The 55,543-nt window shown below is 71.0% G+C and carries 51 protein-coding genes and 1 riboswitch (2 of these 52 only partly in view); of the genes, 22 read left to right on the top strand and 29 right to left on the bottom strand.

All coding sequences use genetic code 11. The annotated features are described in order from the left end of the window. A protein-coding gene (locus tag FFT10_RS21560) for an ABC transporter substrate-binding protein (RefSeq protein WP_137734940.1) crosses the window boundary here: on the top strand, positions 1-672 show its end. It extends 822 nt beyond the left edge of the window; the window shows 672 of its 1,494 coding nt (coding positions 823-1,494); its start codon lies off the left edge, out of view; its stop codon occupies positions 670-672. Continuing rightward, on the top strand, positions 669-2,009 hold the full coding sequence (locus FFT10_RS21555; RefSeq protein ID WP_137734939.1) for a tetratricopeptide repeat protein: 1,341 nt from the start codon (positions 669-671) through the stop codon (positions 2,007-2,009). Before FFT10_RS21560 ends, FFT10_RS21555 begins: the two co-directional genes overlap by 4 nt. Positions 2,010-2,030: 21 nt before the next feature. Here the strand turns inward: FFT10_RS21555 and FFT10_RS21550 are convergent, their stop codons facing one another. The 3 genes from FFT10_RS21550 to FFT10_RS21540 form a co-directional block, all read right to left on the bottom strand. Further along, the gene (locus FFT10_RS21550; RefSeq protein ID WP_162520876.1) at positions 2,031-3,032 is read right to left on the bottom strand and encodes a GGDEF domain-containing protein; all 1,002 of its coding nucleotides are present in this window, start codon (positions 3,030-3,032) and stop codon (positions 2,031-2,033) included. Positions 3,033-3,281: 249 nt separating this feature from the next. Next, positions 3,282-3,941, bottom strand: a complete 660-nt coding sequence (locus FFT10_RS21545; protein WP_137734937.1) for a histidine phosphatase family protein — start codon at positions 3,939-3,941, stop codon at positions 3,282-3,284. Between the two features lie 89 nt (positions 3,942-4,030). Continuing rightward, positions 4,031-4,483 (bottom strand): fasciclin domain-containing protein, encoded by a 453-nt coding sequence (locus tag FFT10_RS21540; RefSeq protein WP_137734936.1) that lies wholly within the window; start codon positions 4,481-4,483, stop codon positions 4,031-4,033. Positions 4,484-5,052: 569 nt separating this feature from the next. After that, positions 5,053-5,139: riboswitch (cyclic di-GMP riboswitch) on the top strand. A gap of 206 nt (positions 5,140-5,345) precedes the next feature. On the opposite strand from FFT10_RS21540, the gene FFT10_RS21535 reads away from it, so the two are divergent. Together FFT10_RS21535 and FFT10_RS21530 are read left to right on the top strand one after the other, a co-directional pair. Then, on the top strand, positions 5,346-7,058 hold the full coding sequence (locus FFT10_RS21535) for a S8 family serine peptidase (RefSeq protein WP_228027227.1): 1,713 nt from the start codon (positions 5,346-5,348) through the stop codon (positions 7,056-7,058). 196 nt (positions 7,059-7,254) lie between these two features. After that, positions 7,255-7,941, top strand: coding sequence for a PEP-CTERM sorting domain-containing protein (locus tag FFT10_RS21530; RefSeq protein ID WP_137734935.1), 687 nt, complete (start codon positions 7,255-7,257; stop codon positions 7,939-7,941). A gap of 79 nt (positions 7,942-8,020) precedes the next feature. Here the strand turns inward: FFT10_RS21530 and FFT10_RS21525 are convergent, their stop codons facing one another. Beyond that, on the bottom strand, positions 8,021-9,313 hold the full coding sequence (locus tag FFT10_RS21525) for an O-acetylhomoserine aminocarboxypropyltransferase/cysteine synthase family protein (protein ID WP_137734934.1): 1,293 nt from the start codon (positions 9,311-9,313) through the stop codon (positions 8,021-8,023). 210 nt (positions 9,314-9,523) lie between these two features. Here FFT10_RS21525 and FFT10_RS21520 point away from each other — a divergent pair, with 210 nt between their 5' ends. Then, on the top strand, positions 9,524-10,570 hold the full coding sequence (locus FFT10_RS21520) for a transglycosylase SLT domain-containing protein (protein ID WP_137734933.1): 1,047 nt from the start codon (positions 9,524-9,526) through the stop codon (positions 10,568-10,570). A 27-nt stretch (positions 10,571-10,597) separates the two neighbouring features. On the opposite strand, the gene FFT10_RS21515 is transcribed toward FFT10_RS21520, so the two are convergent. Continuing rightward, a complete protein-coding gene (locus FFT10_RS21515) occupies positions 10,598-11,554 on the bottom strand; it encodes a CysB family HTH-type transcriptional regulator (protein ID WP_137734932.1) in 957 nt (318 codons plus the stop codon). 124 nt (positions 11,555-11,678) lie between these two features. On the opposite strand from FFT10_RS21515, the gene FFT10_RS21510 reads away from it, so the two are divergent. From FFT10_RS21510 to FFT10_RS28380, 3 genes are all read left to right on the top strand, one after another. After that, positions 11,679-12,401, top strand: a complete 723-nt coding sequence (locus FFT10_RS21510; RefSeq protein WP_137734931.1) for an alpha/beta fold hydrolase — start codon at positions 11,679-11,681, stop codon at positions 12,399-12,401. 72 nt (positions 12,402-12,473) lie between these two features. Next, positions 12,474-13,220 carry a hypothetical protein gene (locus FFT10_RS28385; protein WP_228027226.1) on the top strand — a complete coding sequence of 249 codons (747 nt, stop codon included), beginning with the start codon at positions 12,474-12,476 and terminating at the stop codon, positions 13,218-13,220. A 98-nt stretch (positions 13,221-13,318) separates the two neighbouring features. Next, positions 13,319-14,623 carry an Hsp70 family protein gene (locus tag FFT10_RS28380; protein ID WP_228027225.1) on the top strand — a complete coding sequence of 435 codons (1,305 nt, stop codon included), beginning with the start codon at positions 13,319-13,321 and terminating at the stop codon, positions 14,621-14,623. Here the strand turns inward: FFT10_RS28380 and FFT10_RS21500 are convergent, their stop codons facing one another. The 9 genes from FFT10_RS21500 to FFT10_RS21460 all read right to left on the bottom strand — a co-directional run bounded on the left by FFT10_RS21500 (position 14,624) and on the right by FFT10_RS21460 (position 21,301). Beyond that, positions 14,624-16,234: a cryptochrome/deoxyribodipyrimidine photo-lyase family protein gene (locus FFT10_RS21500; protein ID WP_137734929.1), complete on the bottom strand. Its 1,611-nt coding sequence runs from the start codon at positions 16,232-16,234 to the stop codon at positions 14,624-14,626. It abuts the gene before it with no gap. A gap of 38 nt (positions 16,235-16,272) precedes the next feature. Next, positions 16,273-16,581: a high-potential iron-sulfur protein gene (locus tag FFT10_RS21495; protein WP_137734928.1), complete on the bottom strand. Its 309-nt coding sequence runs from the start codon at positions 16,579-16,581 to the stop codon at positions 16,273-16,275. After that, positions 16,578-17,393, bottom strand: a complete 816-nt coding sequence (gene ubiG / locus FFT10_RS21490; RefSeq protein ID WP_137734927.1) for a bifunctional 2-polyprenyl-6-hydroxyphenol methylase/3-demethylubiquinol 3-O-methyltransferase UbiG — start codon at positions 17,391-17,393, stop codon at positions 16,578-16,580. The genes FFT10_RS21495 and ubiG overlap by 4 nt, the downstream gene beginning before the upstream one ends. A 113-nt stretch (positions 17,394-17,506) precedes the next feature. Then, positions 17,507-18,184, bottom strand: a complete 678-nt coding sequence (locus FFT10_RS21485) for a YecA/YgfB family protein (protein WP_228027224.1) — start codon at positions 18,182-18,184, stop codon at positions 17,507-17,509. A gap of 134 nt (positions 18,185-18,318) precedes the next feature. Continuing rightward, positions 18,319-18,765: a hypothetical protein gene (locus FFT10_RS21480; protein WP_228027223.1), complete on the bottom strand. Its 447-nt coding sequence runs from the start codon at positions 18,763-18,765 to the stop codon at positions 18,319-18,321. Further along, entirely contained in the window at positions 18,765-19,121 is a 357-nt protein-coding gene (locus FFT10_RS21475) for a heavy-metal-associated domain-containing protein (protein WP_137734925.1), read from the bottom strand. The genes FFT10_RS21480 and FFT10_RS21475 overlap by 1 nt, the downstream gene beginning before the upstream one ends. A gap of 29 nt (positions 19,122-19,150) precedes the next feature. Next, complete coding sequence (locus FFT10_RS21470) at positions 19,151-19,858, bottom strand: hypothetical protein (RefSeq protein WP_137734924.1); 708 nt, start codon at positions 19,856-19,858, stop codon at positions 19,151-19,153. 76 nt (positions 19,859-19,934) lie between these two features. Then, entirely contained in the window at positions 19,935-20,312 is a 378-nt protein-coding gene (locus FFT10_RS21465; protein ID WP_137734923.1) for a hypothetical protein, read from the bottom strand. Between the two features lie 83 nt (positions 20,313-20,395). Beyond that, positions 20,396-21,301, bottom strand: a complete 906-nt coding sequence (locus tag FFT10_RS21460) for a LysR family transcriptional regulator (RefSeq protein ID WP_137734922.1) — start codon at positions 21,299-21,301, stop codon at positions 20,396-20,398. A gap of 103 nt (positions 21,302-21,404) precedes the next feature. Here FFT10_RS21460 and FFT10_RS21455 point away from each other — a divergent pair, with 103 nt between their 5' ends. The 4 genes from FFT10_RS21455 to FFT10_RS21440 are packed head-to-tail and all read left to right on the top strand — an operon-like array spanning position 21,405 to position 23,986. Then, positions 21,405-22,148: a type 1 glutamine amidotransferase domain-containing protein gene (locus FFT10_RS21455; protein WP_137734921.1), complete on the top strand. Its 744-nt coding sequence runs from the start codon at positions 21,405-21,407 to the stop codon at positions 22,146-22,148. A gap of 13 nt (positions 22,149-22,161) precedes the next feature. Continuing rightward, a complete protein-coding gene (locus FFT10_RS21450) occupies positions 22,162-22,986 on the top strand; it encodes an alpha/beta fold hydrolase (RefSeq protein WP_162520875.1) in 825 nt (274 codons plus the stop codon). After that, entirely contained in the window at positions 22,979-23,554 is a 576-nt protein-coding gene (locus FFT10_RS21445; protein WP_137734919.1) for an antibiotic biosynthesis monooxygenase, read from the top strand. The genes FFT10_RS21450 and FFT10_RS21445 overlap by 8 nt, the downstream gene beginning before the upstream one ends. Positions 23,555-23,590: 36 nt before the next feature. Next, positions 23,591-23,986: a GFA family protein gene (locus FFT10_RS21440; protein ID WP_137734918.1), complete on the top strand. Its 396-nt coding sequence runs from the start codon at positions 23,591-23,593 to the stop codon at positions 23,984-23,986. 23 nt (positions 23,987-24,009) lie between these two features. Here FFT10_RS21440 and FFT10_RS21435 read toward each other — a convergent pair whose 3' ends face one another. Then, positions 24,010-24,945: a LysR family transcriptional regulator gene (locus FFT10_RS21435; RefSeq protein ID WP_137734917.1), complete on the bottom strand. Its 936-nt coding sequence runs from the start codon at positions 24,943-24,945 to the stop codon at positions 24,010-24,012. 131 nt (positions 24,946-25,076) lie between these two features. Here FFT10_RS21435 and FFT10_RS21430 point away from each other — a divergent pair, with 131 nt between their 5' ends. The 3 genes from FFT10_RS21430 (at position 25,077) to FFT10_RS21420 (ending at position 28,868) form a co-directional block, all read left to right on the top strand. After that, positions 25,077-26,597, top strand: coding sequence for a CoA-acylating methylmalonate-semialdehyde dehydrogenase (locus FFT10_RS21430; RefSeq protein WP_137734916.1), 1,521 nt, complete (start codon positions 25,077-25,079; stop codon positions 26,595-26,597). A gap of 70 nt (positions 26,598-26,667) precedes the next feature. After that, positions 26,668-28,368: a tannase/feruloyl esterase family alpha/beta hydrolase gene (locus tag FFT10_RS21425; RefSeq protein WP_137734915.1), complete on the top strand. Its 1,701-nt coding sequence runs from the start codon at positions 26,668-26,670 to the stop codon at positions 28,366-28,368. A gap of 17 nt (positions 28,369-28,385) precedes the next feature. After that, the gene (locus FFT10_RS21420) at positions 28,386-28,868 is read left to right on the top strand and encodes a DUF3237 domain-containing protein (RefSeq protein WP_137734914.1); all 483 of its coding nucleotides are present in this window, start codon (positions 28,386-28,388) and stop codon (positions 28,866-28,868) included. An 18-nt stretch (positions 28,869-28,886) separates the two neighbouring features. Here FFT10_RS21420 and FFT10_RS21415 read toward each other — a convergent pair whose 3' ends face one another. The 10 genes from FFT10_RS21415 to FFT10_RS21370 form a co-directional block, all read right to left on the bottom strand. After that, a complete protein-coding gene (locus FFT10_RS21415) occupies positions 28,887-29,393 on the bottom strand; it encodes a Dps family protein (RefSeq protein ID WP_137734913.1) in 507 nt (168 codons plus the stop codon). Positions 29,394-29,501: 108 nt separating this feature from the next. After that, positions 29,502-31,100: a sulfatase-like hydrolase/transferase gene (locus tag FFT10_RS21410; protein WP_137734912.1), complete on the bottom strand. Its 1,599-nt coding sequence runs from the start codon at positions 31,098-31,100 to the stop codon at positions 29,502-29,504. Next, positions 31,097-31,747, bottom strand: a complete 651-nt coding sequence (locus tag FFT10_RS21405) for a class I SAM-dependent methyltransferase (RefSeq protein ID WP_137734911.1) — start codon at positions 31,745-31,747, stop codon at positions 31,097-31,099. The genes FFT10_RS21410 and FFT10_RS21405 overlap by 4 nt, the downstream gene beginning before the upstream one ends. Further along, a complete protein-coding gene (locus FFT10_RS21400) occupies positions 31,744-32,757 on the bottom strand; it encodes an ABC transporter substrate-binding protein (RefSeq protein ID WP_137734910.1) in 1,014 nt (337 codons plus the stop codon). Before FFT10_RS21400 ends, FFT10_RS21405 begins: the two co-directional genes overlap by 4 nt. A gap of 32 nt (positions 32,758-32,789) precedes the next feature. After that, complete coding sequence (locus tag FFT10_RS21395) at positions 32,790-33,575, bottom strand: ABC transporter permease (protein ID WP_137734909.1); 786 nt, start codon at positions 33,573-33,575, stop codon at positions 32,790-32,792. Continuing rightward, complete coding sequence (locus FFT10_RS21390; protein WP_137734908.1) at positions 33,572-34,354, bottom strand: ABC transporter ATP-binding protein; 783 nt, start codon at positions 34,352-34,354, stop codon at positions 33,572-33,574. The genes FFT10_RS21395 and FFT10_RS21390 overlap by 4 nt, the downstream gene beginning before the upstream one ends. 49 nt (positions 34,355-34,403) lie before the next feature. Then, the gene (gene katG / locus FFT10_RS21385; protein WP_137734907.1) at positions 34,404-36,641 is read right to left on the bottom strand and encodes a catalase/peroxidase HPI; all 2,238 of its coding nucleotides are present in this window, start codon (positions 36,639-36,641) and stop codon (positions 34,404-34,406) included. Between the two features lie 136 nt (positions 36,642-36,777). Further along, on the bottom strand, positions 36,778-37,713 hold the full coding sequence (locus FFT10_RS21380; protein ID WP_137734906.1) for a LysR substrate-binding domain-containing protein: 936 nt from the start codon (positions 37,711-37,713) through the stop codon (positions 36,778-36,780). 130 nt (positions 37,714-37,843) lie between these two features. Next, positions 37,844-41,014 carry a DUF8811 domain-containing protein gene (locus FFT10_RS28640; protein ID WP_137734905.1) on the bottom strand — a complete coding sequence of 1,057 codons (3,171 nt, stop codon included), beginning with the start codon at positions 41,012-41,014 and terminating at the stop codon, positions 37,844-37,846. A gap of 93 nt (positions 41,015-41,107) precedes the next feature. After that, a complete protein-coding gene (locus FFT10_RS21370; protein ID WP_137734904.1) occupies positions 41,108-41,668 on the bottom strand; it encodes a PEP-CTERM sorting domain-containing protein in 561 nt (186 codons plus the stop codon). A 332-nt stretch (positions 41,669-42,000) separates the two neighbouring features. On the opposite strand from FFT10_RS21370, the gene FFT10_RS21365 reads away from it, so the two are divergent. Then, positions 42,001-42,279: a hypothetical protein gene (locus tag FFT10_RS21365; protein WP_137734903.1), complete on the top strand. Its 279-nt coding sequence runs from the start codon at positions 42,001-42,003 to the stop codon at positions 42,277-42,279. Here FFT10_RS21365 and recG read toward each other — a convergent pair. Then, positions 42,269-44,392, bottom strand: coding sequence for an ATP-dependent DNA helicase RecG (gene recG, locus FFT10_RS21360; protein WP_137734902.1), 2,124 nt, complete (start codon positions 44,390-44,392; stop codon positions 42,269-42,271). The genes FFT10_RS21365 and recG overlap by 11 nt on opposite strands. Positions 44,393-44,580: 188 nt before the next feature. On the opposite strand from recG, the gene FFT10_RS21355 reads away from it, so the two are divergent. Beyond that, a complete protein-coding gene (locus FFT10_RS21355; RefSeq protein ID WP_137734901.1) occupies positions 44,581-46,254 on the top strand; it encodes a methyl-accepting chemotaxis protein in 1,674 nt (557 codons plus the stop codon). Between the two features lie 29 nt (positions 46,255-46,283). Here FFT10_RS21355 and FFT10_RS21350 read toward each other — a convergent pair whose 3' ends face one another. Further along, positions 46,284-47,192, bottom strand: a complete 909-nt coding sequence (locus tag FFT10_RS21350; protein WP_137734900.1) for an NAD(P)-dependent oxidoreductase — start codon at positions 47,190-47,192, stop codon at positions 46,284-46,286. Positions 47,193-47,308: 116 nt separating this feature from the next. Here FFT10_RS21350 and FFT10_RS27700 point away from each other — a divergent pair, with 116 nt between their 5' ends. Further along, positions 47,309-47,455, top strand: a complete 147-nt coding sequence (locus FFT10_RS27700) for a hypothetical protein (RefSeq protein WP_154694097.1) — start codon at positions 47,309-47,311, stop codon at positions 47,453-47,455. Between the two features lie 5 nt (positions 47,456-47,460). Here FFT10_RS27700 and FFT10_RS21345 read toward each other — a convergent pair whose 3' ends face one another. Together FFT10_RS21345 and FFT10_RS21340 are read right to left on the bottom strand one after the other, a co-directional pair. After that, a complete protein-coding gene (locus FFT10_RS21345; RefSeq protein ID WP_137734899.1) occupies positions 47,461-49,311 on the bottom strand; it encodes an ABC transporter substrate-binding protein in 1,851 nt (616 codons plus the stop codon). Beyond that, entirely contained in the window at positions 49,304-51,163 is a 1,860-nt protein-coding gene (locus FFT10_RS21340; RefSeq protein WP_137734898.1) for an ABC transporter substrate-binding protein, read from the bottom strand. The genes FFT10_RS21345 and FFT10_RS21340 overlap by 8 nt, the downstream gene beginning before the upstream one ends. 144 nt (positions 51,164-51,307) lie before the next feature. Between FFT10_RS21340 and FFT10_RS21335 the strand changes: the two genes are divergently transcribed. The 4 genes from FFT10_RS21335 to FFT10_RS21320 form a co-directional block, all read left to right on the top strand. Beyond that, a complete protein-coding gene (locus FFT10_RS21335; protein ID WP_137734897.1) occupies positions 51,308-52,246 on the top strand; it encodes an ABC transporter permease in 939 nt (312 codons plus the stop codon). 8 nt (positions 52,247-52,254) lie between these two features. After that, on the top strand, positions 52,255-53,301 hold the full coding sequence (locus FFT10_RS21330; RefSeq protein WP_137734896.1) for an ABC transporter permease: 1,047 nt from the start codon (positions 52,255-52,257) through the stop codon (positions 53,299-53,301). Further along, complete coding sequence (locus tag FFT10_RS21325; protein ID WP_137734895.1) at positions 53,298-54,983, top strand: ABC transporter ATP-binding protein; 1,686 nt, start codon at positions 53,298-53,300, stop codon at positions 54,981-54,983. Before FFT10_RS21330 ends, FFT10_RS21325 begins: the two co-directional genes overlap by 4 nt. A 63-nt stretch (positions 54,984-55,046) precedes the next feature. Further along, positions 55,047-55,543, top strand: partial view of a Bug family tripartite tricarboxylate transporter substrate binding protein gene (locus tag FFT10_RS21320; protein WP_137734894.1) — the 5' end (the start) only. The gene runs 505 nt beyond the window's last position; the window shows 497 of its 1,002 coding nt (coding positions 1-497); it begins with the start codon at positions 55,047-55,049; its stop codon lies off the right edge, out of view.

Raw genomic sequence — 55,543 nt, 5'->3', positions numbered from 1 at the left:
AACAAGAAGAAGCCGCTGGATGACGTGCGGGTGCGCCGGGCCATCGCCATGGCGATTGACCGCAAGCAGGTGATCGATGGTGTGGCCAACGGCTTCGGCGCGCCCATCGGCAGCTTTTACGTGCCCGGCGCGCCGGGCTATGTGGACCTGACCGCGGTCAACGCCTTCAACCCCGACCGCGCCCGCGCGTTGCTGAAGGAGGCCGGCGTGACCACGCCGCTGGAGCTGAGCCTGAAGCTGCCGCCCGCGCCCTATGCCCGCCAGGGCGGCGAGGTGATCGCCGCGATGCTGGCCAAGGTGGGCATCGTGGCCAAGCAGGAGAACGTGGAATGGGCGCAGTGGCTGTCCGGCGTGTACGGCCAGAAGAGCTACGACCTGACCATCATCAGCCATGTCGAGCCGCTGGACTTCGGCAACTTCGCGCGGCCGGGCTACTACTGGAACTACGAAAACCCCAAGTTCAACGCACTGTGGGACAAGATCAACAGCACCGCCGACATCAAGCAGCGCCATGCCCTGCTGGCCGAGGCCCAGCGCCTGGTGGCCGATGACGCGGTGCTGGCCTACCTGTACCAGCCCACCGCCATCACCGTGGCCGCAGCGCGCCTGAAGGGCGTGTGGAAGGACATGCCGATCTCGGCCAACGACCTGTCGGCACTCAGCTGGGGATGACCGTGCCGACGGCCACCGACCCCTTCGGCCATCCGCTGACGCTGCAGCACGACGCCAGCGCGGCGGCGGTCAACGGCTTCATCCACGGCTTCCTGGGCTACACGCCCAGCATCCTGGCGGTGCTGCCGGCGGCCGAGGTGGACGACAGCCTGGTCGTGCAGACCTGGGCCGCCGTGCTGTGGATGTTCAGCGAATCTCCCGCCGGCCCGCCCAAGGCCCGCGCCCACCTGGCCCGTGCCCGCGCCGCCAACCTGCCGGCCACCGACCGGGAGCGCCGCCTGGCCGAGGCCGTGGCCCGCTGGGTGGATGGCGACATCGGTGGCGCGCTGGCGCTGCATGCCGCGCTGGCACATGACCACCCGCGCGACCTGGCCGCCATCAAGCTGGGCCAGTACCACGCCTTCAACCTGGGCGATGCGCCCACGCTGCTGAAGCTGGCCCTGCCGGCGGTGGACGCCGCGCCCGAGGTGGCCGCGGTGCACGGCCTGGCCGCCTTCGGCTGGGAACAGTGCCACCGGCTCGACCTGGCCGAGGCCGCCGCACGGCGCGCCCTGGCCATGCAGCCCAGCGAGCCCTGGGCCCAGCATGCGCTGGCCCATGTGATGCTGACCGACGGCCGCGTCGCCGAGGGCGCCTACCTGCTGCACCAGGTCAGCGCGCCCTGGCAGGGCCTGACCAGCTTCATGCGCTGCCACCTGTGGTGGCACCTGGCGCTGTTCCACATCGAGCTGGGCGACGATGCCGCGGCGCTGGCGCTGTACGACCGGCAGGTGTGGGGCGTGGACACCAGCTACTCGCAGGACCAGGTGGGTGCGGTCTCGCTGCTGGCCCGGCTGGAGCTGGCCGGCGTGGCCGTGGGCGACCGCTGGGATGCCCTGGCCAGCCACCTGACCGGCCGGGTGCATGACCAGGTGCAGCCCTTCCTCGACCTGCAATACCTCTACGGCCTGGCCCGCGCCGGCCGACCCGAGGCGGATGCCCTGCTGGCCGCCATCGAGGCCCATGCGCCGCTGGCGCCGGCGGCCCAGCGCGCCGCCTGGCAGCAGGTGGCGGTGCCGGCAGCCCGCGGCCTGCTCGCCCATGCGCGCGGCCAGTGGTCAGCCGCGGCGGATGGCCTCACCACCGCCCTGCCGCGGCTGGCGCTGATCGGCGGCAGCCATGCGCAGCGCGACCTGTTCGAGCAGCTGCACATCGACGCGCTGACGCGTGCCGGCCACCTGGCCGCCGTCCAGAACCTGCTGCAGCCGCGGGCCAATGCCCAGCCGCAGAGCCAGCGGCTGAAGCGCCGGCTGCACGGTGTGTACGCGGCGCTGGGGTTGCCGGCGCTGGCCCACTAGCTGCCGCGCCGGTCCCGCGCCTCAGGCCAGCACGCTGCGGTTGCGGCCGCCGCGCTTGGCGGCATACAGCGCGCCATCGGCGCGCTGCACGGCCTGGTCCAGGCTCTCGGCGGGCAGCAGGCTGGCCACGCCGATCGACACGGTCACGTTGAACAGCTGGCCGTCGGCCTGCACATGGCGGACGGCGGCGACCTGCTGCCGCAGCGACTCCGCCACCGCCCAGGCCGCGTCGGCGCTGGCGCCGGGCAGGCCCAGCAGGAACTCCTCGCCGCCCCAGCGCAGCACCAGGTCACCGCTGCGCACATGCAGGCGCAGGGTCTGGCCGATGGCGCCCAGCACCTGGTCGCCGACGGCATGGCCGTGCACATCGTTGATCGACTTGAAGTGGTCGATGTCCAGCAGCAGCAAGGCCGCGGGGGCAGCATCGTCGTCTGCGCGCAGGAGCTGGCGCTGCAGCACCGGCACCGCATGGCGGTTCTTCAGGCCGGTCAGTGCGTCGACCATCACCGCGTTCTCCAGCGCCTTGTGGCGCGCCGCCCGCGACAGCGCGCTGCTGAACAGCCCCGCCATGGCCTCGAAAAGCGGCAGGCCGATGCGCTCGAAGTAGCCCGGCACATCGGCATACAGCGCCAGCACGCCACGCTGCGCGTCCACCGAGGACTGCAGCGGCAGGACCAGCACCTCCTGCATGGCATGCTGCCGCGCCATCTCCCGCCAGGGCCCGAACAGCGACGTGGCGGAGATGCGGTAGGGCTCGCTGCGCTGGCCTTGCAGGGCGCGGTAGGCCGGCCCGCGCTCGGTCAGCCGCGTGCGCGGGATGCACAGGTGCTCGGCATAGGCACGTGCCGCACCGGCGCGCACCTGCGGCACGATCATGCGGGTGTCGGGATCGCCGAACCAGATCCAGGCCAGCCGCAGGCTGGGCACCAGTTCAGTCAGCTGGTCACAGTAGTGTTGGAGCAGTTGCTGCTCGTCGTCGATGTCGAGCACCGCGCCGGCACAGACGACCAGGGCCTCCGCCACGCCTGACAACGCCTGCCATGCCGAAGTTTCCGGGGACGCGATGTCCGGGCGGAGCCACTCTCGAATCCCCATGCCATGTCCTCATCCGGGGCAAACGCGCACACAGGGGTGGAGTCGCGTCCGCTGAAGCGCCAATGCCTGACGCGCCAACATTTTTATCATTTGCGGAGTACGAGCCAACCGTGCGGCGACTCGATCCGGGTCGAACCGTGGAGTCTTGCCAGGACGCACGAGAGGCGCCAGAACGGGTCAGGCCTCGTCGGGCACGCTGACCTGGGCGGTGCTGGGCTGCGCAGGCAGGCCGGCCAGGTGGTCGGCCTCGGCCCAGCGCAGGATCTGCAGTTGGCTGCCCGTCCAGCGCAACCGGTTGATGCCGGTGTTGGGAATCTCGCACTCGCGCGGGCCGCGCAGTGGCAGGCCCTGCGCCGTGCGCCACAGCATGTCGAGCACGCCACCGTGGGTGACCACCGCCACGCGCCGGCCGGCGTGTGCGGCCACCACAGCCTGCAGCGCCTGCAACACCCGGGCCTGGAAGGCGGTGTTGCTCTCGCCGCCCTGGGGCAGCGCGTAGTCGGCCTCGTGGCGCACCCACTGGTTCCACAGATCGGGATGGCGGCTGCGGATGGTGGGCACGTCCAGGCCCTCGAGCACGCCGAAGCTCTGCTCGCGCCAAAGCGGGTCGATCACCGGCACGAGGCCGCGCGGCAGGTGCAGCGGCGCAGCGGTGCGGCGGGCGCGCTGCAGGTCGCTGCACACCAGCACGTCGATGGCCTCACCAGCCAGGCGTTGCCCCAGCCGGTCGGCCTGTGCCAGCCCGACATCGTTCAGCGGCACATCGATCTGGCCCTGAAAGCGGTGCTGGCGGTTCCAATCCGTTTCGCCATGGCGAATGACGATCAATTCGGTCATGGCTGCATTGTCGGGGTGGTGCGATGACGCGCCTGTTGCAAAACACGGGCCAAGGCGGCGCATCTCTGCGCCGCCCCGCCCCGCAGTCATCACTTCGGCATGATGACGCTGTCGATGACGTGGATCACGCCGTTGTCGGCCACGATGTCGGTGGCCGAGACCTTGGCGCCGTCCACCGTCACACCACCGGTGGTGGCCACGGTGATCTCACCGCCCTGCACCGTCTTGACCTTGCCGGCCTTCACGTCCTTGGCCATCACCTTGCCGGGCACCACGTGGTAGGTCAGCACGGCGGTCAGCTTGGCCTTGTCGGCCAGCAGCTTGTCCAGGTCGGCCTTCGGGATCTTGGCAAAGGCGGCATCGGTGGGCGCGAACACGGTGAACGGGCCCTTGCCCTTCAAGGTGTCGATCAGGCCGGCGGCGGTCAGCGCGGTGGCCAGGGTCTTGAAGTTGCCGGCACCGACGGCGGTGTCGACGATGTCCTTGGCTTGTGCGCCCAGCGCGGCCAGGCTCAGGGCGGAAACGATCAGCAGCTTCTTCATCGGTGGATCTCCAGAAAGTGCCTGATGCCAGGCGGGGTTGAACTGACTGGGATGCAATGTAGACCGATGAGTTCAATAAATTTACGAGCAAGTTCAATTGGTAGACCGAATAGTATGTGAAGCCAGGGCAGAACGGCTTCAAGCAGAGGCTGATGGACGCCTGCAGACAGCACTGCAGCAGGTCGCCCGCGCGCTGCTCCTGGGTGGCGGCCGACACGCGGACACGGTGCCACCGCACCAAAACTGTGAGTGATTGCAAATCCGACAAAACCTGCTGTTTCCGCATGGAGCCGCCGTCGCTGCGGCCAACCCGCCCGGCGCTGGCTGCGCGATCGGCCGCCGCTTCGGTTACAACTTGTTGCGGATGGTGGTCGCCGCTGCCCGACGGGTGCCGACAATGATGGTGTCAGTGCCTGGAGTGGCCGTCGAACAGAGGACAGGGGTGCAAGCCACCAGTCCCGCAGGGTGAGGGTGGGTTGTGCGACAGCGGGGCCGTGCGGTGCATGGTGTCGGTCGCCGTGCCCACCCCGCAACGCCTTCCACCAGGGGCATTGAAGGAAACGTTCGGTTTCTGCAAAGGGCAAACCGCGCGAAAGCGCGGGACGCAAAGTCAACGGTCTAACGGGCGCCAGCCCCATGACGGCAGGACTGCCAGACCAACCGGGGTGGCACCGACACGGTGCCACCGTGGCATGCCCGGCCGTGTGCGGGATGACAATGTTTGCGCAGTCGCGCCGTCCAGGGCGGACGCTCCTCCATGCAAGAGGTGTCGTCAATGCAAACCAGTCCCCGCCCCCAGGGCGCCGCCGCAGGTGCCCCCCAGCGCATGGCGAGCGGGCGCTTGCGGCCTGGCCGACTGGCCTTGGCCATCGCCCTCGGACTCTGCGCCCAGGGCCACGCCCACGCAGGCCCGGATGAATGGGCCAAGGGCCGGGTGATCGTCCAGGCACGCGCAGGCCTGTCCGACGCCCAGCTCGGCGCGATCGTGAAACCACACGGGGGCGCCGCCCGCAGGCTGGGCGCCAGCAACCTGTTCGTCATCACCCTGCCGCCGGCGCAGTCGGAAGTGGCCACGGCGGCCATCCTGGCCAGGAACCCGCACTTCAAGTTCGCGGAGCTCGACTACAAGGTGCCGGCAGCGTTTGCGGTGAATGATCCCTATGCGGGCAGTGCCTGGCACTTGGCCAAGATCAACGCCAGCACGGCCTGGGACACCTCACTCGGCGGCGGCATCACGGTCGCTGTGCTGGACTCCGGCGTGGACGCGGCACATCCTGACCTGTCGTCGCGCCTGGTCCCCGGCTGGAACTTCTACGACAACAACGCCAACACGTCCGACGTGTACGGGCACGGCACGCAGGTGGCGGGCAGCGTCGCCGCTGCGGCCAACAACGGCATCGGCGTGGCATCGGTCGCCGGGCAAGCCAACATCATGCCCATCCGCGTGACCGACACCACTGGCGCCGGCTACACCAGCATGATTGCCAGTGGCCTGACCTACGCCGCCGACCGCGGTGTCCGCGTCGCCAACATCAGCTTCGCCAACATGCCATCCCGCGCCGCCGTGGTGAGCGCGGCGCAGTACATGAAGGACAAGGGCGGCCTGGTGTTTGTGGCTGCAGGCAACTCCGGCACCGACCTGGGATTCACACCAACGACGGCGCTGATTCCGGTGTCCGCCACCGACAAAAATGACTTGAAGGCCAGCTGGTCAAGCTTCGGCACCTATGTGTCGCTGGCAGCGCCCGGCGTGGGCGTCTACACCACCAACCGCGGCGGTGGCTACGGCACAGCGTCCGGCACGTCGATTGCATCGCCGGTCGCAGCCGGCGTGGCAGCGCTGGCGATGGGCGCACGCCCGGACCTCAAGAGCAGCGACATCGAACGCATCCTGCTGACGACGGCCGTCGACATCGGCGCGGCCGGCAAGGACACCTACTTCGGCAACGGACGGGTGGATGCCAGCCGCGCCGTGGCGGCCGCGCAGGCCCACGTGTCGACCGCCGACACCCAGGCCCCCACCGTGGGCATCGCCGCACCCGTCGGATCCAGCACGGTCAGCGGCTTGGCCACCGTGGATGTGGCTGCAAGCGACAACGTGGGCGTCGTGGCGGTCGACCTGCTGGTCAACGGGGTCAAGCTGGCGACGGACAGCGCAGCGCCGCATGCGTTCTCGTGGGACACGACCAGGCTGCCCAACGGCACCGCGAACCTGGTCGCCGTGGCCTACGACGCGGCGGGCAACGCCAAGACCTCGGTGGCCGTGGCGGTCAACGTCGCCAACAACCTCGTCGCGGACACGTCGCCGCCCGCACTGACCATCAAGAACCCGACCGCGGGGAGCAAGGTGTCCGGGACTGTGGGCATCTCGACCGCCGCCTCCGACAACAGCGGCAGCGCCGGCATCCGGCAGTCCCTGCTGATCAATGGCCAGCAGGTCGCCACAGCCACTGGCGGCGCCCTCAGCTACAGCTGGAACACCCGAAAGCTGGCAACGGGCAGCCACACCATCACGGCGGTGGCCACGGACGCTGCCGGCAACAGCATGAAGACGTCCGTGACAGTCAGCCGCTGAAGCGGCTGGCGCCGTCGGCAACGCGGTGCGGCAGCCCGGTGACATGTCGAAAAAACTGACACATGGCTGTCACCCGAGGTCGTCGCGTCCGAAAACTTTTTCAAAATCAAACGGTTATGCGAATGGCACGCGGATTGCTTGACGCATGTAACGAGGCCGATATCGCTTGACCTCGATGTTTTGAACAAGGGTCAGCATGAAAAAAACCATCCGCATCGCAGCAGCTTGCCTCGCGTTGCTGGGCAGTGTGTCGGCGTCGGCAGGCGCCATCTTCACGTACGCGTCCCAGGGCGTGAACTTCACGTTCACCGAGCTCGACAGCGACACGTTCACGCTGCGGATGGTGAACATGCTGGACGCCACCGGCGATTGGGGTCCTGCCACGCGAATCGGCGCACTGGGGTTCAAGGGCCTGGGCGTGTCGTTCTCGTCGGCGACCGTCTCTGCGACTTTGACGTCGGCGCCGGCAGGCACCTGGAGCGCTGTCGAAGGGGAGCTGAACGCCCAGGGCTGCTCGGTCAACGGCGCGCCGGACGGGGCGATCTGCTTCGAAAGCGCCCCGCCCCTGCTGCTCACCAACGACATGCTCTTCACGGTGGACATCACCGGTGCCGTGCTGAACCTGAACACGACCGATGCAGCCATGGCCCCGCACCTGAAGCTGCAACTGACGGGCGAGGAGGAGTGCAAGACGACGGGGCCGAAGTCCAATCCGAAAGTCACCTGCAGCTACCCGAAGGTCGGCGACCTGCTGTCCAAGGACATGATCTACCAGGACCCGGTCGATCCGCCGGTGACCGTTCCTGAGCCTGCCAGCCTGGCATTGGTCGGCATGTCGCTGGCCATGCTGGGTGTGGCGACGCGCCGCCGCCGCAAGGCCTGATCAGCCTCAGGTCAACGAATAACAACCCGCCTCGGCGGGTTGTTGTCGTTTGGGCGGGCAGCCATGCGCCGCCCTGCCTTCACACCGCCGCCAGCGCCTGCTCCAGGTCGGCCAGCAGGTCGTCGATGTGCTCGATGCCCACGCACAGCCGCACGGTGTCCTCGCCCACGCCGGTCTTGGCCAGTTCCTCGGGTGACAGCTGGCGGTGGGTGGTGCTGGCCGGGTGGGTGGCCAGACTCTTGGCGTCGCCGATGTTGACCAGGCGGGTGAACAGCTGAAGCGCATCCAGGAAGCGCTCGCCGCCGGCGCGGCCGCTCTTCACCCCGAAGGTCATCAGGCCCGAGGCCTGGCCGCCCATCTGGCGCTGCACCAGCGCATGGTCGGGGTGGCTGGGCAGCCCGGCGTAGTTGACCCAGCCCACCTTGGGGTGCTTCTCCAGGAAGCGCGCCACCGCCAGCGTGTTGGCGCAGATGCGGTCCATGCGCAGCGCCAGGGTCTCGATGCCCTGCAGGATCAGGAAGGCGTTGAACGGCGACAGCGCCGCGCCCATGTTGCGCAGCGGCACCACCCGTGCCCGGCCGATGTAGGCCGCCGCGCCCAGCGCCTGGGTGTAGACCACGCCGTGGTAGCTGACGTCGGGCTCATTCAGCCGCTTGAAGCGCTCCGGATGCTGCGCCCAGGGGAACTTGCCCGAGTCGACGATGGCCCCGCCGATGCTGGTGCCGTGGCCGCCCAGGTACTTGGTGAGGCTGTGCACCACGATGTCGGCGCCGTGCTCGATCGGCCGGCACAGGTAGGGGCTGGGCACGGTGTTGTCGACGATCAGCGGCACGCCGTGGCGGTGGGCAATCGCCGCGATGGCCGCGATGTCGGTCACGTCGCCCGACGGGTTGCCCAGGCTCTCCACGTACACCGCCTTGGTGCGCGCATCGATCAGCGGCTCGAAGCTCGCCGGGTTGCGGCCGTCGGCAAACCGGGTGCTGATGCCGAACTGCGGCAGCGTGTGGGCGAACAGGTTGTAGGTGCCGCCGTACAGCGTGCTGGCGCTGACGATGTTGTCGCCGGCCTCGGCAATCGTCTGGATGGCATAGGTGACCGCCGCCTGGCCCGAGGCCAGCGCCAGCGCGCCGATGCCGCCTTCCAGCGCCGCCACCCGGGCCTCCAGCACGCCGTTGGTGGGATTCATGATGCGGCTGTAGATGTTGCCGGCCACCTTCAGGTCGAACAGGTCGGCGCCGTGCTGGGCGCTGTCGAAGCTGTAGGCCACCGTCTGGTAGATCGGCACGGCCACCGCGTGGGTGGTCGGGTCCGGCTCGTAGCCGGCATGCACCGACTGGGTCTCGAAGCGCCATTGGCTGGTGTCGCGGGGCATGGAATGTCTCCTGTGCTGTGAGGGGTCGGCCAAGGCCGGCGGACGAGTGTAGGAGCGGCGGCCCGCCAGACCGATCTGCGGAATTCGCAGATCGATCGGTGACGGATGTCGCGCCCGCGTCGCCGCAGCCGCCGGTCATGCCCGCGGACAGGGGGGTGGGGGGCTGACCGGCGCCAGCGCCGCGGGCTACAGTCCCGCCCTGCCATGCCCATGCCTGTCCGCCTCCGCTGCACCGCGCTGCTCCAGCAAGCCCTGCTGGTGCTGGCCGTGGCCGCCGCCGCGCCGGCCGCGGCGCAGACCGGCAACCTGGACAGCCAGCTGGCCGCCGGCCTGCAGGCGCTGCCGGCGCCGCTGGTGGCGCCGAAGCCCCCGCTGAGCCAGGTGGTGCCGTCGCAGGTGCTTCGCTGGCGCGAGGAGGCACAAGCACTGGAGCATGGCGAAAACGGCATGCCACGCGATCCGGCGCGGGCGGCCACGCTGTATTGCCAGGCGTCCCAGCATGGCGACGCCGAGGCCCAGTTCAGCCTGGCCTGGATGCTGACCAATGGCCGCGGCATCGAGCGCGACGATGCCCAGGCCGCGCACCTGTTCCTGGCCGCGGCCGAGCAGGGCATGCCGCAGGCGCAGCGCATGATGCAGTCGCTGGGCACGCCACGCGGCGAGCCTCCACCCTGCCTGCAGCCGATGGCGGTGCAGGCGCCCACGCCGCCGGCACCGCCGGTGCAGCTGGCCGCCCGCCAGCCGCAGCGCCCGGCCCCGCCGCCGCCCGAGCCGCTGCCGGCCAACGCGCCCGAGCCCATCGTCAACTTCGTCAAGCTGGTGGCACCGGAGTTCAACTTGAGCCCGCAGCTGGTGCTGGCCATCATCAACACCGAGAGCAACTTCAACCCGAATGCGGTGTCACCGAAGAACGCCCAGGGGCTGATGCAGCTGATCCCCGACACCGCGGCGCGCTTCAAGGTGCGCAACATCCTCGATCCGGCGCAGAACATCCGCGGCGGCATGGCCTACCTGCGCTGGCTGATGGCCTACTACCAGGGCAATGTGGTGCTGGTGGCCGCGGCCTACAACGCCGGCGAGGGCGCGGTGAACCGCTACCGCGGCGTGCCGCCCTATGCCGAGACGCTGAACTACGTGCGCAAGGTGCTGGCGCAGGTGAACCGGGTGGTGCACCCGTTCGATGCCAGCGTCACCGCCCCGTCGCCTGCGCTGCCGCTGATGCGGGTGGCCGGCGCGGCGCCGGTGGTGCGGCGCTGAGCGGCGGCCGGCCGCCCGCGCACCCCGTCACAGCTCGAAGTCGTCCCCCGGCGCGGCGGCCAGCGCGCGCTGCACCCGCTCCCGCGTCAGCGGCGCGGCGAAGGTGCTGATGAAGGCATAGACATAGTCGCGCAGGTAGCTGCCGCGGCGGATGGCCAGGCGCGTCATGTTGGCGGCGAACAGGTGGCGGGCGTCGATGGCGCGCAGGTGCGCGTCGCGCTGCTCGTCCAGCGCGATGGCCGCGACGATGCCCACGCCCATGCCCAGCTCCACATAGGTCTTGATCACGTCGGCGTCCATCGCCTCCAGCACGATCTGCGGCTGCAGCGCGGCCTTGCCGAAGGCCTCGTCGATGTGGGCGCGGCCGGTGTAGCCGGCCTCGTAGGTGATCAGCGGAAACGCGGCCAGGCGCTGCAGGCTCAGCGGCCGGCCGGCATCGGCCTCCTGCGCCAGCACATGGTCGGGCGGCACCACCACGCTGTGGGTCCAGCGGTAGCAAGGCAGGGCCAGCAGCTCGGGATACTGGGCCAGGGCCTCGGTGGCGATGCCGATGTCGGCCTCGCCGTCCAGCAGCAGGCGCGCCACCTGCTGCGGCGAGCCCTGGTGCAGGTTCAGCTGCACCTGCGGGTGCTGCAGCCGGAAATCCCGCACGGCGGCGGGCAGCGCATAGCGGGCCTGTGAATGCGTGGCCGCGATGCGCAGCGCACCCTGGCCGCTGCAGGCGAAGTCGGCCCCGGCGCGCTGCAGGTTGCCGGCTTCCTGCAACAGGCGTTCGATGATGGGCAGCACCGTCTCGCCGGGCGGCGTCAGGCCGGTCAGGCGCTTGCCGGCGCGCACGAAGAGTTCGATGCCCAGCTCATCCTCCAGTTCGCGGATCTGGCGGCTCACCCCGGGCTGCGAGGTGTGCAGCGCCGCGGCCACCTCGGTGAGGTTGAAGCCCTGGCGCACCGCCTCGCGCACCGAGCGCAGTTGCTGGAAGTTCATGGGCGCGGTCGCTTATGCAAAAAACGGATTATCAAAGCCTGTTCACAGCGGCGATCGACGTTTTCATTCCAGGCAAATGCGGCCCGCGCATGAGCCGGCCCATCCGCTCTGGCAGACTGGCCGCATGACCTCCCTGATCCTGCTGCCCGGCATGGCCTGCGATGCCGGGCTGTGGCGCCACCAGCAAGCCCCCCTGGAAGCCGCCGCACCGGGCCCGGTGGTGGTGGCCGACGTGCACGGCCGCGCCGACAGCCTGCCAGCCATGGCCGCGCTGCTGCTGGCCGAGCAGCCTGGCGATCTGCTGCTGGCCGGCTGCTCGCTGGGCGGCATGCTGGCGATGGAAGTGGCCCGCCAGGCGCCCGCCCGGGTGCGTGGCCTGGCATTGCTGGGCACCACCGCCCGGCCCGACACACCCGAGCTGGTCACGCTGCGCACCAACGCCATCGCCGAGTTCGAGGCCGGACGCGCTGAAGCCCTGCTGCGCGCCAATGCGCTGTTCGCCTTCCACCGCAACCACCAGGCCCGGCTGGTGGAAGACTACATCGCGATGGTGCTGCGCGCCGGCATCCCCAGCCTGGTGCGGCAGAACCGCGCGGTGATGGCCCGCGCCGACAGCCGGCCCACGCTGGGCCGCATCACCTGCCCGACGCTGGTGGTGGGTGGCGCCGACGACCTGCTGACCCCGCCCGAGTGCAGCCGCGAGATCGCCGCCGGCATCCCCGGCGCGCAGCTGCAGCTGCTGCCGGAATGTGGGCACATGCTCACCTGGGAACAGCCCGAGGCCGTCACCAGGCTGCTGTTGGACTGGCTGGGGCAGTTGCCGACGGCCGCCGACCCTCAAGCCTGATGACCCGCGGCGGCGGCCGCTGTTGTGCCCGACGGTGTCCATGCCTAACCTGCGCGGTGAGGAGGGCATGCCATGTCAACAACGGATCCCAAGAGCAACCCGAGCGGCGACGACGCGACGGCCCAGCTGCGCAACCAACTGGCCAAGACCGTGCTGGCGGTCTCCGGCATGGCCGTGGTGCTGCTGGGCGTGGTGGCCGTCGCCAGAGGCGACGCGAAGGACGCGATGCAGGTCTTCAACACCACCCTGGCGGTGTTCTCGTCCTGGGTTGGCACCGTCCTGGCGTTCTACTTCGGACGCGAGAACTTCGAGGCCGCCAACGAGCGGGTGAAGTCGCTGGTCGACCGGCTGTCGCCAGACGAACGCGCCTCGCAGCCGGTGTCTGCGGTGATGCGGCCGGCGTCGCAGACCACCAGCATCCAGCTCACCGCCGCCGAGGGCGAGGCGCAGTGGCTGCTGACGGCGCTGAAGGCCAAGTTCACCGGCGAGGTCAGCCGGCTGCCGGTGCTCGATGCCGACGGGCGGCCGCTGTTCATCCTGCACGGCAGCACGGTCGACAAATACCTGTCGACCGACAACCAGCAGCGCCAGACGCACACGCTGCAGCAGCTGCTGGATGCCGACGACCACCGCAAGGCCCTGGGCCCGAACCGCGGCTTCGTGCTGGTGAGCCCGACCGACAGCCTGGACACCGCCAAGTCCCGCATGGAGGCGGTGTCCGGCTGCCAGGACATCTTCGTCACCGCCGACGGCACCGCCAGCCAGCGCCTGGCAGGCTGGATCACCAACATCCGGCTGGCCAAGTTCATGCAGGCCTGACGGCGCGCCGGCTCCCCCGGGCGGTGGGCCGGGCGGCGCGGGCGCGGGCGCCTAGAATCGCGCCCCTTTCCCATCCGCCCGGCCTGGCCGAGCCCACCATGCCCGCTGCCGCCCCGGATGTCTGTGCCATCGACTTCGGCACCTCGAACTCGGCCATCGCGCTGCCGCTGGCCGATGCCGACGGCGGCGGCGTGCGCCTGGTGGCGCTGGAGGGCACGCAGCGCACCATGCCCACCGCGGTGTTCTACGCGGTGGAAGGCCTGGCGCCGCACGAGGAGCCACAGCGCCACTACGGCCGCGCCGCGGTGGCGGCGTATGTGGAGGGCATCGAAGGCCGGCTGATGCGCTCGATGAAGAGCATCCTCGGCAGCACCCTGGCCACCCAGGCCACCGAGGTGGGCGCCGGCCGCCAGGTGCAGTATCTGGACATGGTGGGCGCCTACCTGCGCCATCTGCGCGGCATGGCCGAGGCCGAGGCCGGCCATGCGCTGACCCGCGCGGTGCTGGGCCGGCCGGTGTTCTTTGTCGACGACGACCCGGAGCGCGACGCCGCCGCCCAGGCCGCGCTGGCCGAGGCGGCGCATGCGGTGGGCTTCCGCGAAGTGAGCTTCCAATACGAGCCGATCGCCGCCGCGCTGGACTATGAAAGCACCATCGACCGGGAGCAGGTGGTGCTGGTGGCCGACATCGGCGGCGGCACCTCTGACTTCAGCCTGGTGCGGGTGGGCCCGCAGCGCAGCCGCCGGCTGGACCGGCAGAGCGACATCCTGGGCAACCACGGCGTGCACATCGCCGGCACCGATTTCGACCGCCACATCGAGCTGGCGCGCATCCTGCCCGCCTGCGGCTACCGCGCCCTGGGCCCCACCGGGCGCGAGGTGCCCAGCCGCGTCTACTTCGACTTGGCCACCTGGCACCTGATCAACACGGTGTACGCGCCCGGCCGGGTGGCCGAGCTGGCGCGGATGAAGAGCTTCTACGCCGACACCCGCCAGCATGCCCGGCTGATGGCGGTGGTGACCGAGCGCCTGGGCCACGCGCTGATCGGCCAGGCCGAGGCGGCCAAGATCGCGGTGGCCGACGGCGGCCGCACCGATGTCGACCTGGACGCGCTGGAGCCCGGCCTGGTGGCCGCGCTGGACAGCGCCCAGGCCCTGGCCGCGCTGGACGCCGACATCGAGCGCATCGCCGCCGCGGCCGACGAGACCCTGGCCCAGGCCGGGCTGGAGCGCGGCCAGGTGGACGCGCTGTACTTCACCGGCGGCTCCACCGGGCTGAAGCCGCTGGCCGAGCGCATCGCGGCGCGGTTCCCGCAGGCCACCGCGATGCGCGGCGACCGCTTCGCCAGCGTGGCGCAGGGCCTGGGCATCCACGCACGCAGGCTGTACGGCGCGCGGGGCTGATCAGCCGCCGTCGCTTGGCGCGTCGAACAGCGACAGCTGAGCGGCCGATGCCGGCTCCCCGGCCGCAGCGGCGCGCCGCCGCGTCCCCTGGCCGGTCATCCGCATGCCGCTCTTGCGGCTGCCGTGGCGCTGCTGGATCGCGTCGGCCTCGCGTTGGGCATCCGGGCTGCGGCGCACGGCGGTGAAGCGCTCACGCGCCGCCCGCCAGGCGCTGGCATGGTCGACCAGCGGCGGCGGATAGCTGCCGGGGCCATCGCCGCCGATGCGGCAGCCGGTGGTCTGCTGCAGCCCGGTGGGCATGCGCCAGGGCTCGTGCACGAAGCCAGCCGGCACCCGCGCCAGTTCGGGCACCCAGCGGCGGATGAAGCTGCCGTCCGGATCCTGCACCCGCGCCTGCTCGGTGGGCGAGTAGATGCGCAGGGTGTTGATGCCGGTGGTGCCCGATTGCATCTGGCACTGGCTGAAGTGGATGCCGGGCTCGAAATCGAGGAACTGCCGCGCCAGGAACAGCGCCGGCTGCCGCCAGTGCAGCCACAGGTGGTAGGCCGCGAACGACACCAGCATGGCGCGCATGCGGAAGTTGATCCAGCCGCTGGCGTGCAGCGCCCGCATGCAGGCGTCGACCATCGGGTAGCCGGTGCGGCCGGCGCACCAGGCATCGAACCAGTCGGCACGCCAGCCGGGCTCGCCCAGGTCCGGCCGCAGGCCGTCGCAGCTGCGGGCGAAGTTCTGGAACTCGATGCGCGGCGCGTCTTCCAGCTTCTGCATGAAGTGGCAGTGCCAGCGCAGCCGGCCCTGGAAGCTCTGCACCGCGCCGGGCCAGCGCGGATCAATCGGCGCACCATCGGCCTGCAACTGCTTCAGTTCGGCCGCACGGGCGTCGGCCGCATGGCTGATGGTGCGCAGCGACACCGTGCCCCAGGTCAGGTGCGGGCTCAGGCGCGAGCAGGCCTGTTCGGCGCTCACCGGGCTGGACATGCCGCGCCTGTAGTCGACGCCGCGGGCCTGCAGAAAGCTCTGCAGCAGGGCCTGCCCCGCCGGCTCGCCGCCGGGCTGCGCCAGCGGCTTGGGTGTGCCGTGGCGCGGCACCAGCCCCGGCGGCGGAAGTTGCACCGGCACGCCGGTGGCCGGCGTGATGTGCTCGGGCGCCGGCAGCGGCGGCGCGGCCATGCGGCGGTCCCAGCGGGCGGCCCAGCCGTTGCGGCTGGCCAGCGGCCGGAACACACCGCACTGCGGCAGCTCGTTCCACACCACGCCCCGGGCGCGGCACCAGGCCAGCACCGCGCGGTCGCGGTCCCAGGTCAGGCGCTGGCCGATTTCCTCATGGCTCCACAGGTGGGTGAAACCGGTGGCGGCGTGCAGGGCGTCGAGCACCGGCACCGCTTCGCCCCAGCGGCGCACCAGGCAGCCGCCGCGGGCGGCCAGGGCCTGGGCCAGGTCGGCCAGGCTCTGGTCGATGAATTGGGCGTGGCTGGCATCGAAAAGGTCGGATGCCAGCAACGAAGGCTCGGTGATGTGCAGGGCCACCACCGGCCCGCGCGCCGCGGCCTGGGCCAGCGGCGCGTGGTCTTGCAGGCGCAGGTCGCGCTTGAACCAGACAACCTGCGTCATGGCAGCGGCGCGGGCGTGCCGCGCGGCCGGTCAGGCCATCAGGCCTTCTTGTTCCAGGCCGTGCACCAGCCCTTGCCGTTGACCTGCTTGTTGGCCACGATGGCGCAGGGTGCCCAGGCGTCGGCGGGCTTGCCGGCGTACAGCGCGCAGTTGCTGCAGACGCTGCCCTTCTTGTAGGGCGCGTTCTTGGCTTCGTCGAGCTTGGAGGCGTCGTGCACGTACTTCACGGCCTTGGCTGCGGGATCGCTTTCCTCGATCTTGGCGGCCTGCGCGTTGGCGCGCAGGCTGGCGCCGACGGCCAGGGTGGCGGGCACGAGTTGCAGGATGAAGGTGCGGCGTTGGGTCATGGCAAGCTTTCAGAGGCCGGAGTTGTGGGATCCCCGGTGCCGCTCCGGCGGCCGCATCGGGGTGAACCTGGGAGTGTGGCGGGCCTGGCCGTGTAGCTGGCAAGGTAGTTGACCGCCGTGCTGTGGCACCAGTGTGCGCGGTGCAACACAGGTGTGTAACGCAGGCCGGTGATGGCCTGTTGACACAGGCCGCCCGCGGCCATCGCGCTGGCCAGCTCGGCCGGCGTGACGAAATCCGCCCAGCGGTGGGTGCCGCGCGGCAGCAGCCGCAGCAGCCATTCGGCACCGACGATGGCCAGCAGGAAGCTGCGCCAGGTGCGGTTGATGGTGGACGCCACCACCAGACCGCCCGGCGCCAGGTGGGCCAGCGCGCTGCGCACGAAGGCCGGCACATCCTGCACATGCTCCACCACCTCCAGCAGCAGCAGCACATCGAACTGCTCGCCGGACTGCAAGGCCTGGGCCGGCTCGCCGGCGCGGTAGTCGATGGCCAGGCCACCGGCGGCGGCATGGTCGCGGGCGATGGCGATGCTGCGGGCTGCCGCATCGACGCCGGTGACGGTGGCGCCGGCGCGGGCCAGCGGCTCGCACAACAGGCCGGCGCCGCAGCCCACGTCCAGCACCCGCAAACCGCCCAGGCCGGCGCCCGGCTGGCGGCCGAAGTGCGCCTCGGCCAGCGCCTGCACCTTGCCCTGGCGCAGCTGGTTCAGCACATGCAGCGGCCGCATCGGGCCGCGGGCATCCCACCAGGTGGCGGCCAGCCGGTTGTAGCGGGCCTGCTCGTCGGGGCGGATGCTCGCGCCGGCGGGCACAACGGAGTCAGTAGCGACGATCACAAGCTGGATGTTGCGCTTTCGAACCCGGTTTGTCGCGCTTTCAGCGCATCAGCGAGCGCCAGCCTCGCCTTTTCCGATGCAAAGCTGCATCAACCACCGCGGCGTGGCGGGCCCTTGCGCGGGCCGGACGGCGGCCGCGGCGGTGCGCCGCGGGCCGGCCGTGGGCCGTGGCGCGGTGCGGCGGCCAGCGCGCCGGCCACCGGGCGCGCCACGTCGGCCATCAGCAGCACGCTGCGCACCAGGTCTTCCACCGCCTCGGCCAGGGTTTCGGGCGGGGCCAGGGTCTCGATCTCGGCGAGCAGCTCGTCGGCGTCTTCCAGATCGTCGGGATCGAGGTGGCGGTACAGCGTGGCCAGCGGCTCGAGCAGCGCATCTTCGTGCCGGTCCATCAGCGTGGTGAAGGCATCGACCGCGGTGGCGAAGCCGGCCACCCAGGGCAGCACCGTTTCGGTCAGCGTGGCCTCGTCGTCGAGCTGGTAGATCCAGGGGTCGAACCACTGGCGGCGGGCGATTGCGGCGTCGAGCTCGGCATGGCGGCGCAGCACCAAGGCGCGCATGGTGGCCAGATCGAAGCGGGCGGGCGGCGCGCGGCCGTCGATGTCGGGGATCAGCGGCAGCCAGCGCTCGGCCGGCACCGGCTGCGGCTGCAGCAGCACGCCGCAGAGGTAGCCGTCGATCATCACCACGTCCAGCGGCTCCAGCGTGTCGGGGATGCCGTCCATCAGCGCCTGCAGCTGCGCCAGCTCGTCTTCCGTGAGGGGCTGCACGGCAGCGGCGGCCGGTGCCGCGGCGGCAGGCCGGGGCGGCCGGGCAGCGGGGCGGCCGGGCGGGCGCCCGGCAGGGGGACGGCGGGGCGGTGGGGTGGTCATCCGGGGATTGTCGCCGCCGGCCCGCCGCCAGGTCAGCCTTCGCCGCCGCCCATCAACGCAGGCAACACGAACGCAAAGGCCGCGCCGGTGGCCAGGAGCAGCAACGAGACGCCGTACACCACCAGCGACCAGCGCCGCGTGCGCAGGCAGGCGGCACGCAGTTGCGGATCCAGCGGGCAGGGCGCCGTGCGGTTGCGCCACTGCAGCACACCGCCGGCCAGCATCAGCACGCTGGCCGTGCCGAACACCCAGCCCTTGTGCTCGCTGAGCCACACGATCTGCGGCACCGCCGCCACCAGCCCCGACAGCGCCGCGCCAGCGCCCAGCATCACCAGCAGCGCCGGCAGCGCGCAGCACACCAGCGTGCCGGAGCTCGCCAGCAGCGACAGCCAGGCCGAGAGCGCCGACTGCCGCAGTTCGGCGCGCCCGTCGCCCGCGTCCGCCAGCGGCGCCATGCGGCCCGCCTCCGACGGGCGCATCACTTGGCCTTCATCTCGGCGCGGATGGCCGCCACCGTCTGCGGGACCGGCTGCGTGGCCGTGACCTCGTAGCCGGCCTCGACGATCTCGGCCTTGACCTTGGCGACATCGAGCTGCATGCCCGCCTTCGGCTGCACGGCCACGACCTTCTGCGCCAGGTTGATGTACAGCGGCCCGGTCTCGTTCAGCTTGGTCAGGCGCTTCTCGATGCCCTGCGCACAGAACGCGCAGACCATGCCGTTGACGGCGAACTTGACGGTGCCGGCATCGCCGGCGGCGGCGCCCGGCGCAGGGGTCTGGGCCAGCGCAGCCAGGCTGGCGACGCCGAGGACGAGCGCGGTGAGGATCTTCTGCATGGGGATCTCCTGGAGGATGGGGGTCGGATTCAGTGGTTGAACATCAGGTTCAGCATGCCGCCGTCGCGGTTGACGCCGAGCTCGACGAACCAGCGGCGGTGGATGAAGCGCAGCATGGGCGTCAGCAGGGTGCCTTCCTGCAGCGAGCCGGCGCTGTAGCGCGTGCGCTCGGCCTCGATCAGCAGCCAGGGCTGGATGCCTTCGTAGTCGGCCTCCCAGAACGAGAAGCCGGTGCGCACACGCGCCACGTCATGGCGCAGGCTGTCCTCGCCGCGCAGCAGCTTGACGCTGCCACCGAGGTAGAGACGGGTGGTCTCGTAGTCGGCCATGAACGCCGCTGCGCCGTAGCCGCCCTGGCCGGCTGGGCGGCCATGGCCGCCGGCAAGGCGCAGCTGCCCGGCATCGCCCAGCAGCCACAGGTTGGCCTGCGCATGCGGCAGGTTCCAGCGGTGCAGGCGGTGCGTGAGGCTCAGGCCCGCGCTTTCGCGCACCAGGCTGGTGCCGTGGGCCGCGGGCTCCTCCCAGCGGCGCAGCACGGCGCCAGGGGCCCAGGTCTGCGCCACCGCGTAGTTGACGCCCAGGCTGCGCGTGGACGGCGTGCTGTCGAGCATCAGCATCCAGCTCTCGTAATGGCCCATCGGCAGGGCCGAGGCTGTTCCGTGCAGGGCCAGCACGGCGGCGGCCAGCAACGCCGGCAGGCCGGGGCCTGACGGCGCCCGGAATGGGGATCGGTTCATCGGATTCCTGACGAAGGCAAAGACAGATCACACCGGCGCAGGGCCATGCCCCGCCGCCGGCGGCCGCGGTGCGTCGTCAGACCCGGGGTGGGCGCTCGGGCAGTGGCAGCGCAGGCGGGCTGTGGCCTTGCAGCACCGCCGCTGCGGCGGCCGTGCCGGCCGCATCCCGCACGCTGCCGGCGGCGGGCTGACACAGGTCAGCGCCATGGCACAAGCTGCACAGCAGACAGCCGCTGGCCGCTTCGTCGGGCAGGTCACCTTCGGGTGCCTCCACCGCCGCATGACAGGGCGGCACCGGGAGCGCGCTGGCGGCCGACTGCGGCGCAGCCATCGACAACCACATGCTGGCCTCGGCCCAACCGCGCAGCGGCAGCAGGGCCAGCAGCAGGGCCAGCAGCAAACCGCCCCATGTCTGGCGGCTGCGGTGGAGGGTGGCGAAACTCGGCATGTCCATGACAAGGTCAAGGCCGAATTGTGCGCCGATGCGGTCGAACCCGCAGACCGCGGGCCAAACCCGCGGCACCGCACCGCCGGGATTCAGGCCGCGGCATCGAACGCTTCCACTGCGTGGTCGATGAAGGCCCGCACCTTGGGTGCGATGAAGCGGTGGCCGGGAAACACCGCGTGCACCGGGACCGGCTGTGGCGTCCACATCGGCAGCACCGGCACCAGCAGGCTGGCCGCGTGCGCCTGCACGGTGTGCAGCGGCAGCCGCGCGATCCCCAGGCCCGCCAGGCAGGCCTGCAGCAGCAGCGAGATGCTGTTGGCCCGCACGCGGGCGGGTGCGCCGCCGCGCCGCTCGATGCGCTGCACGGCGGCGCCGGGCTCGGGCGGCAGCAGCGTCCAATCGGTGCGGCCGCTGCCGGTGGCAAACATCAGCAGCGCATGCGCGCGCAGCTGCTCCGGCGCCAGCGGCACCCCGGCGGTCGCCAGGTAGGCCGGGCTGGCAAACAGCCCGTAGCGCAGGCTGCCCAGCAGGCGGGCGGACAGCCGCGAGTCGTCCAGCGCGCCCACCCGCAGCGCCAGGTCGATGCCCTCATGCACCAGGTCGATGCGACGGCTGCTGTAGTCCACATCCACCGCCATCTGCGGCCAGCGCTGCAGGTAGCCGGTGATCCAGCGGTTGGCGGCGACGAGCGCGAAATCATGACCGCAACTCAGCCGCAAGGTGCCGCTGGGCGTGGCCTGCTGGGCGCGGGCGAACTGCACCAGCTCGTCGGTGGCGCCCAGGATGGACAGCGCCCGCTCGTAGACGGCCTGCCCGCCATCGGTGACACGCAGGCTGCGGGTGCTGCGCTCCAGCAGGCGCAGCCCGAGCTCGCGCTCCAGCGCCGCCACCGTGCGCGACAGGCGGGCCTTGTCGGTGCCCAGCACCGCCGCCGCCGCGGTGAAGCTGCCGGCCTGGACCACCTTGCAGAAGGCCTCCATGCGGCTCAGTTCCATTGTTGTCTCCTATAACAACGATGAGTTTCATTCTGGCCGATTGATGGATCTTCTGCCCGACCAGATCATGGCCCCCATCCCGCCGGACCCCCAAGGAGCCCCCATGGCCACCGACACCAATCCCAGCGGCACCGCGCCGCGCCGCGTGCTGATGATCGCTGCCAACCCGGCCACCAGCCCCACCACCGGCTGGCCCATCGGCGTGTGGGCGGCCGAACTCACGCATCCCCACTGGACCTTCACCGAGGCCGGCTACGAGGTCGAGATCTGCAGCCCCGAGGGCGGCGCCCTGCTGCTCGACAGCTACTCCGACCCGCGAGACGCCAGCGGCTATTCGGCCCACGACCTGATCAGCCTGGGCTTCCTGTCCAGCCCGGCGCATGCCGCCAAGCTGCAGGCCACGCAGCGGCTGGCCGACGTCGACCTGTCCCGCTTCGACGCGGTGTTCGTGGCCGGCGGCCAGAGCCCGATGGTGAGCTTCATCGACAACACCGCGCTGCACCGCACGCTGGCCCAGGTGTACGAGGACGGCAAGGTGCTGGCCCTGGTGTGCCACGGCACCTGCGTGCTGCTGAAGACGGTGCTGTCCGACGGCCGCCTGCTGGTGCACGGCAAGACCTGGACCGGCTTCGCCAACAGCGAAGAGGCCTATGCCGACAGCTTCATCGGCATGCGCATCCAGCCGTTCTGGATCGAGGACGAGGCGCGCAAGATCGCCGGCACGAATTTCGTCGTCGACCAGAAGTTCCGCGCCTTTGCGGTGCGCGACGGGCGGCTGGTCACCGGCCAGCAGCAATGCTCGGGCGCGGCAGCGGCGGCCCTGGTGATCGAGGCCCTGGGCCGTTGAACGGGGGATGACCATGCACACGATGCGACGCCGAGGGCTGGCGCTGCTGCCCTTGCTGGCGGTGGCCACGGCCTGCACGACGGGCCTGCCCGTCGCTCCGAAACCCACCTTCGTCCTGGTCCACGGGGCATTTCAGGACGAGCGCGCCTGGAGCGAGGTGGTGCCCCGGCTCCAGGCCGCCGGCCACAAGGTCGTGGCCGTGCGCCTGCCCGGCCGTGCGGGGGACACCACGCCGCTGGCGCAGATCACGCTCGACAGCTACCGCGCGCAGGTGGCCGCCGCGGTCAGCGCCGAGCCCGCACCAGTGGTGCTGGTGGGCCACAGCTTCGGCGGCATCACCATCGCCAACGTGGCCGAGGCGATGCCCGCGCGCATCCGCGCCCTGGTCTTCGTCGGCGCCTACCTGCCGCAGGCCGGCGCGGCCGACCAGAGCATGGCCAAGCTGGCCGAGCGCGACCGCTGGAACGGCTTCACGCCGCAGAACTTCGTCGTCGCCAAGGACTACAGCACGGCCGGCGTGCTCGAGCAAGACGTGGTGATGCTGTTCTGCGGCGACTGCAGCGCGGCCGACCAGGCCCGCACCCTGCGTGACTTCCACCAGCGCGAGCCGCTGAAGCCCGCTGGCACGCCGGTGGCCCTGACGGCCGAACGCTACGGCCGCGTGCCCAAGGTCTACATCCAGACGCTGCGCGATCGCGCCATCAGCCCGCAGATGCAGCAGCAGATGCTGGAGCGCACGCCAGTGGCGCGGGTGGTGCCGATCGACAGCGGCCACTCGCCCTTCCTGAGCCAGCCGGCGGCACTGGCGCAGGCCCTGCTGGAAGCGGCAGGTGGATGAGCCCGCCGGCGCGGGCGTGACCGCCATCGTCACACGCCACGTCAAGCCCGGCCATGAGGCCGCCTACGAGGCAGCACTGGCCGCACTGCAGGCCGATGGTGCGCAGTTCGACGGCTACCTGGGCGCCACCACGCAGCGCCCCGCGCCGGGTGCGGCCCCGCTGGCCTACACCAGCGTCATCCGCTTCGCCAGCGTGGCGCAGTTGCGCGCCTTCGAGCGCAGCGAGCGGCGCGCCGCGTTCGCCGCGGCGGTGGCGCCGCATGTGGTGGCCGACGCCGCCTGGGCCGAGCAGACCGGCCTGGAGTTCTGGTTCAGCCCGCCCGCCGGTACCGTGGTGCCGCAGCCGGTGCGGTGGCGCATGGCGGTGTTGATGGTGGCCGTGGTGTGGGGGCTCGTCACGCTGGTCGGCGGCGCAATCGCGGTGCTGTGGCCGCAGGGGCCGCCCTGGCTGCGCCTGCTGCTGACCATCGCCATCGAGGTGGCACTGATGACCTGGTGGCTGATGCCGCTGCTGACGCGCCGGCTGGCGCGCTGGATCTACCCTGCTTCGCGGCAGCGGGCCGCCTGACCCCCCACTGGACACACCACACCCGGAGGACACCCGATGCCCGACACCGATCTGCTGCAGGGCCGCTGCCACTGCGGCGCCGTGCGTCTGACTGTGCCGGCCACGCGCTTCGGCATCGTCGCCTGCCACTGCGAGGACTGCCAGCAGCTGCACGGCAAATTCTTCGCGATGATCGCCGCCGACCGCGAGGCCGTGCGCCTGGAGGGCGAGGCGTCGGTGCAGCGCCACGACTCCAGCGCGACGGTGGTGCGCGCCTTCTGCCGCAACTGCGGCAGCCGCCTCTACAAGGACGCCCAGGGCTCGCCCCGGCTGCTGCTGGCGGCGGGCCTGTTCGGCCGCCATACCGGCATGCGGCTGCGCAAGCATGTCTGGGACGCCAGCAAGCCCGACTGGTACGAACTGCCGGCGCTCGATGCCCCGGGCACGCCCTGAACGCAGCGCGCGGCGCGACGCACTCATTCCCCGAAGCCCGCCCGCAGGCCCTCCCGCAGGTGCGCCACCAGCGCCTGCACCGCCCGCGGCACGTAGGGGCTGTAAGGCCGGATGGCGTACAGGTGCGCGCCAAAGCTGCCCACCGGCTGCCAGCCCGGCAGCACCGGCACCAGCTTGCCGGCGCGTAGCGCAGCCTGGGCGCTGAAGTCGGGCAGCAGGGCGATGCCCAGGCCGGCCAGCGCCGCCTCGCGCAGGGCCTCGCTGTTGTTGGCGGCGAACGGGCCGGCCACCGGCACGGTGACCTTGGTCCCGCCATCGACACCGACCGGCGCCAGCTGCCAGGCCGGCGCATCGCCGGGGCGCAGGTAGTGCAGGCAGTCGTGCTGCGCCAGATCGGCCGGCGCTGCGGGCGTGCCGCGGCGGCGCAGGTAGGCGCGGCTGGCCACCAGCACCGAGCGGGTGGCGCACAGCGTCCAGGCGGTGTGCGTCTCGGGCGGGGCGTGGGTGTGGCGGATGGCCAGGTCGTAGCCCTCCTGGGCCAGCGGCACCAGGCGGTCCGACAGGTCCAGGTCCAGCCGCACCTCGGGGTGGGCGCGCAGGAAGGCCGGCAGCAGCGGCACGATCTGCTGGCGTGCCAGCGCCACCGGCGCGGTCAGCCGCAGCCGGCCGCGCGGCGTGGCGGCCAGGTCCTTGATGCCGGCAAAGGCGGTGCCGATGGCCTCGAAGGCGCCGCCGGTCGCATCGGCCAGCTGCTGGCCGGCCTCGGTCAAGCGCACGCTGCGGGTGGTGCGCAGCACCAGCGGCACGCCGGCGGCGCGCTCCAGCTCGCTGATGCGCTGGCTCATCGCCGCCTTGCTGAAGCCCAGGCGTTGCGCCGCGGCGGTGAAGCTGCCCAGCGTGCCCAGCACGCACAGCCAGTGCACATGGCTCCAGAGGGTCTCGATGCGGCGCAGGTCCATGTCGTCTGTTCTGGGTTCCGGTCAGTCATTGTTCATGATCATGAACAATGATTCCAGCAGCGACCCGCTAGTCGCCATCGGCTGCACTGCCTAGACTGCAGCCCTGTTCGCCAACCAGCCGGAGACACGCCATGGGCGCCCCTGAAGCCTTCACCCAGACCACCGACGTCGGCCACTACATCGGCGGCCGCGCCGTGCCCGGCAGCAGCGGGCGCCAGCAGGCCGTCTACAACCCGGCCACCGGCGCTGTGGCGCGCCAGGTGGCGCTGGCCAGCACCGACGAGGTGGCGGCCGCGGTGGCCAATGCCAAGGCCGCCCAGCCGGCCTGGGGTGAGCTGCCCCCCATCCGCCGCGCGCGGGTGCTGAACAACTTCCTGGCGCTGCTGAACCAGCACAAGGACACCCTGGCCGCGATGATCAGCGCCGAGCACGGCAAGGTGTTCACCGATGCCCAGGGCGAGGTGGCCCGCGGCATCGACATCGTCGAGTTCGCCTGCGGTGCGCCGCAGCTGCTGAAGACCGCCTTCACCGACCAGGTCTCCACCGGCATCGACAACCACACCCTGCGCCAGCCGCTGGGCGTGGTGGCGGGCATCACGCCGTTCAACTTCCCCTGCATGGTGCCGCTGTGGATGTTTCCGCTGGCGCTGGCCACCGGCAATGCCTTCATCCTGAAGCCCAGCGAGCGTGACCCGAGCTGCAGCCTGTTCATGGCCGAGCTGCTGAAGCAGGCCGGCCTGCCCGACGGCGTGTTCAACGTGGTGCAGGGCGACAAGGTGGCGGTGGACGCGCTGCTGGCCCACCCGGACGTGAAGGCGGTCAGCTTCGTCGGCAGCACGCCGATCGCGCAGTACATCTACGAGACCGGCGCCCACCACGGCAAGCGGGTGCAGGCCCTGGGCGGCGCCAAGAACCACCTGGTGGTGATGCCCGACGCCAATGTGGAGCAGGCGGTCGATGCGCTGGTGGGCGCCGCCTACGGCTCGGCCGGCGAGCGCTGCATGGCCATCAGCGTGGCGGTGCTGGTGGGCGACATCGCCGACCAGATCGTGCCGAAGGTGGCCGCCCGCGCCCGCACGCTGAAGGTGACCAACCCGATGGACCTGAGCGCCGAGATGGGCCCGATCGTCACTGCCCAGGCGCGTGACCGCATCGAGGGCTACATCGCCACCGGCGTGGCAGAAGGCGCCACCCTGGTCGTCGACGGCCGCGGCCTCAAGGTGCCCGGCTTCGAAGGCGGCTTCTTCACCGGCGGCACGCTGTTCGACCATGTGACGCCGGCCATGCGCATCTACAAGGAAGAAATCTTCGGCCCGGTGCTGGCCTGCGTGCGCGTGCCCGACTTCGCCACCGCGCTGCAGCTGGTCAACGACCATGAATTCGGCAACGGCGTGTCGCTCTACACCAGCGATGGCGGCATCGCCCGCGAGTTCACCCGCCAGGTGCAGGTGGGCATGGTCGGCGTGAACGTGCCCATCCCGGTGCCGATGGCCTGGCATGGCTTCGGCGGCTGGAAGAAGAGCCTGTTCGGCGACATGCATGCCTATGGCGAAGAGGGCGTGCGTTTCTACACCAAGCAGAAGAGCGTGATGCAGCGCTGGCCCGAGAGCATCGCCAAGGGCGCCGAGTTCAACTTCCCCACCGGGCGCTGAGCGGGCGGGGCGCGCCGGGCACGGCATGATGCGGCCTGCGGCCACCAGGCTGCCGCAGGAGACCCGCCCGATGCCCGACCACCGCCCCCCGCGCCCCACCCTCACCTGGCTGGCACTGCCTGCCCTGGCCGCCCTGCTGGCCAGCTGCGCCAGCACCGCGCCCAGCGGCGGCACGCCCTGCGGGCAGCTGCCGTCGGCACTGAAGGCGATAGGCAAGCTCGACATCACCGACACCCGCAACCTGCCCGCCGATGACAAGGGCCGCCCGGCGCACTGCCTGGTCACCGGCAAGCTGAACGACCGCCAGGGCGACGATGGCAAGCGCTATGCCATCGGCTTCGAGATGCGGCTGCCGCAGAACTGGAACCAGCGCTTCCTGCACCAGGTCAACGGCGGCAATGATGGCGTGGTGGTGCCGGCCTTCGGTCCGCAGGGCGCCACCCTGCCTGATGCGCTGACCCGCGGCTTCGCGGTGCTGAGCAGCGATGCCGGCCATGCCGGTGAAGACCCGGCCAACCTGGCCACCGGCCTGGTGCGCGGCAATGTCTTCGGTCTGGACCGCCAGGCCCGGCGCGACTACGGCTATGCCGCCACCGATGCGCTGTGGCCGGTGGCCCAGGCCTTGATCAGCAGCCACTACGGCAAGCCGGCGCAGCGCCATTACATGGCCGGCTGCAGCAACGGCGGGCGCCACGGCATGGTGGCGGCCAGCCGGCAGGGCAGCCGCTACGACGGCATCCTGGCCAGCGCCCCCGGCTTCAACCTGCCCAAGGCGGCTGTGCAGCATGCCTGGGATGTGCAGGCCTGGCGCAGCGTCGACCCCGACATCCGCCGCGCCTTCAGCCCGGCCGACCTGAAGCTGGTGGCCGACCGGGTGCTGGCCCGCTGCGATGCACTCGACCTGCTGGTCGACGGCATCGTCGGCGACCTGGCGCGCTGCCAGAAGGTGTTCAAGCTGGCCGAACTGCAGTGCGCCGCCGGCAAGGCCGATGGCTGCCTCAGCGCCACCCAGGTGGCGGCGCTGCAGCGCAGCTTCGACGGCCCACGCAACAGCCGCGGCCAGCAGCTCTACAGCGACTGGTCGTTCGACGCCGGCATCGCCGCCGGCGGCTGGCGCACCTGGAAGCTGGAATCCACCGTGCCGCCCTGGGACAAGATGCCGATCATCGCGGTGATGGGCGCGGGCTCGCTGTCGCACATCTTCACCACGCCGCCCACCCCGGTGCGCGGCACGCCGGCCGACCTGGTGGCCTACCTGGCGGCCTTCGACTTCGACCGCGATGCGCCGAAGATCTTTGCCAGCAATGCGCTGTTCACCGAATCGGCCATGGCCTTCATGACGCCGCCCGATGCGGAGAACCCGCTGCTGACCGAGTTCGCCCGCCGCGGCGGCAAGATGATCGTGCTGCACGGCAACAGCGATCCGGTGTTCTCGGTCAACGACACGCTGCGCTGGGCCGACCGGCTGCAGGCCAACCTGGGGCTGGCCAAGGCCGGCCAGGTGGCGCGGGTGTTCCCGGTGCCGGGCATGGGCCACTGCCAGGGCGGCCCGGCCACCGACCAGGTGGATGCGCTGGACGCGCTGGTCAACTGGGTGGAGAAGGGCCAGGCGCCCGACCGCCTGGTGGCCAAGGTGAACCCGGCCAACAAGGAGCTGCCGGCCAGCTGGTCGCCGCAGCGCAGCCGGCCGCTGTGCCCGCATCCGCAGGTGCCGCGCTATGCCGGCGGCGATGTGGAATCCGCCGCCAGCTTCCGCTGCGCCAATCCCTGAACCCACGGCCGACCAAGATGACCACCGACCACACCCCGCTGCCACCGCCGCCGCTGCTGATCCCGATGACCCAGGTGCACTGCCAGGTGGGCGCGCTGGTCACGCTGGGACCGGGCCCGCACGGCGAGCGCCGCTTCGTGCCGCTGCGCGGCGGCACGGTGCGCGGGCCCGAGCTGAACGGCACGCTGGTCGAGGGCGGTGTCGACTGGCAGGTCAACCGGGCCGATGGCGCGCTGGACATCGCCGCGCACTACGTGATCCGCGCCGACGACGGCGGCTTGATCGAGGTCAGGAGCGATGGCGTGCGCCACGGTCCGCCGGAGGTGATGGCGCGGCTGGCCCGTGGCGAGAACGTGCCGCCAGCCGCGTACTACTTCCGCACCGCCGTGCGCTTCACCACCGGCGCGCCGGCCTGGCTGCACCTGAACAAGCTGATCGCCATCAGCGTGGGCCGGCGCGAGGCCAGCGTGGTGAAGCTGGACTTCTACCGCCTGACCTGAGCGGCCAGGGGGCAGCGCTCACTCTTCCAGCAGGCTGCGCAGCATCCAGGCCGTCTGCTCGTGCACCGTCAGGCGCTGGGTCAGCAGGTCGGCGGTGGGCTCGTCGCCGGCCTTGTCGGCCAGCGGGAAGATGCCGCGCGCGGTGCGGGCCACGGCCTCATGCCCCTCGACCAGGATCTTGACCATGGCCAGCGCCTTGGGCGGCGTGATGGGCGCATCGGGCAGTGTCGACAGCGCGGCGAACTGCGCATACGAGCCCGGCGCGGTGTGGCCCAGCGAGCGGATGCGCTCGGCCACCGGGTCCACCGCATTCCACAGCTCGGTGTACTGGACCATGAACATCGCATGCAGCGTGTTGAACATCGGCCCGGTGACGTTCCAGTGGAAGTTGTGGGTCGTCAGGTACAGCGTGTAGGTGTCGGCCAGCAGCTGGCTCAGCCCGCCGGCGATGGCGGCGCGGTCCTTCTCGCTGATGCCGATGTTGATGGCGGTGGCGGTCTTCGGGGTCTTGGCGGTCTTGGCCATGGGTGTCCTTGGTGGTGGTCGTCAGGGGATCGGTTGCCGGCGCGCTTGGACTGGAGGGGCTGACCCGCGCCATTGTGGGCGAATGGCCCGACGCAGGCGCGGCACGGATCAGGGCCCGAGTGCGGTGCAAGGCAGCACACCGGGCCGATCGCCGGGCTGCGCCGCGCCCCAGGTCAGCACCGGTTCGGTGGGCGCCAGCGGGCCCGGCGCACCCAGCAGATGCAGCCAGGCGGCAGCGACGTCGCGGTGCGCCAGCGGCGGCGCCTGCCTGGCCAGCGCAGCCAGGCGCTGCGGTCGGCCGCTGTCGGCGAAGGCGCGGTTCCACAGCACCAGCACCGGCACGGTGGTGTCATGCCGGCCATTGACCGGCCCAGCGTGGAACTGCTTGCCGGTGCCGTCGGACGCCAGGTTCTCGCCGTGGTCGCTGGTGAACACCAGGTAGGCCGGCTCGGCCAGGCCGTCCATGAAGCGCGCCAGCCGCAGCAGCAGCTGGGTGCCGAACTCGGCCGCACGCTGGTAGCGCAGTTCGTCCAGCGCCGACCCGCTCAGCCCCGCCGGCTCCGACGGGAACAGCCCGGCGGGATAACGCTCGTGGTAGGGGAAGTGCTGGCCGTAGAGATGCACCAGTGCTGCCCGGGTGGGCGCGCGGGTGCGCTGCACGAAGTCTTCGACCACCGCGATGGCCTGCTCGTCGCTGGCACTGAAGTACGACGACGACAGCTTCTGCTGCCAGTCGTGCCCCGCCTCGGGGACGACCCAGATCTCGTGGTTGTTGACGTAAGCCGTGCGGGCACCCGCTGCCTTGGCCAGTGCCAGCAGCGTGGGCTGGCCGTCGGCCAGGGCGGGGTCGGGCGAGGTGGCCGCGGTGATCAGCTTGGGCACCGACACGAAGGTGCCGTTGCCACCAGCACAGGCATCGGGCAAGCGCTGACCCAGGCCGCTGGCCAGGCGCTCGGCCAGCGCATCGGACGCCCGGCCCCGGCCGGGGCGCAGCAACGCGTCGGCGCGCAGCGACTCACCCACCAGGAAGATGGCCACGCCTGGTTCGGCCTGGTAGTCCACCCGCGCGGTGGTTGCATCGCGTGGCAGCTTGGCAAGTCGGTTGTCGGGCAGGATGGCGCGGTCGAGCGTCTCCGAGAGCAACGACTTGGCCGACCCGAGCTGGAACAGCACGGGCACCGAGATGTGCGCCTCGGGCCCGAGCCAGCGGGACAGCTCGCGTCCCCAGCGCGCATCGTGCACGACCAACAGCAGCGGCAGCAGCGTGACCAGGAACAGCGCGGCCACCGGTCCGCCCCGGGCAGGACGGCAGCCCCTTGCCAGCCGCAGCGCCAGCCAGACGCTGCCGATGGTGAGCAGGCCCACCACGCCGAAGCTCGGCAGGCGCAGCGCCAGGCCGGCGGCGTCGATCACCTCGCGGTAGGCGCCGGCGGTCAGCGATTCCAGGCTGGCCAGCGACGGACCCACGCCGGTCACCGCCACGGTGGCCGTCCAGGCCAGGGTGGACGGCAGCAGCAGCAACAGCAGCCAGGCCGACAGCCGCAGCCCGCGTCCAGGCATGCTGGCCAACAGGACCGCGCAAAACAGTGCGCCCGCGGCCACCGGCCCTGGGTGCAGCAGCCGGCCGTGGCCCAGCGGCCAGATCAGCAGCGGCGCCAGGGCCGCCAGCAGCACGGCCAGCCGGGCCCGCCCATCACCCGCTGTCATCGGTCGGCTGCTGGCGCGCCGGCACTGGCGGCGTGCCGCACCGCGCCAGGCAGCGGCGACAGCTGCCACAGCGTGGCCGGCGGCAGATTGCGCCACACGGTGTGCAGCCGCTTCCAACCCTGGGTCGGACCGTCGGACGGGAACGGGAGGCGCCCGCCATAGCTGTACTGCAACAGCCGCCAGTCCCGTGTCCGACTGGTCTGGCGGGCGATGGCAGCCAGCACGCGCTGGCGGTCAACCGCCTTGAGCGATCCGAACGGCAGCGACGACACCAGCGTGAGCCGTTCGGCCGGCCCGGGCAGCAGTTCATCCAACTGCGACGCGCAGCAAGCGTGCACCGGCGTCCCGGGAAAGCGCCGGCGCAGCCCCTCCGCCAGCTGCGGATTCGCTTCCAGCAACTGCAGCGACGCGAAGGCCTGGCTGTGCTGGACCAGGGCCTGGCTGATGGCGCCGGTGCCAGCACCGATCTCGATCACATGACCGGGCGGCTCTGCAAGCGTCAGATCCAGCATGGCCTGGGCCAGCGCAGGCCCGGATGGCAGCAATGCACCCACGCGGCGCGGATCGTCACGCAGGGCCTGCCAGAACCCGAGCAGCGGCCCGGCGGGCCGCGGAGCCCGCAACGGCATCCTCGGCCAGAAGCTCACTTGCTGCCGGCGAGCCTGGCCTTGACGTCCTGGCCCACGCCCTTGTTGACGAACTGGTAGGTGGCCACCTGGGCCAGGTCGACCTCGCCGGCCTTGTACAGGCCGGCCTTGACCATCTGCTCGTAGAAGTCCTTCACCCGGGCGGCGTTCATCGCGCCGATGCCCTTGCTGCCGGCCTCGCCCGAATCGACGATGCCCTGGCTCTTCATCAGCGCCACGCTGGCCTCCATCTCGGCCACCGTCATCTCCGGGTTGTCCTTGATCATCATCGCGTTGGCGGCCTTGCGGTCGCCGTACAGGTAGTTCACCCAGCCGATGGCCGATGCATCGACGAAGCGCTGCACCAGGTCAGGCTTGTTCTTCACCGTGTCGGTGCGGGCCTCGATCACCGTGCTGTAGGTGCTGAACCCATGGTCGGCCAGCAGGTGCACCACCGGCTTGAACTTGCCCTGGTTCTCCACGTAGATCGGCTCGGCCACCGAGTAGCCCTGCTGGATGGACTTGTTGTTGGCCAGGAACGGACCCAGGTTGTAGTTGTAGGGCTTGAGCGCCTCGTCCTTGAAGCCGTGCGTCACCTTCAGCCACTGCCACCAACTGAACTGGCCGTCCTTGGCGATCAGCGCCAGCGGCGCATTCTTCAGCGCCTCGAACTTCTCGTAGCCCTGTCCGGGGTGGGCCATCAGCGCCTGCGGATCCTTCTGGAACATGGCGGCCACCACCACGGTGGGCACCTTGTTCTTGACGTTGTCGAAGCTGTGCAGCAGGTTGCCGGTCATCAGGAAATCGATGCGGCCGGCCGGCAGCAGCGGCCGGTTGTTGACCTGCGGCCCGCCGGGCTGGATGGTGACCTCCAGACCGTACTTCTTGTAGGTGCCGTCGGCCACCGCCTGGTAGAAGCCGCCATGCGCGGCCTGGGCTTTCCAGTTGGTGGCGAAGGTGATCTTGTCCTGGGCGATGGCCGGCGCGGCCAGCAGGGCGGCGGCGGCCAGGAGCGTGAGGCGTGCGCGCATGGGCGGGGTCCTTGTCGAGGGTTTCAAGCGGCTCAATCGGGGCGGGTCGATTCCGAAGCATGCCACGACCCCAACAGCCAGGCGGAGAGGGCATTGAACAGCGCGAAGATGCCGACGCCGGTCAGCACCAGCAGGGTGAGTGCGGCGAACATCTTCGGCGTCTCGGTGCGGAAGCTCGCCTCCAGGATGCGCGAGGCCAGGCCAGTCTCGCGGCCGGCGGCCCCGGCCACCATCTCGGCCGTCACCGCGCCGATCAGGCTCAGTCCGCCGCTGATCTTCAGCCCCGCCACGAAGTAGGGCAGCGCCGCCGGCAGGCGCAGCAGGCGCAGGCGCTGCCAGGGCGTGGCGCGGTACAGGCGGAACAGGTCGCGCAGGTTGGCATCGGCCGCGCGCAGGCCGATCACCGTGTTCGACAGGATCGGGAAGAAGGCCACGATCCAGGCGCACAGCAACAGCGCGGCGGTGGTGCTGTGCACATAGATCAGGATCAGCGGCGCCACCGCCACGATGGGCGTGACCTGCAGCACCACCGCCACCGGGAACAGCGCCCGCTCCAGCGTGGGCGACAGCGCAAAGGCTGCGGCGATCAGCACGCCGCCGGCGCAGGCCAGGGCCAGCGCGCCGGCGGTGATCTTCACCGTCACCCACCAGCTGCCGGCCAGCGAGCCGAAGTGGGCCACCAGCGTCTGCGCCACCAGGCTGGGCGCGGGCAGCGTGTAGGCCGGGATCTCGGCGGCGCGCACCAGCAGCTCCCAGCCGGCCAGCAGGCCCAGCAGCACCAGCGCGGGCAGGGCCCAGGTCTTCAGCGACGACCTCATGCGGCGTGCGGCGCCGCGGCATGGGCCGCCGCCAGCGCCTCGCCCAGCTGGCGGCAGTGGTCGCTGAACGCCGCGCTGTGGCGGAAGCCCGCCGGCCGCGGATACGGCGCGTCTATCGCCAGTTCGGCCACCACCCGGCCGGGACGGGCGGCCATCACCAGCACCCGCTGGCTCAGGTACACCGCCTCGGCCACGCTGTGGGTGACGAACAGCGCCGCCATGCCGCCGTCGGCATGCCACCACGCCAGCAGGTCGGCATTCAGCGCCTGGCGGGTGATGTCGTCCAGCGCGGCGAAGGGCTCGTCCATCAGCAGCACCCGTGGCCGGGTGACCAGGGCGCGGGCGATGGAGGCGCGCATCTTCATGCCGCCCGACAGCTGCTGCGGATGGGCGCCGGCAAAGTCGGCCAGGCCCACCCGGGCCAGCACCGCCTGCACCGCCGGCAACGCCTGGGCGCGGGGCTGGCCCTGCAGGCGCAGCGGCAGCCAGACGTTGTCGGCCACCGTGGCCCAGGGCATCAGCGTGGGCTCCTGGAAGACGAAGGCGGTGTCGCTGGTGCCCGTCGTGTCCAGCGCGGGTGCCTGCACGGTGCCGCTGGTGGGTGCGTCCAGCCCGGCGGCCAGGCGAAGTACGGTGCTCTTGCCGCAGCCCGAGGGGCCCAGCAGGGCGACGAACTCGCCGCCCCGCACCGCCAGCGACACACCGGCCAGCGCCTGCAGGCCGGTGGGGAAACGCTTGTCGACGTGGTGCAGGCGGATCAGCGGGTCGGACACAGGCATGGGCACCGAGTGTGCCCGCAAACCCGCGCCGGCCCGCCCTGCCGGGACATCAGGCGATGTCGAAGCGGTCGAGCTGCATCACCTTGGCCCAAGCCGCCACGAAGGCCTGCACGAAGGCGGGCTGCCCGTCGCTGCTGCCGTAGACCTCGGCCAGCGCGCGGAGCTGGGCGTTGGAGCCGAAGGTCAGGTCGACCACCGTGCCGGTCCAGCGCAGCGCGCCGGTGGCGCGGTCGCGGCCTTCCAGCACGCTGGCATCGGCGGCAGAGCGGGCCCACACCGTGCCCATGTCCAGCAGGTGCACGAAGAAGTCGTTGCTCAGCACGCCGGGCCGGTGGGTGAACTGGCCGTGGGCCGCACCGCCGGTGTTGGCGCCCAGCACCCGCAGGCCGCCCACCAGGGCCGTCATCTCCGGTGCGGTCAGCGTCAGCAGGTTGGCGCGGTCGACCAGCAGCTCGGCCGCGCGGGCCTGCAGCCCGGGGTGGGCGACGAAGTTGCGGAAGCCGTCGGCCTGCGGCTCCAGCACCGCGAAGGCGTCCACATCGGTCTGCTCGGGCGTGGCATCGGTGCGGCCCGGGGTGAAGGGCACGGTCACCGCCACGCCGGCGGCCTGGGCCGCAGCCTCCACCGCGGTGCCGCCGGCCAGCACGATCAGATCGGCCAGCGAGATGCGCTTGCCGCCGGTGGCGCGGGCGTTGAAGTCGGCCTGGATGCGTTCCAGCACCGGCAGCACCGTGGCCAGCTGCGCCGGGTTGTTGGCGGCCCAGTCCTTCTGCGGCGCCAGGCGGATGCGTGCGCCGTTGGCGCCGCCGCGCTTGTCGCTGCCGCGGAAGGTGGAGGCCGAGGCCCAGGCCGTGCCCACCAGCTGGGCCACCGTCAGGCCCGAGGCCTGCACCTGGGCCTTCAGCGCGGCGATGTCCTGCGCATCGACCAGGGCATGGTCGACCGGCGGCACCGGGTCCTGCCAGATCAGGGCTTCGCTGGGCACCAGCTTGCCCAGGTAGCGGCTGCGCGGGCCCATGTCGCGGTGGGTGAGCTTGAACCAGGCGCGGGCGAAGGCATCGGCAAAGCCGGCCGGGTCGGCCAGGAAGCCGCGGGCGATCCGCTCGTAGGCCGGGTCGGCGCGCAGCGCCAGGTCGGCGGTGGTCATCATCGGCTGGTGGCGCTTGGTGGGGTCGTGCGCATCGGCCACCGTGCCGGCACCGGCATCACCCACCGGCTTCCACTGGTGGGCGCCGGCCGGGCTCTTGGTCAGCTCCCAGTCATAGCCGAACAGCGTCTGCAGGTAGCCCATGTCCCAGGTGGTGGGGTTGGGCTTCCAGGCGCCTTCGATGCCGCTGGTGGTGGCATGCACGCCCACGCCGCTGCCGAAGGCGTTCTTCCAGCCCAGGCCCTGCTCGGCGATGTCGGCGCCCTCGGGTTCCACGCCCACCAGGGCGGCATCACCGGCACCGTGGGCCTTGCCGAAGGTGTGGCCGCCGGCCACCAGGGCCACGGTCTCGGCGTCGTCCATCGCCATGCGGGCGAAGGTCTCGCGGATGTCGCGGGCCGAAGCCAGCGGGTCGGGCTTGCCGTCCGGACCTTCCGGGTTGACGTAGATCAGGCCCATCTGCACGGCGGCCAGCGGGTTGTCGAGTTCCCGGTCGCCGCGGTAGCGGCTGTTGGCCTCGGTGCTGGCGGCCAGCCATTGGCCTTCCGATCCCCAGTAGATGTCGTCTTCCGGCTCCCAGATGTCGGGCCGGCCACCGGCGAAGCCGAAGGTCTTGAAGCCCATGCTGTCCATGGCCACGGTGCCGGCCAGCACCAGCAGGTCGGCCCAGGAGAGCTTCTGGCCGTACTTCTGCTTGATCGGCCACAGCAGGCGGCGGGCCTTGTCCAGGTTGCCGTTGTCAGGCCAGCTGTTCAGCGGCGCGAAGCGCTGGGCGCCATGGCCGGCGCCGCCGCGGCCGTCGGCGATGCGGTAGGTGCCGGCGGCATGCCAGCTCATGCGCACGAACAGCGGGCCGTAGTGGCCGTAGTCGGCCGGCCACCAGGGCTGGCTGTCGGTCATCAGCGCCTTCAGGTCGGCGACGACGGCGTCCAGGTCCAGCGTCTTGAAGGCCGCGGCGTAGTCGAAGCCGGCGCCCAGCGGGTCGACCTTGGCCGAGTGCTGGTGCAGCATCTTCAGGTTCAGCTGGTTGGGCCACCAGTCGGCATTGGTGCGGGCGGCGGCCACGGCCTGCGGGCGGGCGCCATGGCCGAAGGGGCAGCCGGCGGCTTGGACAGCGGACGGGGCAGTGGGCTGGTTCATGCAGGTCTCCTGGCAGTGGATCGGATCAGCGTGCCGCCACTGTAGAAACCGCGCCGCCGATGGTCAAAGCAATTGACCCAAAGGGCGCGATAGCCAGAGCGGCTATCGCCACCATAGCCCCGCTCGGCCGCCGGCCTCATGACAGGCGGGTGACGCCCTCCAGCGCGCAGGCATAGACGGCGTTGCGCAGCGCGGCGATGGCCTCGTAGCGGGTGAAGCTGCGGCGCCAGGCCAGCACCACCCGGCGGGTGGGCGCCGGCGCCTCGAACGGCAGGTAGACCACCTGCTGGTTGGGGCCCTCGCTGCGGTCCCAGGTGCGCACGCTGAGCTGCGGCACCACGGTGATGCCCATGCCCGCGGCCACCATGTAGCGGATGGTCTCCAGCGAGCTGCCCTCGAAGCTCTTGCGGATGCCCTCGGCATTGCTGGAGAAGCGGGCGAACTCGGGGCAGACCTCGAGCACCTGGTCGCGGAAGCAGTGGCCGGTTCCCAGCAGCAGCATGGTCTCCTGCTTCAGCGCCTCGCTGCTGATGCTGCGCTGCTGCGCCAGCGGGTGGCTGGCCGGCGCGGCCACCAGGAAGGGCTCGTCGTACAGCGGCGCGGTGGCCAGGCCGGTGTCGGGGAAGGGCTCGGCCATGATGGCGCAGTCCAGCTCACCGGTGCGCAGCATGTCGAGCAGCTTGACGGTGAAGTTCTCCTGCAGCATCAGCGGCATCTGCGGCGTCATGTCGATGGCATGGCGCACCAGTTCGGGCAGCAGGTAGGGGCCGATGGTGTAGATGATGCCCAGGCGCAGCGGGCCGGACAGCGGGTCCTTGCCGCGCTTGGCGATCTCCTTGATCGCCGCAGCCTGCTCCAGCACCGACTGCGCCTGCCGCACGATGGCCTCGCCCAGCGGGGTGACGCTGACCTCGCTGGCGCCACGTTCGAAGAGCTTCAGGTCGAGTTCCTCCTCCAGCTTCTTGATGGCCACGCTGAGCGTGGGCTGGGAGACGAAGCAGGCCTCGGCGGCGCGGCCGAAGTGGCGCTCACGGGCGACGGCGACGATGTAGCGCAACTCGGTCAGGGTCATGCAGGCGGATTATGGCCAGCGCCCACGCCGGCGCTGTTGGCCGTGGCCCACCAAGCAACAGGGCCGCATGCGCGGCCCTGGACTGTGGCGTGGTGGCGGTTGGGCGGCAAGCCCAACCGCCAGCGCAGCATCACGGGATCACGAAGGCCTGGCTTTCGGCACCCACGTTGCGGCGGTACATGAACAACAGGCCCGACTCGCTGCTCTGGGCGGCAGTGACCGCTGCGTTCTTGGTGAACGGCACGTTCAGCAGCGGGCCCTTGGCCACGCCCCCGAACGGCACGCCGCTGGTGACGCGGTACTTCGGCGCCGCCGGCGTGAACTTCATGCCTGCGACAGCGTCGGTGTAGGTCCCGGTGAAGTAGTTGTCGTAGGCGTACAGCGAGATGCCAAGCGTGGCGCTGGTGGCAGCACCCAGGCTGGGGAGGCCCGGCAGACCCTCGTTGTTGAGCAGCACCGTGAAGATCAGGTTGCCCGAGTTCAGGTCGGCATCCGTGAAGAAGACCGACGACCCGGCGCCGCCAGCCAGCGACGCGACATAGACCCGGTTCTGGCCCGACGACCCGAACGTGCCCGACTCCTGGTTGTAGACCACGTAGTCATCGGTGCCATCGTTGTTGGTGTCGATGTAGATCTCGAAGCCCGCCGGGTAGTTGGGGTGGGACTGGCGGGCGTAGTTGCTGATGGCGAACTCGAGGCAATGGGCACCACACAGGGCCGGCGGCAGGTAACGCACGCCGACCGAGCGCACGTCGATGGTGGCGAAGCCATCACCAGGGCGCGGGAACTCGGTGGCCGGCAGTGCGGCACTGCTGCCGATCAACGAGAAGACATCGTAGTCATAGCCACCAAACTCGGCGCCCACGTTCTTCAGCGTGATCACGTTGGCCGCACGCGAGCCCGTCGGGCGGATGCCGGTGACTGCGGCCGCCTTGCGCGGCAGCACATGCCAGGGCAGCGACAGCTTCTCGCTGCCAGCCGTCAAGGTCAGGTAGCCGTCGAACTCGGGGCCGTTCAGCAGGGCACCATTGCCACCCTGGCTGCCGCCGTTGAGGTTCCATGCCGGCAGCGTGGCAGGGTTGATCACCATGCGCACCGGCACCGTCGCCCTGCCGCCAGCCGGCACCGTGACCGAGCCTTGCACCTGCAGCTGCACGGCCCCGGTGGCCGCATCGTCGGCGTAGCGGAAGCTGGGCGTGATGGTGAAGGTGCGCGGGCCGCTGCCGAAGTTCTGCACGGTGACCGTCTTGTTCAGCACCACCTGCTTGTCGACGTCGACAGCGCCGAACGACAGCGCCGCCGACAGCGATTGCTGGTCGAAGGCAGCAGCGGTCAGCGCGATCGCGCGGTTGACGCGCAGTTCGCCTGCGCCCACGCGGGTGATGGGTGCCAGGCCGCCCGGCAAGGTGGCCGGGTTGGTGTAGACCGTGGTCTCGGCGCTGTTCATCAGCATGGCCTTGATCTGCAGCGGCGTGCGGCCCGGGTGGGCCTGCAGCAACAGTGCTGCCGCGCCGGCCACCATGGGTGCGGCGCCCGAGGTGCCACCGAACGGCACCGAACCGGTGCCCGAACCCGCATCCGCCGACACCGACGCGCCAGGCGCACCGATCTCGGGCTTGATCAGGTGGGTGCCGATGGACGGGCCGCGCGACGACGTGCCCGCCATGCCGCCGACCAGGGCGATCGCCGCCGACGGGCTGAGCGAGACGTTGACCGTCTGACCAGCCGACAGCCGGCCCTTGATGCTGGTGCTCAGCGATTGCTGGATCACCATCGACGGGGGGAAGTTGCTGCCGCTGCCCAGCGAGAACGAGACGGCATCACCCGCAGCGATCAGGCCGATCAGCGTGCCCACCGCACCGGCGTTGGCCGCCTTGTCGACCTTCTCGCTGATGTTGCAGGTGCCACGGTCGATCAGTGCGATCTTGCCGGCCGGGTTGGCCAGCAGGGTGTCACCAGCACAACCCCTGCCGACGTAGACCACATCGCCGGTGACGCCCGCGCCGATGGGTGCCCAGTCGAGCAGTGCGGTGTTGCCGTAGACACCGGCGATGGCGGCCGGCGCGTTGACCAGCAGCGGCACGGCAGTGGCGCTGGGCACCTGGGTCTGCGCCACGCTGATGGCGCCGGGTGAGATGGATGGCGAGCCGACGATGTAGGGCCGGTCGGCCGAGTTGCCGGCCGAGATGACCACCACCACCCCGGCGGAGACCGCATTGGAGACGGCCAGCGTGAGGTCGTCCTCGATCTGGCCGTAGCTGCTGCCCAGGGACAGGTTGATCACGTCCACCGCGTCATCGGTGGCCGGATTGCCGTCCGGGTCGAGCGCGTAGTCCATGCCCTTGAGCAGGGCGATGCCGTTGCAGTTGGTGCTGACGCTGGAGCACACCTTCACCGCATACAGCTGCACGCCAGGCGCCATGCCCTTGTGGGCGCCGTCCAGGCTGCGGCCGCCGATGATGTCGGCCACGTTGGTGCCGTGGCCGCGCGCCGGGCCGTCGTCGATGGGGTTCGGGTCTTCGGTGCGGGTCCCGGCGGTGCTCGACCAGGTCGAGCCGGTGAAGTCGAAGCCGCCCACCACCTTGGCCGTCGGGAACAGGCCCACCGGCACCACCGTGGGGTCGGCGGTGGCTGCGGCCCAATCGGCGGCCGAGCCCGAACCGCCCAGGTTCCGGTGGGTGTAGTCGATGCCGGAATCCAGCACGGCCACGCGCACACCGGTGCCGTCGGTGCCAGTGGCCTGCACGGCGGCGGCACCCACGTAGGGCACGGTCTCCGCCAGGTGCTTCTCGTAATGCATCACCGGCCGCACCCGCACCACGCCGGGCAGCTTGGCCAGTTCGGGCAGGCGGGCGGCATCGATGGTGATGGCGATGGCGTTGTGGGCCACCTGCACCCGCGCCAGCTCCTTGGCGCCCAGGGCCTGCAGCCGCTGTGCAGTGGCGGTCTGCTGAGCCTGCACGGTGGCGCGCTGCGCCACCATGGCCGCCGCGACCGCACTGCCTTCGCCCGTGGCCGATGCCTGCGTGCGCTTCGTGCCTGCCTCGGTGTTGGCCATCAGCGCCCGGGCGCGGGCCAGCGAGTTGGCGTCGAGCTGCACCCACACATCGACCGGGCCCTTGGCGCGGGCCAGGCGTGCGTCCACGGCGAGCGCCGCCTGGTTGCGCAGCGCGCCTTGGGCTGTGGCCGAGCCAATGCTGGCCTGGGCCGGCGTGGACGTGCCGCTGTCAGTGCCGCCGCCGCAGGCTGCGAGGGCAGCTGCGACCACGGCGGACAGGACGCCTGAACGAAATCGGATCATGGTGCACTTCCTGGGATCAGAGTGGGTGCGTGGGTGCGCCCGGCCAGGTTGCTGGACGGACGCGGCACGGAAGGGTCGGTCGGGGACCGGCGGTCAGCCGGCGCGCCGGCGCCGCGTGGTGATGGCGGCCGCGGTCAGCGCCAGGGCGAGCAGGGCCAATGCGCCGGGCTCGGGCACTTCGACGATGCGCAGGCCGTTGATCGTGGTGGTGGCGGCGCCGAAGGTGTTGTCCGACTGCGCTTCAAACCCGAAATACTGGCCGGCGGCCACCACGACCGAGTAGCTGCCAGACTGTGCTTGGGCACCCAGGTTATCGGTCAGCAGACCGAACCCGGTTGCCAAGCCGGCAAGGTCGTTGGACAACAGGAAGCCAAACGGGTCGTAGATTGGCGCGTCGTCCGCGGTGGCATAGGCCCAGCTGAAATTCACCGTGGCGCTCTTGGTGAACTGGATGTAGAAGCTGGTGTATGCCGGATTGCCCGAGCCGTCGTCACCGCTGGTGAGGACCAGCGCAGCGGGCGTCGCGGCAATGGTGCCGGTGCCAGCGCTGCTGGTCCAGTTGCCGACCGCATAGCTGCCGGTGAAGCCGGAGATCGCACCGGCCTGGGCCAGGCCCGCACCGCACAGCGCGGCGGCAAAGAGAACACGTTTCATGGAGACCCCTCAATCATCAAAGCCGGCGCTCAACGGTGGCGCCGATCCAACAGCCATGCAACTCTTGCGCCACATCGCGCAACATGGCGTCAATCCTCGGGAAACGTGAATCGTTAACGGTTTCCCTGTCTGGAGTATCGATCGAAGTGCCAAGGGAACCGACACCGGGTTTACGCGCGGGCATGTCCGCTGGCAGGCGCCTGTCGCTGGGCGGCCTGGGCCTCTGTGTGGGTCTGTGCTGCGCCGGGCTGCCCTGCCGCGCCGGCCCTGTGGCAGCAGGCACTGCGGCGGCCACCGGTGCACCACAGGCCTCCGACCGGGTGGCCGTGTGGGTGGACCTGTCGCTGCCGGTGCCGCGCGCTGCGGCATCGTCCGATGTGCTGGCCATGCGGCAGGCTGTCGAGGCACAGCAGCACGCGGTGGCGGCCCAGCTGGGAGCCCTGGGCGCGACGGAGCTGGCGCGCGTGTTGCTGGTGCGCAACGCCATCGCGGTCGAGCTGCCGCGGCATGCCTTGCCCCTGGTGCGGCAGTTGCCGGGCGTGCTGCGGGTCCGGCCGGTGACCCACCGGCACCAGGTCGACGTGCCGGCGGCCGACCCGCTCAGGCCTTGAGGTAGTCGGCCCGGCTGTCCAGCCAGCGCGCCACCTGCGCCCGGGCGGCGGCCGGATGCTGCTGCAGCAGCCGGGGTGCCAGGTCACGCGCCTGCTGCAGCAGCGGCGCGTCCTCGGCCAGATCGGCAAAGCGCAGCAGCGCATCGCCGCTCTGGCGCGCCCCCATGAACTCGCCCGGACCGCGGATCTCCAGGTCGCGGCGGGCGATCTCGAAGCCGTCGTTGGTGTCGGCCATGGCGCGCAGCCGGTCCTTGCCGGTGGGCGACAACGGCCCCTGGTACAGCAGCACGCAGACGCTGGCCACCGCGCCGCGGCCCACCCGGCCGCGCAGCTGGTGCAGCTGGCTCAGCCCGAAGCGCTCGGCATGCTCGATCACCATGAGGCTGGCATTGGGCACGTCCACGCCCACCTCGATCACCGTGGTGGCCACCAGCACCGCCATCTGGCCACCGGCGAACAGCGACATCACCGCGCTCTTCTCGGCCGCCGGCATGCGGCCGTGCAGCAGGCCCACCATCTGCCCCGGCAGCGCGGCGCTGAGCTGGGCATGCGTCTCGGTGGCGTTCTGCAGGTCGATGTGCTCGCTCTCGGCGATCAGCGGGCAGACCCAGTAGACCTGGCGGCCGCGCGCCACCTCATCGGCGATGGTGGCGATGACCTGGGGCCGGCGCTCGTCGGCGAACACCTTGGTCAGCACCGGCGTGCGGCCGGGCGGCAGCTCGTCGATGGTGCTCACATCCAGGTCGGCGTAGTAGCTCATGGCCAGGGTGCGCGGGATCGGCGTGGCCGTCATCATCAGCAGGTGCGGCTCCATCGGCACCGGGCTGTCCTGGCCCGCCAGCTTGTTGCGCAGCGCCAGCCGCTGGGCCACGCCGAAGCGGTGCTGCTCGTCGATCACCGCCAGGCCCAGGCGCGCGAAGTGCACATCGTCCTGGATCACCGCATGGGTGCCCACCACCAGCGCCGCCTCGCCGCTGGCCACCTTGGCCACCATGGCTGCGCGGCCCTTGCCCTTGCGGCTGCCGGTGAGCCAGGCGATGGACTGCCCACGCGCGGCCAGCAGCGGCTCCAGCCACTGCACCAGCTTGCGGAAGTGCTGCTCGGCCAGCAGCTCGGTGGGCGCCATCAGTGCGCACTGCCAGCCGCTGTCGATGGCCACGGCGGCGGCCAGCGCGGCCACCACCGTCTTGCCCGAGCCCACATCGCCCTGCAGCAGGCGGTGCATCGGGGTGGCGCCGTCGGCGGCGCCGGTCTCGGCGGCGCGGCCCAGGTCGGCCGCGATCTCGTCGCCGACCCGCTGCTGCGCCGCGGTCAGCCGGAAAGGCAGTGCCGCCAGCAGCTGGTCGCGCAGGCCGCCGGGCACGGCCTGCAGCCGCGGCGCGCGCAGGCGCTGGCGTTCGCGCTGGGCCGTCAGCTGGGACAGCTGCTGGGCCAGCAGCTCCTCGAACTTCAGCCGCTGCCAGGCCGGGTGGCTGCGGTCCTCCAGGGTGGCCAGCGGCACGGCCGGGCCGGGCTGGTGCAGGTGGCGCAGGGCTTCGCGCAGCGTGGGCAGGCCCGCGGGCACGGTGCCGGGCGGCAGCAGTTCGTCCAGCGGCGCGCGGGCCAGCGCAGCGGTCACCGCCTTGCGCAAGTAGGCCTGCGGCAGCTGGGCACTGGTGGGGTAGACGGGCGTCAGCGCGGTGGCCAGCGGCGTGCCGGCATCCACCGCCTTGAAGTGGGGATGCACCATCTCGCGGCCGAAGAAGCCGCTGCGGGCCTCGCCACGCACCCGCACCCGCTGGCCCACCGCCAGCGTCTTCTGGTGGCCGGGGTAGAAGTTCAGGAAGCGCAGCAGCAGGCTGTCGCTGTCGTCGGCCAGGCGCACCAGCAGCTGGCGGCGGCCGCGCTGCTCGATGCGGCATTCGCTGACCACGCCCTCCACCTGCACCGCCTCGCCGTCGGGGCTGTCGGCGATGGGCGTGATGCGGGTCTCGTCCTCGTAGCGGATCGGCAGGTGCAGCGCCAGGTCGATGTCGCGCCGCAGGCCGAGCTTCTCCATCGCCCGCTGCGGGGCGGACCTGGCGGGCTTGTCGGCCTGCAGGGGCGGCTTGGCCGGTGCACCGGAATGCTGCATGGGGCCATTCTCGGGCCCGGCGCTGCGGTCTGCCGGCGGCGCAGGCCGCCGGCCACAGACAAGAAATCCCCACAACCTGCATCCCGGGATCTCAACTTTGGCGCCACAGCGCCGACATCGCTGTTGGAAGTGCAGGTGCGTGGTGTGCCCGCCCCCTCACCGCCCACCCCGTCACCCGGAGGATCCCGATGGCATGGACTGACTTCTTCCGATCACGTGCGCGCCGCACCCTTGCAGCACTGCTGGAGGCCCAGGCGACGGTTGAATTCGACCCCGCCGGGCGTGTGCTGAGCGCCAATGCCGCGTTCCTGGCCACCATGGGCTACACCCTGGCCGAGATCCGGGGCCGGCACCACAGTGTGTTCGTCGACCCGGCCGACGCCGCCAGTCCTGCCTACCGGCAGTTCTGGCAGCAACTGGCGCAGGGCCAGCCGCAGACGGCCGAGTTCTTGCGCATGACCAAGCATGGCCGACCTGTCTGGCTGCAGGCCAGCTATTGCCCGGTGCGTGACCGCTTCGGCCGTGTCAGCCGGGTCGTCAAGACCGCCCAGGACTGCACCGAACGGCGGCTGCGCGACGCGGGGTTCGCTTCGCAAGTCAAGGCGATCGAGGTCTCGCAGGCGGTGATCCGCTTCGATCTGGACGGCACCATCACCAGCGCCAACGACAACTTCCTGCGTGCCCTGGGCTACCGGCTGGACGAGGTGCTGGGCCGCCACCACAGCATGTTCGTCGACCGCCAGGAAGCCACGAGCGCTGACTACCGCAGCTTCTGGGAGGCGCTGCGCGCAGGCCAGTTCAAGGTGGCCGAGTTCCGGCGCATCCACAAGTCAGGCGCCGAGGTCTGGATCCAGGCCAGCTACAACCCGACCTTCGACATCGCGGGCCGGCCCAATGGCGTGGTGAAGTTCGCCACCGACATCACTGCGGTCGTGCAGCAGCGCAAGGCCAACGCCTTGCTGTCGCTGGTGGCCGACGGCACCGACAACTCGGTGGTCATCTGCAGCCCGCAGGGCCACATCGAGTACGTGAACCCGGGGTTCACCAAGCTCACCGGCTTCACCGCGGCTGAAGCCATGGGCAAGAAGCCGGGCGCGCTGCTGCAAGGGCCCCACACCGACCCTGCCTGCGTTGACCGCATCCGTGCCAAGCTGGCGGCGCAGGCGCCGTTCTACGAGCAGATCCTCAACTACACCAAGGCGGGTGAACCGTACTGGATCTCCTTGTCGATCAACCCGATCTTCGGGCCGGACGGCCGGCTGGTGCGGATCATCTCGGTGCAGGCGAATGTCACCGAAACCAAGATGCGTGCCGTCGAGGACGCCACCCGGCTCGCCGCCATCCGTGCGTCCACGGTCACCGCCGACTGGTCGGCCCGGGGCCAGTTGCTGGATGCCAGCCCGACACTGCTGCACATCCTGGGCTGCGACACCTTGGCGCAGGCCGGCAAGCCGCTGGAGGCGGCCCACGCCGAGGCCACGCAGGGTGTCCATGGCGCCCGGCTGGGGCAAGGTGGCAGCGTGTCGGCCGAGGTGAAGCTGGCGGCCGCCGGCGGTGGCGTGGTGTGGCTGCATTGCACCTTCAACGCCGTGTTTGCGGTCGATGGCAGCCTCTCGAAACTGACGATGTACGCCACCGACACCACGCGCCAGCGCGAGACCATCGACCGCATCCGTGCCGTGGTCAGCACCATCAACGGCCTGGCCATGCAGACCAATCTGCTGTCGTTGAATGCCGCCATCGAGGCGGCGCGGGCCGGTGACAGCGGGCGTGGCTTCGCCGTGGTGGCCGCCGAAGTGCGCAATCTGGCGCGCCGCTCGGCGGATTCAGCCAGCGAGATCGCGTCGATGCTGCAGGATTGAGCGCGTGCGGGAGCACGCAGCCCTGCGGCTCAGTACCCGCGTACCCGGTCCACCACGTTGGGCAGCGGGCCGCCTTGACGAAACGCCTGCAGCCCCGCGATGAACTGCGCCGCCACCGTGTCCGGCGATGACTGCCCGGCGACGTGCGGCGTGATGGTGATGCCGGGCACGTCCCACAGCGGGTCGCCGGCGGGCAAGGGCTCGTTGGCCTGCACGTCCAGCGTGGCACCGGCCAGCTGGCCCGACTGCACCGCGGCGATCAGGTCGGGCTCGACCACATGCTGGCCGCGGGCGATGTTGACCAGGTAGCTGCCGCGCGGCATCGCGGCAAAGGCTGCGGCATCGAGCAGGCCCTCGGTGGCCGGTGTCAGCGGCAGGGCGTTGACCACGATGTCGGCATCGGCCAGCGCGGCATGCAGCGGGCCGCTGCTGCGCTGCCAGGGCTGCACCCGGCAGCCCACGGCCTGCAGCACGCGGCCGATCTCCTGGCCGATGGCGCCCCAGCCCAGCACCCGCACCCGCGGGTGCACCGCGCCCATCGGGTGGCGGGTCCAGTCGTGCACGCGCTGCTGGGCGTCGTAGCGCGGCTGGCCGCGCACATGGCGCAGCACCATCGCCGCCACGTACTGGGCGATGCCCAGCGCCTGGCCGGGGTCGACCATGCGCGAGACCACCACCCCCGGCGCCAGATCGGGCACCAGCAGCTTGTCCACCCCGGCAGCCATGGCGAAGACCCAGCGCAGCCGGGCCAGCTTGCCGGCCACGCCGGGCGGAAAGCGCCAGCCGATCACCACCTCCACGGCAGCCAGCGTGGCGTCGTCGAGCGCCCGGCTGTAGGGCAGCAGCGGCAGGTCGGGCGATTGCCGGCGCAGCGCGTCGATCAGCGGCGCGGCGATGACCGGATCGGCGGCGAACAGGATGGGCGTGGTGGTGTCCATGGCGACGCAGTGTGGCCGTGGCGCACGGCCGGGCCTGTCATCCGCGTGACCCGCGCGACCCGCGCGAGAATGTCCGCACCACGTGCCGCCCGGCACGCCCAACCCAGGAGCACGCCATGGCCAACAAGGGTCAGCAGAAGACGAAGGAAACCAAGAAGCCGAAGAAGGACGCCACCGCGGCCAAGCCCTTGTCCGCCGGTGCGGTCTCGGCGCCGATCACCACGCAGATCATCAAGCGCGGGAAAGAAGCGAAGCTGAAGTAGCCCGCTCAGCCGGCCGGCTTGCGCGCCGGGTCGATGTCGACCATGTGCCACCAGCGGTTGCCGAACAGCGCCCGCCGGTAGCCCACCAGCCACGGGTGGGCCATGTCGTTGTACATGCGGTGCACATGCTGCTTGTACGGCGCATACACCGCCGAGATGCGCTTGGCCTCGCGGAACAGCGCGTCGCGCTCGGGTCCGTTGGGCAGGGCCGACATGCGGGTGTAGACGGCGTCGTAGGCCGGCAGCTTGAAGCGCGACAGGTTGGCCGCGCCGGATGACGGGCCGTACAGCCGCTCGAACGCGCCCTGGCCGTCCAGCCGGCTGGCCGACGAGCCGACCCGCCAGACCTGGAACTTGCCGGCCTGCGCGGCCTTCAGGTTCTCGGGCCACTTGGCGAACTTGAATTCGACGCGGATGCCGATAGCCGTCATGTTCTTCTGCCACAGCTCGTCGAGCTGGCGCTCGAAGCTGGACGGGAAGGTGCGGCGCACCAGGGTCAGCGGCTGGCCGTCGGGCTGCTCGCGCCAGCCATCGCCGTCGCGGTCGATGTAGCCGTGCATGTCCAGCAGGGCGCGGGCCTTGGCCGGGCTGTACTCGCCCATCTCGCTGCGGTAGACCGGGTCGTAGCCGGTGGTGTGCGGCACCGACGGGCTCTGCGCCGGGATGGCCTGGCCGCGGCGTGCCAGGGTGATCTCGCGCGGGATGTCGACCGCCAGGTTCAGCGCCCGACGCAGCGCGATGCGCGCCGGGGTGTAACCGCCCACCACCGGGTCTTCCATGTTGTAGATGGTGAGCACGCCTTCCGGGCCCACGGTGCGGTAGGCGGTGATGCCCTGCCGGGCCAGGTTGGGCGCCACCTGGCCGCCCGGCAGGGCGACGTTGCTGAACTCCTCGGGCACGCGCTCGATGAAGTCCTGCTGCGCATTCAGGAAGCTCAGCCAGCGTGGCTGCTGCTCCTCGATGATGCTGACCACCACCCGATCGACCAGCGGCAGCCGCCGGCCCTTGAAGCGCGCCAGCAGGGCCTGGCCCTCGGCATCGCCCGGCGCGGGGGTGGCGTCGTCCTCGTACACCCGCTGGCGGTAGCTGGGGCTGCGGTCGAACACCATCTCCGAGCTGCGGCGCCAGCGCGCCAGGCGGAACGGGCCGGTGCCCACCGGGTGCTCGGCGATCTTGTCGCCATAGAACTGCACCACCTCCCGCGCCACGGCGCCGTACAGGCCGTTGTCGGCCAGGTACTCCACCAGGCGCGGGCGCGGCTCGTCCACCGTCAGCTGCAGGGTGTGGCGGTCCAGCGCCTGCAGGCCGGGGACCTCGGCGTCGTAGTCGAACGGCGTGCGGGTGTCGATGGCGCGCTGGCGCAGGGCGGCCAGCCCGCTGTAGCCCACCTCGGCCACCTCGCCCCAGGCGGGGCTCTTGTTGGCGGGGTCGGCAAAGCGCTTGAGGCTGTAGACGTAGTCGGCCGCCACCAGCTCACGCTGCTTGCCCTGGAAGGCCGGATCGTCGGCAAAGAAGATGCCCGGCCGGATGCGGATGGTGAAGCGGCGGAAGTCGGCCGAGATCTCCGGCAGCGCCGCCGCGGTGAGCGGCTTCACCCGCGACGGACGGGCCAGGTGGTCGTAGCAGAACAGCGCCTCGAACATGTGCGCGGTGCAAATGCGCGAGTACAGGTCGCTGACCTTGGACGGGTCGAACCCGGTCTCGGCCACCGGAAAGGCGTAGCGCAGCGTCTTGGGCGGGTTGTCGTCGGCCGCGGTCGCAGGCACGGCCCAGCCGGCCAGGCCGGCGGCGCCGGTGGTGGCCAGCCACTGCCGGCGGCCGGGGGACGCGGGCGAAAGCGGGTGCTGCTCAGCCATGGGCTGCCCGCAGCGCGGGGTCGACGTCGACCATGTGCCACCAGTCGTTCCAGAACGGCGCGCGGCGGTAGCCGCCCACCCAGGGGTGCAGCAGTTCATTGGCGATGCGGTGCACCAGCACCTTGTAGGGCATGTAGGCCGCCGCCAGCTTCTTGCATTCGAGGAACAGTGCATCGCGCTCGGGGCCGTCGGGCAGGGTCTGCATGCGGTCCATGATGGCATCGAAGGCCGGAAGCCTGAAGCGTGCCAGGTTGCCCTGCCCGGATTCGGGCCCGTACCAGCGGCGCAGCGCGTCCTGGCCGTCGGGCTCGGCGGCCGAATCACCCAGCATCCACATCTGCAGCGTGCCGCCCTGGGCCGACTTCAGGTTGGTGGGCCACTGCGCGATCCTGAACTCGCAGCGCACGCCGATGGCCAGCAGGCAGCGCCGCCAGACATCGTTGAACAGTCGGTAGATCTGCTCGGGCTCGGTGGACATCTGCAGCACCAGCGGGCGACCATCGGGCAGCTCGCGGAAGCCGTCGCCGTCGCGGTCGACATAGCCGTAGAGGTCGAGCAGCGCGCGGGCGCGCGCCGGGTCGTAGGCCGACATCGCGCTGCGGAAGGCCGGGTCGTAGCCCCGGGTGCCGGGCATCACCGGGCTCTGCGCCGGCACCGCCTGGCCGCGGCGCACCAGGCGGATCTCGCGGTCGGCGTCGTAGGCCAGGCTCAGCGCCCGGCGCAGCGCCACCTTCTCGGGCGCCAGGCCGCCCACCACCGGGTCGTCCATGTTGAAGAACAGCAGCGCGCTGTCGGCGCGCAGGTTGCGGTGCAGCTGCACGCCGCGCCTGGCCAGGTTGGGCGCCAGCCTGCCGTTGGGCACGGCCAACGGCGCAAACTCCAGCGGCACCGAGCCGACATTGGCCACCAGCGCATCGATCTCGCCGTTCAGGAAGCTCAGCCACTGGGGCTGGTTCTCCTCGATGATGGCCACCTCCACCTGGTCGACCATCGGCAGCCGCCGGCCCTTGAAGCGCGCCAGCAACGCATGGCCGTCGGCGTCGTCGGCGGCGGGCTGGGCGTCGTAGCGCAGCTCGCGGAACTGCGGGTTGCGCTCCAGCACGATCTTGCTGCCACGCACCCACTGCTTCAGCTTGAACGGGCCGGTGCCCACCGGATGCTCGCCGATGGTCTCGCCGTAATGCTCGACCACCTCGCGCGCCTGGGCGGGCAGGATGCTGTTGAAAGTGAGCTTGGTGAGGAAGCGCGGCCGCGGTTTGTCCAGCACGAAGCGCAGCGTGTGGGCATCGAGCAGCTGGATGCCCTCGAGCGGGGTGTCGTAGTCGAAGCGCGTGCCGGGCGCCATCGCGGCCTTGCGGCGGGCGTTCAGGCCGCGCAGGCCCCAGCTTTCCACCTCGCTGGCGAAGCTGCTCTTGTTGGCCGGGTCGGCCGCCCGCAGAAAGCCGTAGGCCACGTCAGCGGCCACCAGCGGACGCGGCTTGCCGCCGAACACCGGATCGTCGGCGAAGACGATGCCGGTCTTCAGCTTCACCGTCCAGACGGTGAAGTCGGCGTTGTGCTCGGGCATCCCATCGGCCAGCCGCGGCACCACCCTGGCCGGGCGCGCGAGGTGGTCGTAGCCGTAGAGCGACTCGAAGATGTGGGCGGTGACGGTGCGCGAGTACAGGTCGCTGATGCGCGCGGGGTCGAAGCTGGTCTCGGCCGAGTTGAACATCACCCGCAGCACCTTGGCCGGCGCCTGCGGCGCGACCTGGGCCGTACCGGGCGTGGCCAGCGGCGCCGCCAGACCGCCCAGCAGCAGGGCGCGGCGCTGGCGGCTGCGCGGCGGGGCGGGCTGGGTGGTGCGGGGCATGGCGGCGGAGTGTAGGGCGGCCTCGGGCCGGCCGCCCGGCGCGGGGCGGGCACGGGGTTTGCGATAGGCCCATCGCGCCAGCCGGCCTGCCGCGCTGGCCTAGACTCGCCCGTCCCCCGACCCCGCCCCTGGAGCCCGCCGCCCATGCTGGCCTATGTGATCAAACGCCTCTGGCAGATGGTGCCCACGCTGTTCGGCGTGGTGCTGCTGGTGTTCCTGCTGTTCCACTTCTTCGGCAGCGACCCCAGCGTCATCCTCGCTGGCCAGAACGCCACGCCCGACCAGATCGCCGCCATCCGGGCACAGCTGGGGCTGGACCAGCCGGCCTATGTGCAGTTCGGCATCTTCTTGAAGCAGATCGTCACCTTCGACTGGGGCCGCAGCTGGGCCACGAACGAGGCGGTGAGCACGCTGTTCGCCACCCGCATGCCGGCCACGCTGACGGTGATGCTGCCGATCCTGATCCTCGACACGCTGCTCGCGGTGCCCATCGCGCTGGGCGTGGCCTATGTGCGCGGCTCGCTGACCGACCGCGCACTGATGGTGGCCACCACGGTGGCGCTGTCGATCAGCTTCCTGGTCTACGTGATCGTCGGCCAGTATGTGTTCGGCTTCCAGCTGGGCTGGTTTCCGGTGCAGGGCTGGAGCAGCAGCCTGGGCCAGAACCTGCTGCAGTACGCGCCGCTGCCGGTGCTGCTGGCGGTGCTGGTGGGCGTGTCGCCGCAGACGCGGCTGTACCGCAGCTTCTTCCTGGACGAGCTGGGCCACGACTATGTGCGCACCGCCCGCGCCAAGGGCCTGACCGAGCCGGTGGTGCTGTTCAAGCATGTGCTGCGCAACGCGATGATCCCGATCCTCACCAACGTGGGCCTGGCGCTGCCGGGCATCTTCGTCGGCAGCTTCCTGATCGAGGTGTTCTTCTCCATCCCCGGCCTGGGCCGCGAGGTGCTGCTGGCGGTGAACCGCAGCGACTACCCGGTGATCCAGGCCGCCACCGTGTACCTGGCGATGCTGACGATGCTGATCAACCTGGGCACCGACCTCTTGTACAAGGTCGTGGATCCGCGGGTGACCCTGAAATGAGCGCCGTGATGACCTCAGCCGCCGCCACACCGGTGCAGCGTTCCGAAGGCGTGTGGCGCACCGCCTGGCGGCGTTTCAAGGGCGACCGGGTGGCGATGACCTCGCTGGGGATCGTGCTGGCCTTCATCGTGCTGATCATTGCGGCGGCCACCGGCGCGGTGGCCAGCCAGTGGCAGCGCGAGCTGGCAGTGCCCAACGCGCCGCCCACCTTCCTGGGCCCGCGCGCCGGCGAGAACGCCGGCACCCTGGCCGGGCCCGAGAGCACACCGCAGCCGCCGGTCGACCTGAGCGACATCGACCCCCTGGCACCGCGCTATGCCGAGTGGGCCGAGCGCGCCGCCAAGCTGCAGACCGCCGAGACCACCAAGGTCGACACCCTGCCCCTGGGCGCCGACCGCCTGGGCCGCGACGTGCTGGACAAGGCCATCAAGGGCACCGAGATCTCGGTCTTCGTCGGCATCCTGGCCGCCCTGCTGGCCACGGTGATCGGCACCGTGCTGGGCGCGCTGGCCGGCTTCTTCGGCGGCAAGGTGGGCGACTTCCTGGAGTGGCTGTACAACGTGTTCACCGCGGTGCCCGACATCCTGCTGATCTTCGCCTTTGCGGCGGTGCTGGGCCGGGGTGTCGATACCGTGGTGCTGATCCTGGCGCTGACCGGCTGGACCGGCCTGTACCGCCAGGTGCGGGCCGAGTTCATCAAGCACAGCGGGCGTGAGTACGTGCGCGCGGCCGAGGCCATCGGCGCCAGTGCCACCAGCCGCATGTTCCGCCACATCCTGCCCAACGTCAGCCATGTGATCCTGGTGCGCATGAGCCTGCTGGTGGTGGGCTTCATCAAGAGCGAGGTGATCCTGTCGTACCTGGGCCTGGGCGTGCCGATCGACCAGGTGAGCTGGGGCACGATGCTGGCCGAGGCCCAGGGCGAGCTGATCCTGGGCCACTGGTGGCAGCTGGCCACGGCCACCGCCTTCATGGCGGTGTTCGTCACCGCTTTCTCGCTGATGGCCGATGGCTGGCGCGACGCGCTGGATCCCAAGCTGCGGGGTGCCGAATGACCGCACTGCTCAGCATCCAGGACCTGCAGGTCGCCTTCCGCCTCGGCGAGCGCGGCGCCAAGACGGTGGTGCCCGCGGTCAAGGGCGTCAGCTTCGACATCCCCGAGAACACCACGCTGGCGCTGGTGGGCGAGTCGGGCTCGGGCAAGAGCGTCACCGCGATGTCGATCCTGAACCTGCTGCCCGACAACGCGCAGCGCTCGGGCCGCATCCTGTGGCAGGGCCGGGACCTGCTGACCGCCAGCCGGCCCGACCTGCAGGCGCTGCGTGGGCGCGAGATCGCCTGCGTCTTTCAAGACCCGATGAGCAGCCTGAACCCGGTGTTCTCCATCGGCGCCCAGCTGTGCGAGCCGCTGGTCAAGCACCTGGGCATGGGCAAGCGCGCGGCACTGGCCCGCGCCGAAGAGCTGCTGGCCGAGACCGGCCTGCCCGAGCCGAAGCGGCGGCTGGCGTCGTACCCGCATGAGCTGTCGGGCGGCCAGCAGCAGCGGGTGATGATCGCGATGGCGCTGGCGTGTGAACCGAAGCTGCTGATCGCCGACGAGCCCACCACCGCGCTGGACGTGACCATCCAGCGGCAGATCCTGGAGCTGATCGCGCGCATGAAGGACAAGCTGCGCATGAGCGTGCTGTTCATCAGCCATGACCTGGGCGTGGTCGGCGAGATCAGCGACCGGGTGGTGGTGATGCGCCACGGCACGGTGCGCGAGCAGGGCGATGTGGCGCAGATCTTCAGCGCGCCGCAGGATGCCTACACCCGCGCCTTGCTGGCCTGCCGGCCCAGCCTGACCGACAGCCCGGCGCGGCTGACGGTGATCGACGAGCACATCACGGGCGGCACCACCACCAGCACGGCCGCCGCGGTTGCCAAGGATCCCGACGCCCCCGTGGTGCTGGAGGTCAAGGCCCTGGCCAAGAGCTTCTTCATCAAGCAGGGGCTGTTCGGCAAGCGCGAGTTCAAGGCCGTGCAGGGCGTGAACTTCCAGCTGCGGCGCGGCCACACGCTGGGCGTGGTGGGCGAATCGGGCTCGGGCAAGACGACCATGGGCCTGACGCTGCTGCGCCTGCACGAGCCCACCGGCGGCGAGGTGATCTTCGACGGCCAGAACCTGCTGAAGCTGAACGACCGCGACCGGCAGACCATGCGCCGGCGCATCCAGATCGTCTTCCAGAACCCGTATGCCAGCCTGAACCCGCGGTTCACCATCGGCCAGACGCTGATCGAGCCGATGGCCATCCACGGCATCGGCGCCGACACCGCGGAACGGGAAGACCGCGCCCGCGCGCTGCTGGCCAAGGTGGGCCTGCCGCCCGAGACCTTCTTCAAGTACCCGCACGAGTTCTCCGGCGGCCAGCGCCAGCGCGTGGCCATCGCCCGCTGCCTGACGCTGAACCCCGAGGTGCTGGTGCTGGACGAGGCGGTGAGCGCGCTGGACGTCAGCGTGCAGGCGCAGGTGCTGAACCTGCTGCGGGATCTGCAGGACGAGCTGGGCCTGGCCTATGTGTTCATCAGCCACGACCTGGCGGTGGTGCGCTTCATCAGCGACGAGGTGCTGGTGATGAAGGACGGCCAGGTGGTGGAGCAGGCCAGCGCCGCGCAGATCCTGGCCGCGCCGCAGCAGGACTACACCCGCCGCCTGCTCGGTGCCGTGCCGCGCGGCTGGCAGGCGCCGCCGGGCTGACCCCATCCCCACCGGCCAGCCGGGACACACCGGCGGCCGATCCACCCCACCCAGGAGACACCGATGACCCTCAACCGCCGCCAACTGGGCCTGGCCGCCCTGGCCGTCGCCGCCACCATCCCCACCGCCGCATCGGCCCAGGCGGGCTGGCCCACCAAGCCGTTGCGCCTGGTGGTGCCCTTCGCCGCCGCCGGCACCACCGACATCCTGGCCCGCGCGCTGGCGCCCGAGCTGCAGAAGGCCCTGGGCCAGCCGGTGGTCGTCGACAACAAGCCCGGCGCCGGCGGCAACACCGCCGCGGCCGAGGTGGCCAAGACCCCGCCCGACGGCTACACCATGCTGATGGGCACGGTGGGCACGCATGCCATCAATGCGTCGCTCTATCCCAAGCTGCCGTTCGACCCGGTGAAGGACTACACGCCCGTCACCCTGGTGGCCGGCGTGCCCAATGTGCTGGTGCTCAACGCCGCGTTTGCGCAGAAGCACAACATCAACACCGTGGCCGACTTCATCCGCGCGGCCAAGGCCAACCCGGGCAAGTTCAACATGGCCAGCTCGGG

It is taken from the genome of Pseudaquabacterium pictum, from assembly GCF_005403045.1.
GTDB classification, from domain to species: Bacteria; Pseudomonadota; Gammaproteobacteria; order Burkholderiales; family Burkholderiaceae_C; genus Pseudaquabacterium; species Pseudaquabacterium pictum.
The sequence above is the reverse complement of the archived record's forward strand: the minus strand, read 5'-3'. Positions and strand labels throughout refer to the sequence as shown.

What these genes read in the sequence shown, in the direction of transcription:
- FFT10_RS21515 (WP_137734932.1), bottom strand. Translation starts at nt 11,554, where the DNA reads ATGAACTTCCAGCAACTGCGCTCGGTGCGCGAGGCGGTGCGCCAGGGC.
- FFT10_RS21415 (WP_137734913.1), bottom strand. Translation starts at nt 29,393, where the DNA reads ATGGCCAAGACCGCCAAGACCCCGAAGACCGCCACCGCCATCAACATC.
- FFT10_RS21470 (WP_137734924.1), bottom strand. Translation starts at nt 19,858, where the DNA reads ATGAACCGATCCCCATTCCGGGCGCCGTCAGGCCCCGGCCTGCCGGCG.
- FFT10_RS21425 (WP_137734915.1), top strand. Translation starts at nt 26,668, where the DNA reads ATGCCCGACCACCGCCCCCCGCGCCCCACCCTCACCTGGCTGGCACTG.
- FFT10_RS21430 (WP_137734916.1), top strand. Translation starts at nt 25,077, where the DNA reads ATGGGCGCCCCTGAAGCCTTCACCCAGACCACCGACGTCGGCCACTAC.
- FFT10_RS21460 (WP_137734922.1), bottom strand. Translation starts at nt 21,301, where the DNA reads ATGGAACTGAGCCGCATGGAGGCCTTCTGCAAGGTGGTCCAGGCCGGC.
- FFT10_RS21325 (WP_137734895.1), top strand. Translation starts at nt 53,298, where the DNA reads ATGACCGCACTGCTCAGCATCCAGGACCTGCAGGTCGCCTTCCGCCTC.
- FFT10_RS27700 (WP_154694097.1), top strand. Translation starts at nt 47,309, where the DNA reads ATGGCCAACAAGGGTCAGCAGAAGACGAAGGAAACCAAGAAGCCGAAG.
- FFT10_RS21420 (WP_137734914.1), top strand. Translation starts at nt 28,386, where the DNA reads ATGACCACCGACCACACCCCGCTGCCACCGCCGCCGCTGCTGATCCCG.
- FFT10_RS21335 (WP_137734897.1), top strand. Translation starts at nt 51,308, where the DNA reads ATGCTGGCCTATGTGATCAAACGCCTCTGGCAGATGGTGCCCACGCTG.
- FFT10_RS21330 (WP_137734896.1), top strand. Translation starts at nt 52,255, where the DNA reads ATGACCTCAGCCGCCGCCACACCGGTGCAGCGTTCCGAAGGCGTGTGG.
- FFT10_RS21495 (WP_137734928.1), bottom strand. Translation starts at nt 16,581, where the DNA reads ATGACCCAACGCCGCACCTTCATCCTGCAACTCGTGCCCGCCACCCTG.
- FFT10_RS21545 (WP_137734937.1), bottom strand. Translation starts at nt 3,941, where the DNA reads ATGACCGAATTGATCGTCATTCGCCATGGCGAAACGGATTGGAACCGC.
- FFT10_RS21450 (WP_162520875.1), top strand. Translation starts at nt 22,162, where the DNA reads ATGCACACGATGCGACGCCGAGGGCTGGCGCTGCTGCCCTTGCTGGCG.
- FFT10_RS21395 (WP_137734909.1), bottom strand. Translation starts at nt 33,575, where the DNA reads ATGAGGTCGTCGCTGAAGACCTGGGCCCTGCCCGCGCTGGTGCTGCTG.
- FFT10_RS21435 (WP_137734917.1), bottom strand. Translation starts at nt 24,945, where the DNA reads ATGGACCTGCGCCGCATCGAGACCCTCTGGAGCCATGTGCACTGGCTG.
- FFT10_RS28385 (WP_228027226.1), top strand. Translation starts at nt 12,474, where the DNA reads ATGTCAACAACGGATCCCAAGAGCAACCCGAGCGGCGACGACGCGACG.
- FFT10_RS21540 (WP_137734936.1), bottom strand. Translation starts at nt 4,483, where the DNA reads ATGAAGAAGCTGCTGATCGTTTCCGCCCTGAGCCTGGCCGCGCTGGGC.
- FFT10_RS21530 (WP_137734935.1), top strand. Translation starts at nt 7,255, where the DNA reads ATGAAAAAAACCATCCGCATCGCAGCAGCTTGCCTCGCGTTGCTGGGC.
- FFT10_RS21480 (WP_228027223.1), bottom strand. Translation starts at nt 18,765, where the DNA reads ATGCGCCCGTCGGAGGCGGGCCGCATGGCGCCGCTGGCGGACGCGGGC.
- FFT10_RS21390 (WP_137734908.1), bottom strand. Translation starts at nt 34,354, where the DNA reads ATGCCTGTGTCCGACCCGCTGATCCGCCTGCACCACGTCGACAAGCGT.
- FFT10_RS21410 (WP_137734912.1), bottom strand. Translation starts at nt 31,100, where the DNA reads ATGACAGCGGGTGATGGGCGGGCCCGGCTGGCCGTGCTGCTGGCGGCC.
- FFT10_RS21380 (WP_137734906.1), bottom strand. Translation starts at nt 37,713, where the DNA reads ATGACCCTGACCGAGTTGCGCTACATCGTCGCCGTCGCCCGTGAGCGC.
- FFT10_RS21455 (WP_137734921.1), top strand. Translation starts at nt 21,405, where the DNA reads ATGGCCACCGACACCAATCCCAGCGGCACCGCGCCGCGCCGCGTGCTG.
- FFT10_RS21350 (WP_137734900.1), bottom strand. Translation starts at nt 47,192, where the DNA reads ATGGACACCACCACGCCCATCCTGTTCGCCGCCGATCCGGTCATCGCC.
- FFT10_RS21475 (WP_137734925.1), bottom strand. Translation starts at nt 19,121, where the DNA reads ATGCAGAAGATCCTCACCGCGCTCGTCCTCGGCGTCGCCAGCCTGGCT.
- recG (WP_137734902.1), bottom strand. Translation starts at nt 44,392, where the DNA reads ATGCAGCATTCCGGTGCACCGGCCAAGCCGCCCCTGCAGGCCGACAAG.
- FFT10_RS28640 (WP_137734905.1), bottom strand. Translation starts at nt 41,014, where the DNA reads ATGATCCGATTTCGTTCAGGCGTCCTGTCCGCCGTGGTCGCAGCTGCC.
- FFT10_RS21400 (WP_137734910.1), bottom strand. Translation starts at nt 32,757, where the DNA reads ATGCGCGCACGCCTCACGCTCCTGGCCGCCGCCGCCCTGCTGGCCGCG.
- FFT10_RS21440 (WP_137734918.1), top strand. Translation starts at nt 23,591, where the DNA reads ATGCCCGACACCGATCTGCTGCAGGGCCGCTGCCACTGCGGCGCCGTG.
- FFT10_RS21500 (WP_137734929.1), bottom strand. Translation starts at nt 16,234, where the DNA reads ATGACGCAGGTTGTCTGGTTCAAGCGCGACCTGCGCCTGCAAGACCAC.
- FFT10_RS21355 (WP_137734901.1), top strand. Translation starts at nt 44,581, where the DNA reads ATGGCATGGACTGACTTCTTCCGATCACGTGCGCGCCGCACCCTTGCA.
- FFT10_RS21520 (WP_137734933.1), top strand. Translation starts at nt 9,524, where the DNA reads ATGCCTGTCCGCCTCCGCTGCACCGCGCTGCTCCAGCAAGCCCTGCTG.
- FFT10_RS21555 (WP_137734939.1), top strand. Translation starts at nt 669, where the DNA reads ATGACCGTGCCGACGGCCACCGACCCCTTCGGCCATCCGCTGACGCTG.
- katG (WP_137734907.1), bottom strand. Translation starts at nt 36,641, where the DNA reads ATGAACCAGCCCACTGCCCCGTCCGCTGTCCAAGCCGCCGGCTGCCCC.
- FFT10_RS21345 (WP_137734899.1), bottom strand. Translation starts at nt 49,311, where the DNA reads ATGGCTGAGCAGCACCCGCTTTCGCCCGCGTCCCCCGGCCGCCGGCAG.
- FFT10_RS21340 (WP_137734898.1), bottom strand. Translation starts at nt 51,163, where the DNA reads ATGCCCCGCACCACCCAGCCCGCCCCGCCGCGCAGCCGCCAGCGCCGC.
- FFT10_RS21510 (WP_137734931.1), top strand. Translation starts at nt 11,679, where the DNA reads ATGACCTCCCTGATCCTGCTGCCCGGCATGGCCTGCGATGCCGGGCTG.
- FFT10_RS21525 (WP_137734934.1), bottom strand. Translation starts at nt 9,313, where the DNA reads ATGCCCCGCGACACCAGCCAATGGCGCTTCGAGACCCAGTCGGTGCAT.
- FFT10_RS21465 (WP_137734923.1), bottom strand. Translation starts at nt 20,312, where the DNA reads ATGGACATGCCGAGTTTCGCCACCCTCCACCGCAGCCGCCAGACATGG.
- FFT10_RS21370 (WP_137734904.1), bottom strand. Translation starts at nt 41,668, where the DNA reads ATGAAACGTGTTCTCTTTGCCGCCGCGCTGTGCGGTGCGGGCCTGGCC.
- FFT10_RS28380 (WP_228027225.1), top strand. Translation starts at nt 13,319, where the DNA reads ATGCCCGCTGCCGCCCCGGATGTCTGTGCCATCGACTTCGGCACCTCG.